General features: G+C 60.7%; 44 protein-coding genes and 1 pseudogene (1 of these 45 running past the window's edge). 13 read left to right on the top strand and 32 right to left on the bottom strand.

All coding sequences use genetic code 11. The features are described from left to right. Positions 1–323: 323 nt before the first annotated feature. The gene (locus L901_RS02735) at positions 324–2,753 is read right to left on the bottom strand and encodes a glucose/quinate/shikimate family membrane-bound PQQ-dependent dehydrogenase (protein ID WP_059753227.1); all 2,430 of its coding nucleotides are present in this window, start codon (positions 2,751–2,753) and stop codon (positions 324–326) included. A 325-nt stretch (positions 2,754–3,078) separates the two neighbouring features. Between L901_RS02735 and L901_RS02740 the strand changes: the two genes are divergently transcribed. The 8 genes from L901_RS02740 to L901_RS02775 all read left to right on the top strand — a co-directional run bounded on the left by L901_RS02740 (position 3,079) and on the right by L901_RS02775 (position 12,944). Further along, positions 3,079–4,053 (top strand): LysR family transcriptional regulator, encoded by a 975-nt coding sequence (locus L901_RS02740; protein WP_059753377.1) that lies wholly within the window; start codon positions 3,079–3,081, stop codon positions 4,051–4,053. A gap of 159 nt (positions 4,054–4,212) precedes the next feature. Further along, entirely contained in the window at positions 4,213–6,501 is a 2,289-nt protein-coding gene (locus L901_RS02745) for an NADP-dependent malic enzyme (protein WP_020813293.1), read from the top strand. A gap of 389 nt (positions 6,502–6,890) precedes the next feature. Further along, positions 6,891–7,727 carry a transporter substrate-binding domain-containing protein gene (locus tag L901_RS02750; RefSeq protein WP_059753229.1) on the top strand — a complete coding sequence of 279 codons (837 nt, stop codon included), beginning with the start codon at positions 6,891–6,893 and terminating at the stop codon, positions 7,725–7,727. A 195-nt stretch (positions 7,728–7,922) separates the two neighbouring features. Beyond that, positions 7,923–8,666: an amino acid ABC transporter permease gene (locus L901_RS02755; RefSeq protein ID WP_003524557.1), complete on the top strand. Its 744-nt coding sequence runs from the start codon at positions 7,923–7,925 to the stop codon at positions 8,664–8,666. Further along, on the top strand, positions 8,663–9,445 hold the full coding sequence (locus L901_RS02760) for an amino acid ABC transporter permease (RefSeq protein ID WP_059753232.1): 783 nt from the start codon (positions 8,663–8,665) through the stop codon (positions 9,443–9,445). Before L901_RS02755 ends, L901_RS02760 begins: the two co-directional genes overlap by 4 nt. A gap of 12 nt (positions 9,446–9,457) precedes the next feature. After that, positions 9,458–10,258 (top strand): amino acid ABC transporter ATP-binding protein, encoded by an 801-nt coding sequence (locus L901_RS02765; RefSeq protein WP_020813292.1) that lies wholly within the window; start codon positions 9,458–9,460, stop codon positions 10,256–10,258. A gap of 4 nt (positions 10,259–10,262) precedes the next feature. Then, the gene (locus tag L901_RS02770) at positions 10,263–11,609 is read left to right on the top strand and encodes an MmgE/PrpD family protein (RefSeq protein ID WP_059753234.1); all 1,347 of its coding nucleotides are present in this window, start codon (positions 10,263–10,265) and stop codon (positions 11,607–11,609) included. Between the two features lie 18 nt (positions 11,610–11,627). Further along, on the top strand, positions 11,628–12,944 hold the full coding sequence (locus L901_RS02775; protein ID WP_059753236.1) for an LLM class flavin-dependent oxidoreductase: 1,317 nt from the start codon (positions 11,628–11,630) through the stop codon (positions 12,942–12,944). Positions 12,945–13,027: 83 nt separating this feature from the next. Here the strand turns inward: L901_RS02775 and L901_RS02780 are convergent, their stop codons facing one another. Next, on the bottom strand, positions 13,028–14,764 hold the full coding sequence (locus L901_RS02780) for a PAS domain-containing methyl-accepting chemotaxis protein (protein ID WP_059753239.1): 1,737 nt from the start codon (positions 14,762–14,764) through the stop codon (positions 13,028–13,030). A 319-nt stretch (positions 14,765–15,083) separates the two neighbouring features. Here L901_RS02780 and L901_RS02785 point away from each other — a divergent pair, with 319 nt between their 5' ends. After that, the gene (locus L901_RS02785; RefSeq protein WP_059753241.1) at positions 15,084–16,337 is read left to right on the top strand and encodes an FAD-binding oxidoreductase; all 1,254 of its coding nucleotides are present in this window, start codon (positions 15,084–15,086) and stop codon (positions 16,335–16,337) included. 16 nt (positions 16,338–16,353) lie between these two features. On the opposite strand, the gene L901_RS02790 is transcribed toward L901_RS02785, so the two are convergent. Both L901_RS02790 and L901_RS02795 read right to left on the bottom strand, forming a co-directional pair. Next, entirely contained in the window at positions 16,354–16,887 is a 534-nt protein-coding gene (locus L901_RS02790; RefSeq protein ID WP_183044120.1) for a hypothetical protein, read from the bottom strand. A 69-nt stretch (positions 16,888–16,956) separates the two neighbouring features. Continuing rightward, entirely contained in the window at positions 16,957–17,181 is a 225-nt protein-coding gene (locus L901_RS02795; RefSeq protein WP_003524572.1) for an aa3-type cytochrome c oxidase subunit IV, read from the bottom strand. A gap of 415 nt (positions 17,182–17,596) precedes the next feature. On the opposite strand from L901_RS02795, the gene L901_RS02800 reads away from it, so the two are divergent. Both L901_RS02800 and L901_RS02805 read left to right on the top strand, forming a co-directional pair. Further along, the gene (locus L901_RS02800) at positions 17,597–18,136 is read left to right on the top strand and encodes a TRAP transporter small permease subunit (protein ID WP_020813285.1); all 540 of its coding nucleotides are present in this window, start codon (positions 17,597–17,599) and stop codon (positions 18,134–18,136) included. A gap of 32 nt (positions 18,137–18,168) precedes the next feature. Continuing rightward, positions 18,169–19,638 (top strand): TRAP transporter large permease subunit, encoded by a 1,470-nt coding sequence (locus L901_RS02805; RefSeq protein ID WP_003524574.1) that lies wholly within the window; start codon positions 18,169–18,171, stop codon positions 19,636–19,638. A 388-nt stretch (positions 19,639–20,026) separates the two neighbouring features. Here the strand turns inward: L901_RS02805 and L901_RS02810 are convergent, their stop codons facing one another. After that, entirely contained in the window at positions 20,027–21,124 is a 1,098-nt protein-coding gene (locus tag L901_RS02810; RefSeq protein ID WP_003524575.1) for a TRAP transporter substrate-binding protein, read from the bottom strand. 304 nt (positions 21,125–21,428) lie between these two features. Here L901_RS02810 and L901_RS02815 point away from each other — a divergent pair, with 304 nt between their 5' ends. After that, positions 21,429–22,184: a gamma-glutamyl-gamma-aminobutyrate hydrolase family protein gene (locus tag L901_RS02815; protein WP_003524581.1), complete on the top strand. Its 756-nt coding sequence runs from the start codon at positions 21,429–21,431 to the stop codon at positions 22,182–22,184. An 81-nt stretch (positions 22,185–22,265) separates the two neighbouring features. On the opposite strand, the gene L901_RS02820 is transcribed toward L901_RS02815, so the two are convergent. The 19 genes and pseudogenes from L901_RS02820 to L901_RS02910 form a co-directional block, all read right to left on the bottom strand. Then, positions 22,266–23,297 (bottom strand): ABC transporter permease, encoded by a 1,032-nt coding sequence (locus L901_RS02820; protein ID WP_059753246.1) that lies wholly within the window; start codon positions 23,295–23,297, stop codon positions 22,266–22,268. A gap of 32 nt (positions 23,298–23,329) precedes the next feature. Beyond that, the gene (locus L901_RS02825) at positions 23,330–24,871 is read right to left on the bottom strand and encodes a sugar ABC transporter ATP-binding protein (protein WP_059753249.1); all 1,542 of its coding nucleotides are present in this window, start codon (positions 24,869–24,871) and stop codon (positions 23,330–23,332) included. Positions 24,872–25,110: 239 nt separating this feature from the next. Further along, the gene (locus L901_RS02830; protein ID WP_003524584.1) at positions 25,111–26,040 is read right to left on the bottom strand and encodes a sugar ABC transporter substrate-binding protein; all 930 of its coding nucleotides are present in this window, start codon (positions 26,038–26,040) and stop codon (positions 25,111–25,113) included. A gap of 518 nt (positions 26,041–26,558) precedes the next feature. Continuing rightward, complete coding sequence (locus L901_RS02835; RefSeq protein ID WP_059753252.1) at positions 26,559–28,001, bottom strand: M20 family metallopeptidase; 1,443 nt, start codon at positions 27,999–28,001, stop codon at positions 26,559–26,561. Between the two features lie 126 nt (positions 28,002–28,127). Further along, on the bottom strand, positions 28,128–29,672 hold the full coding sequence (locus tag L901_RS02840; RefSeq protein ID WP_059753256.1) for an ABC transporter substrate-binding protein: 1,545 nt from the start codon (positions 29,670–29,672) through the stop codon (positions 28,128–28,130). Positions 29,673–29,701: 29 nt separating this feature from the next. Then, complete coding sequence (locus L901_RS02845; RefSeq protein ID WP_059753258.1) at positions 29,702–30,544, bottom strand: serine hydrolase; 843 nt, start codon at positions 30,542–30,544, stop codon at positions 29,702–29,704. 13 nt (positions 30,545–30,557) lie between these two features. After that, entirely contained in the window at positions 30,558–32,192 is a 1,635-nt protein-coding gene (locus tag L901_RS02850) for an ABC transporter ATP-binding protein (protein WP_059753261.1), read from the bottom strand. Continuing rightward, positions 32,189–33,006, bottom strand: a pseudogene (locus L901_RS02855) (ABC transporter permease). The gene L901_RS02850 and the pseudogene L901_RS02855 overlap by 4 nt, the downstream one beginning before the upstream one ends. After that, positions 33,003–33,947 carry an ABC transporter permease gene (locus L901_RS02860; protein ID WP_059753264.1) on the bottom strand — a complete coding sequence of 315 codons (945 nt, stop codon included), beginning with the start codon at positions 33,945–33,947 and terminating at the stop codon, positions 33,003–33,005. The pseudogene L901_RS02855 and the gene L901_RS02860 overlap by 4 nt, the downstream one beginning before the upstream one ends. A gap of 180 nt (positions 33,948–34,127) precedes the next feature. After that, entirely contained in the window at positions 34,128–35,033 is a 906-nt protein-coding gene (locus L901_RS02865) for a LysR family transcriptional regulator (RefSeq protein WP_059753267.1), read from the bottom strand. Positions 35,034–35,148: 115 nt separating this feature from the next. Next, entirely contained in the window at positions 35,149–36,093 is a 945-nt protein-coding gene (locus L901_RS02870; RefSeq protein WP_059753269.1) for an isoaspartyl peptidase/L-asparaginase family protein, read from the bottom strand. Between the two features lie 44 nt (positions 36,094–36,137). Further along, a complete protein-coding gene (locus L901_RS02875) occupies positions 36,138–37,676 on the bottom strand; it encodes a hydantoinase/oxoprolinase N-terminal domain-containing protein (protein WP_059753271.1) in 1,539 nt (512 codons plus the stop codon). After that, positions 37,673–38,749 carry a DUF917 domain-containing protein gene (locus tag L901_RS02880; RefSeq protein ID WP_059753274.1) on the bottom strand — a complete coding sequence of 359 codons (1,077 nt, stop codon included), beginning with the start codon at positions 38,747–38,749 and terminating at the stop codon, positions 37,673–37,675. Before L901_RS02880 ends, L901_RS02875 begins: the two co-directional genes overlap by 4 nt. Positions 38,750–38,866: 117 nt before the next feature. Next, the gene (locus L901_RS02885) at positions 38,867–40,462 is read right to left on the bottom strand and encodes an ABC transporter substrate-binding protein (protein ID WP_059753275.1); all 1,596 of its coding nucleotides are present in this window, start codon (positions 40,460–40,462) and stop codon (positions 38,867–38,869) included. Between the two features lie 43 nt (positions 40,463–40,505). Beyond that, positions 40,506–41,639: a DUF917 domain-containing protein gene (locus L901_RS02890; protein WP_059753279.1), complete on the bottom strand. Its 1,134-nt coding sequence runs from the start codon at positions 41,637–41,639 to the stop codon at positions 40,506–40,508. Continuing rightward, positions 41,632–43,188: a hydantoinase/oxoprolinase N-terminal domain-containing protein gene (locus L901_RS02895; protein ID WP_059753380.1), complete on the bottom strand. Its 1,557-nt coding sequence runs from the start codon at positions 43,186–43,188 to the stop codon at positions 41,632–41,634. The genes L901_RS02890 and L901_RS02895 overlap by 8 nt, the downstream gene beginning before the upstream one ends. A 17-nt stretch (positions 43,189–43,205) precedes the next feature. Next, entirely contained in the window at positions 43,206–44,852 is a 1,647-nt protein-coding gene (locus L901_RS02900) for an ABC transporter ATP-binding protein (RefSeq protein WP_059753282.1), read from the bottom strand. A 4-nt stretch (positions 44,853–44,856) separates the two neighbouring features. Beyond that, positions 44,857–45,738 carry an ABC transporter permease gene (locus L901_RS02905; protein WP_059753285.1) on the bottom strand — a complete coding sequence of 294 codons (882 nt, stop codon included), beginning with the start codon at positions 45,736–45,738 and terminating at the stop codon, positions 44,857–44,859. Further along, entirely contained in the window at positions 45,738–46,766 is a 1,029-nt protein-coding gene (locus tag L901_RS02910; RefSeq protein ID WP_059753288.1) for an ABC transporter permease, read from the bottom strand. Before L901_RS02910 ends, L901_RS02905 begins: the two co-directional genes overlap by 1 nt. A 136-nt stretch (positions 46,767–46,902) precedes the next feature. On the opposite strand from L901_RS02910, the gene L901_RS02915 reads away from it, so the two are divergent. Beyond that, positions 46,903–49,254, top strand: coding sequence for a LuxR C-terminal-related transcriptional regulator (locus L901_RS02915; protein ID WP_059753383.1), 2,352 nt, complete (start codon positions 46,903–46,905; stop codon positions 49,252–49,254). A 3-nt stretch (positions 49,255–49,257) separates the two neighbouring features. Here L901_RS02915 and L901_RS02920 read toward each other — a convergent pair whose 3' ends face one another. The 8 genes in view from L901_RS02920 to L901_RS02955 are tightly spaced (at most 57 nt apart) and all read right to left on the bottom strand, a layout consistent with a single transcriptional unit that may run on beyond the window. Then, positions 49,258–49,968, bottom strand: coding sequence for a ribonuclease activity regulator RraA (locus L901_RS02920; protein WP_020813265.1), 711 nt, complete (start codon positions 49,966–49,968; stop codon positions 49,258–49,260). Positions 49,969–50,002: 34 nt separating this feature from the next. After that, on the bottom strand, positions 50,003–50,800 hold the full coding sequence (locus tag L901_RS02925; RefSeq protein ID WP_059753290.1) for an NAD(P)-dependent oxidoreductase: 798 nt from the start codon (positions 50,798–50,800) through the stop codon (positions 50,003–50,005). 11 nt (positions 50,801–50,811) lie between these two features. Continuing rightward, complete coding sequence (araD, locus tag L901_RS02930) at positions 50,812–52,536, bottom strand: L-arabinonate dehydratase (protein ID WP_059753293.1); 1,725 nt, start codon at positions 52,534–52,536, stop codon at positions 50,812–50,814. A 37-nt stretch (positions 52,537–52,573) separates the two neighbouring features. After that, positions 52,574–53,653, bottom strand: coding sequence for an ABC transporter ATP-binding protein (locus tag L901_RS02935; protein WP_059753296.1), 1,080 nt, complete (start codon positions 53,651–53,653; stop codon positions 52,574–52,576). Positions 53,654–53,675: 22 nt separating this feature from the next. Further along, positions 53,676–54,719 carry a carbohydrate ABC transporter permease gene (locus tag L901_RS02940; protein WP_052818962.1) on the bottom strand — a complete coding sequence of 348 codons (1,044 nt, stop codon included), beginning with the start codon at positions 54,717–54,719 and terminating at the stop codon, positions 53,676–53,678. Continuing rightward, a complete protein-coding gene (locus L901_RS02945; protein WP_059753298.1) occupies positions 54,712–55,680 on the bottom strand; it encodes a carbohydrate ABC transporter permease in 969 nt (322 codons plus the stop codon). Before L901_RS02945 ends, L901_RS02940 begins: the two co-directional genes overlap by 8 nt. A gap of 57 nt (positions 55,681–55,737) precedes the next feature. Next, positions 55,738–57,009: an ABC transporter substrate-binding protein gene (locus L901_RS02950; protein ID WP_059753302.1), complete on the bottom strand. Its 1,272-nt coding sequence runs from the start codon at positions 57,007–57,009 to the stop codon at positions 55,738–55,740. A gap of 21 nt (positions 57,010–57,030) precedes the next feature. Beyond that, positions 57,031–57,671: the 3' portion of a Gfo/Idh/MocA family protein gene (locus L901_RS02955; protein ID WP_059753305.1), read on the bottom strand. 433 nt of this gene lie beyond the right edge of the window; the window shows 641 of its 1,074 coding nt (coding positions 434–1,074); its start codon lies off the right edge, out of view — the gene reads right to left on this strand; its stop codon occupies positions 57,031–57,033.

The following is a 57,671-nucleotide window of genomic DNA, read 5'->3' on the forward strand; positions in this document are numbered from 1 at the left end:
GGCAAGAAGAACCGGCGTGATCTTTCGAGAGTGTTCCTGCACAACAAAACCTTTCCAACTCTAAAAATTTCCCGGCGCGCCGGACAATATACATATTTCGAAATACCGCCATCATCGGTTCACGGGCGGATAAGCGCAAGCTCATAAATTCGCCTTGTGAAAGCTTGGTGAACGGTGGGGGCATTTGCCGGCAGGCCCGTTTTCCTAACGCAAGAGGGAATGCGAGGTTCCGCACGGAATGGCCGCTCAAACCGACCAAAGGCAAAGAAAAAGCCCCGGGACCATGCCCCGGGGCTCCTTTTCAAAACGATGAACCGTCCAGATCAATCCGGCAGCGCATAGGCGATCACATAGTCGCCGCGATCAGGCGACTGGCGTGCACCGCCGGCCGAGATGACCACATATTGCTTGCCTGTCTTCGGAGACTTGTAGCTCATCGGGCCACCCTGGCTTCCGACAGGAAGGCGGGCCTTCCAGACTTCCCTGCCGGTCGCCGTATCGAAGGCGCGCAGATAATAATCCTGCGTGCCGGCGATGAAGACGAGACCGCCCTGCGTGGCAAGCGTGCCGCCGAGCGTCGGCATACCGATCGGGATGGGCAGGCCCATCTTGATGCCGAGCGGACCCGTATCCTCAACGGTGCCAACAGGCACCTGCCACTTGATTTTCTGGGTATTCATGTCGATGGCCGTCATCGTGCCATAGGGCGGAGCCTGGCAGGGAATGCCGAGAGCCGAAAGGAAACGGTTCTTGTCGACGGCATAGGGCGTGCCCTTCATCGGCACGAGGCCCATGCCGGTATTGACGCTTTCGCCGCCGCTTGCCGTCGCCTTGCTGGGCGCGGCTTCCTTCATCTGAATCCAGAGGCCGAGACGCATGTCATTGACGAAAATGGTGTTCGTCGTCGGGTCCGTCGAAAGCCCGCCCCAGTTCATGCCGCCGAGCGAGCCCGGGAATGACAGGGAGAGGTCCGTACCCGGCGCCGTATAAAGCCCTTCGTAGCGCATGCCCTTGAAGGCGATACGGCAAAGAAGCTGGTCAAATGGGGTAGCACCCCACATGTCCGCTTCCGTCAGGGTCTGCGCGCCGATCTCAGGCATGCCGACCGAGCGCGGCTGTGTTGGAGAATAAGGCTCGTTCGGAATATTGGCAGGCTTGACGGGAACCTCTTCCACCTTGGTCAGCGGCTGGCCGGTCGCCCGGTCGAGGACATAGATCTGCGCCGCCTTGGTGCCGAAAACCAGTGCCGGAACAGTCGTTCCATCCGCTTTCGGGAAATCGATGAAGCTTGGCTGCATCGGCACGTCGAAATCCCAGAGGTCGTTATGAACCGTCTGATAGACCCACTTTTCCCGACCGGTGGTGGCATCGAGCGCCAGCATCGAAGCACCATATTTATGGTCGAGCGGCGTGCGCGTCGCGCCGTACAAATCCACCGAAGGGCTGCCGACCGGCATGAAGACGGTGTTCAGCTCCGGATCGTAGGACATGGATGCCCAGACGTTGGGTGTGGAGCGTGTGTAGGTCTGCCCTTCGGGCGGCAGTCCGGTGATCTCCGGGTTGCCGGGATCGAAGGCCCAACGGAGCGCGCCGGTCACCACATCGAAACCGCGCATCACGCCACCGGGCATGTCCACCTGCACGTTGTCGGCGATACGGCCGCCGACAACGACGGTGGTGCCGGCAAGAGTGGGAGCCGAGGTCAGAACATATTGCGGGTCCGGCGCGTTTCCGAGGCCGATCTTCAGATCGACGCGGCCATTGGTGCCGAAATCCGGGCAAAACGCGCCAGTGTCTGCATCGAGCGCGATCAATTCGGCATTGATGGTGTTCATCAGAATGCGGCGCTGGCAAAGCGCGCCCTCAGCCACCACCGCCGGCGTGACAGGTGTTGCGCCGGGTGCGGTCGGCTGCTTCAGCGGCGCCTTCGCATCGAAATAGGCAAGGCCGCGGCAACGCATCCAGACGGAGGATTTCGCGTTGATTTCCGTCTTCCACTTCTCGGCGCCGGTATCGGCATCGAGGGCGATGACATTGTTGTGCGGCGTGCAAAGGAAAACGGTGTCGCCAACCTGCAGCGGCGTTTCCTGATCTTCCGCACCATTCGCGCCGGGGCTGATGGGGGTGTCGCCGGTGTGATAGGTCCAGGCGACTTCAAGGTTCCTGACATTGTCACGGGTGATCTCGTCAAGCGCGACAAAGCGGCTGCCGCCGGATGTATTGCCGTAATGCTCCCAGTTCTTCTGCTCCGTTTCCGGGGTTACCGGCGTCAGCGCGGCCGCCTCGCCATTGAAGGCGACGGTCGGATGCGGCACGAACATGCCGGCAAAACCGGCACCGGAAGCGATGGCGAGAATGGCGGCGATAGCGAAAGAAGAGCCATATGCCGGGGCCTTGCCGGCCGCGCGGCGCAAGAGCGGATAGGAGAGCGCAACGACCGTGGCGCCGACACCCATCGCCAGAAGACGGGAAATGAGCGGCCAGAAGTGCAACCCGGCTTCCCACACCGCCCAGACGCCGGTGAGAACGAAGACGAGGCCGAAGAGAAGCGCGCCGGCAGGCTTGCGCAGCAGGATGAGCAGGCCGGAAACGATCAGCGCGATACCCGCCGCGATGAAATAAAGGCTGCCACCGAGGGCCACGAGCTGGCCGCCGCCAATGGCGAAAAACAGGCCTGCGGCAACGATGACCGCACCGAGTACCAACAGCCATAATCTGGCTGGGAACGATAATGAAGTTGCTGGATTACCCATGAAAGAATGTCCGTTTGGAAGAGCCGCCTAGAAGGCTGAAGCCCAATGATCGTTCAGTGTCCGGCAAAACCCGGACAGTCCGCCGCCACTGCGGCCAGACGAAGTTGCGCCAGAGGCGGCGCGGCTGAACGGGGAACAATGGTGGGGAAGACTTCCGTCGTGACTGTCATTTTGACCCATTCACTGCAGGTAACCGCCGGCCCCATGGACGGCGGACAAGGTGCTTGAACAAATCCTCCCCGGTCCGCATCGCCAAACCCCGCACAAGCGGCAAAGACGACCGGAACACTGGCTGCGGTATAACGTCGCCTGCGACAAGATGACAATGCGCAAGATGGGCAATTTTGATAAGCTGTACTTATACCACATCAAGCCCCTCAACACAAAGACCTGTCCGCCGATGGATATTCGCCAACTCACAATATTCGTGGAAGCCGCAAGGGCCCGAAACTTTCGCGCCGCCGCCCTGCAGCTCGGCATCGCCCAGCCCGCCGTGACCCAGCGTATCCGCCAACTGGAGGAAAATCTGGGCTTCAAGCTCTTTCACCGCATCAATCGCGGTGTCGAACTCACCCCGGCCGGTCAGTCTATGCTCATCGAGGCGGAAGAAATCCTCGCCCGTACCAAGGGCGCGCTGGAAAAGGCGCAGCAGATCAGGCGCGGCCAGCTCGGCACGCTGCGCATCGGTTACGGCACCAGTGTCATGGCCGAGCGCAAACTTCCGGCGCTGATCACCCGTTACGGCGATGAACACAGGGATGTGACGCTGGAACTGCTGCCCGGCATGACGATGGAACAGCTGATCGAGCAGGTGGCGACACGCAAGACCGACGTCGCCTTCATCCGCGCTCCTCTCCCCTCGCTACCGCAGACCCTGCGGGCCATGCCCTTCGATCGCTCGAGGCTTTGCGTCGCCCTGCCGGAACGTCACGCACTCGCCGGCCGCTCCCGGATTTCGGTCAACGATATCGTGCGGGAAAAACTGCTGCTGCCGGTTGACGAGATCGGCCTTGGCCTCAGCAGCAGCGCACTTTCGCTTTTCGAGGATGCCGGCTGCGCGCCGGAAATCGGCATGCGCATCGCCAACGTCAATACGATCCTTGCGCTCGTGGAGGCCGGCGCGGGCATTTCCATCCTGCCGGAAACTACGGTGCGCTCCGCACGGGGCATTGTCGGCTTGCCGCTGGAAAGCGCCGATGCATGGTCCGATTGTGTGCTGGTCGTCAGGCGCGGCGCCCTCGCCCTGCATGTCGAAGCCTTCGTGAACATGGCCCGCCAGGCCTATCGTCCGAGCCTCTGATGCGAAGCACGGGAATTAATCGATTGAATCGGCCGCAAATTTCATCACGCTTAAATTTGCTGCACTGAACAACATTCAAGGCTTGGCAGGGGCGCGAAAAATACAATAACAACGGCGGATATTTTTACACTGTTATCGACACGAAAGCACGCTCAGCCCATGTCCGACACGACGAAACCCGCCAGCACCAGAACATCGGTTACGGATCAGGAAGCCCTGGATTTCCACGCGGAAGGCCGACCGGGGAAACTGGAAATTACCCCGACCAAACCGATGGCGACGCAGCGGGACCTGTCGCTCGCCTATTCGCCGGGCGTGGCCGTGCCGGTGAAAGCCATCGCCGAAAATCCGGCGACCGCTTACGACTATACCACGCGTGGCAACATGGTTGCGGTCATCTCCAACGGCACCGCCATCCTCGGTCTCGGCAATCTCGGCGCGCTCGCCTCCAAGCCAGTGATGGAAGGCAAGTCGGTCCTTTTCAAGCGGTTCGCCGATGTCGATTCCATCGATCTCGAGGTCGATACCGAAGACGCCGATGAGTTCATCAATTGCGTGCGCTACCTCGGCCCCTCCTTCGGCGGCATCAATCTGGAAGACATCAAGGCGCCGGAATGTTTCATCATCGAAAGCCGCCTGCGCGAGCTGATGGACATTCCCGTTTTCCATGACGACCAGCACGGCACCGCCATCATCGCCGCCGCCGGCCTCATCAACGCCATCGAGCTGACGGGCCGCGACTTCAAGACGACGAAGCTCGTCTGCAACGGTGCGGGTGCCGCGGCAATCGCCTGTATGGACCTCATCAAGGCCATGGGGTTCAACCCTGAAAACATCACGCTCTGCGATACCAAGGGCGTGATCTATCAGGGCCGTACCGAAGGCATGAACCAGTGGAAATCCGCGCACGCGGTGAAAACCAACAACCGCACGCTGGCGGAAGCCATGAAGGGCGCTGATGTGGTGTTCGGCCTCTCCCAGAAGGGAGCCTTCAGCGAAGAGATGATCCGCTCCATGGCGCCGAAGCCGATTATCTTCGCCATGGCCAATCCGGACCCGGAAATTACGCCGGAAGAAGTGTCGCGCATCCGCGACGACGCCATCATGGCGACCGGGCGTTCGGACTACCCGAACCAGGTCAACAACGTTCTCGGCTTCCCCTATATCTTCCGCGGTGCTCTCGATGTTCGCGCCAGCCAGATCAACGACGCGATGAAGATCGCGGCGGCACAGGCGCTCGCCGATCTTGCCCGCGAGGATGTGCCTGACGATGTGGCCGCCGCCTATCAGGGCAACCGCCCGCGCTTCGGATCGCAATATATCATTCCGGTTCCCTTCGATCCGCGCCTGATCTCGGCCATTCCGGTGGCCGTGGCGAAAGCAGCCATCGAGACCGGCGTCGCCCGCCGCGAACTGCCCGATCTCGACGCCTATGCCCGCGAGCTTTCCGCCCGCCGCGACCCGATGGCTTCCACCACGCAGCGCCTTTACGAGCGGGTGCGCCGCTCGCCGAAGCGGGTCGTTTTTGCGGAAGCCGAAGAAGAACAGGTTATGCGCGCGGCGATTTCCTTCACCGCGCAGGGCCTCGGCACCGCCATCCTGCTCGGCCGTGATGATATCATCAAAGCCAATGCGGAACGCGCGGGCATCGATCTCGATCGCGCCAATATCGAGATCACCAACGCCCGCCTTTCCAGCCGCGTCGATGCCTATGTCGATTATCTTTATGCGCGTCTGCAGCGCGGCGGTTTCCTGCTGCGCGACGTGCAGCGTCTGGTCCACAACGACCGCAACCATTTCGCCGCCTGCATGGTGGCTATGGGCGATGCGGATGCCGTGGTCACCGGTGTTACCCGCAACTACTCCACGGCGCTGGAGGATATCCGCCGCTGCATCAACACCAAGCCCGGCCATCGCGTCATCGGCGTTTCGCTGGTCGTCTCGCGCAACCGCACCGTCTTCGTGGCCGATACCGCCGTGCACGACATGCCGAATGCGGAAGATCTTGCCGATATCGCCGAAGAGGCAGCCCACCTTGCCCGCCGTTTCGGTTACGAACCGCGCGTTGCCATGCTCGCCTATTCCACCTTCGGCCAGCCGACCGGCGAACGCTCCGACAAGGTGCGTGAGGCGGTGAAAATCCTCGACAGGCGCAACGTCAATTTCGAGGTCGACGGCGAAATGTCGGCCGATGTGGCGCTGAACCATCACCGCATGCAGAGCCAATATCCCTTCGCCCGGCTTTCCGGCCCGGCCAATGTACTGGTCATGCCCGCCATTCATTCCGCCTCCATCTCCACCAAGATGCTGCAGGAACTCGGCGGCGCGACCGTCATCGGCCCGCTTCTCGTCGGCCTCGACAAATCGGTGCAGATCACCTCGATGGGCGCGAAGGACAGCGATATCGTCAATATGGCGGCAATTGCGGCCTATAACGCCGGACGATAAGAACAGAGCGTGCGGCCGGTTTCTTCTCCCCGCCGGGGAGAAGATGGCCCGAAGGGTCAGATGAGGGGGCGACGTTAGCGATAAACCGAGAGCTTGCCCCCTCATCCCGCTGCCGCGACCTTCTCCCCGGCGGGGAGAAGGCGAAAACGGCAATCGCTCGCTTTCCATAGGCAACACGGGCCGTGTGCTGCGCCAGATTTGCTCTCCCGCTCCCTCTGGGGAAGCGGACAAAGAACAGGATTCTACGATTCCAAATTATTAGGATAATTTTTCTTCCTGAAAGATTTATTGGAACCGGATTTTATTCATACTATTTTTCACGCAATGCCAATTCTCGCTCTTGGCGGGTGCCTCATGTAGTTTCCACCTACAATCAAAAGGAAATACCCATGGCCCTCTCTTTCTCCAAATTTGCCGCAAAACTCATTGCCGGAACCGTTTTCATCGCTTCGATGGCCACCGCCGCTCACGCGGATGCAACGCTCGACCGCATCAAGGGTCGCGGCAAGCTCACCGTCGGTGTCATCCTCTCCGGCGCGCCCTTCGGCTTTATCGATCCGAAGACGCAGGAGCAGAAGGGTCTCAACATCGACGTCGCGAAGGCGCTGGCCGCCGGCCTCGGTGTCGAGCTGGTCACCGAAACCGTGACCCCGCCCAACCGCGTGCAGTTCCTGCAGCAGGGCAAGGTCGATATTCTGATCGCCAATATGCAGTACACGGAAGAGCGCGCCAAAACGCTCGATTACGTACCGACCCCCTACGACCGTCAGGGCGGCGCCGCCATCGGCCGTAAGGACAGTGGCATCAAGGACTGGTCGGACCTGAAGGGCAAGATCGCCTGCGTTTCGCAAGGCTCGAACTACACCCAGCCGCTGATCGAGCAATATGGCGCGCAGGTAAAGGCGCTGCCGAGCCAGCCGGAATCGCTGCTTGCACTCAAGGGCGGCAATTGCGACGTCTCCGTTCACGTCAACGGCACGCTGAGCCTGATGCTTCAGGACCGCGCCGATGAGTGGAAGGATTATGGCATCCTCATCCCCACCGACCTCATCCCGTCGGATTCCGTGATCTGGCTGCGCAAGGGCGAAAGCGACACGCAGGCCGCTCTCGACAAGATCGTCAAGGAACTGCACGCCTCCGGCAAGATGCTCGAATTCGCCAAGGCCAACCGTCTGCCGAGCATCGGCTATATGGAAGAGCAGCAGAAGAAGCTTTCGGCGCAATAAGACAGGCGCAGGGTCTCTCCGTTCCTTGCCTGTCCTCACCGCAGGGTGAGGATAATGCCGAACAGGCGGAGTGATTTCCTATGACCATCAGGAACGGCCGGTTTCGCCCGCCGTTCTTTTCTGCTTTAAAGCAAGACAGGTCATTCTGGCGCCACCTGCAGGGCGGCGCACCCGCGACAACAGCATGGATTTCCGATGCAGGATGGATTTACAGCGCGCTTCATAGAACTGGCCGCGCATCTCGGCCTCAACTATGATTTTCTGAACAGCGGTTATGAGGTTCAGATCTGGCTCGACGGCATGAAGATGACGCTGATCCTCGTCGCCGTCACTTTGCCGCTCAGCCTCGTCTTCGGCTTCATTTTCGCGGCCATGCTGACATCGGGCAAGGTCTGGCTCGCCGGCCCCGTGCGCGCCTATGTGGAACTGACGCGCAACACGCCGACGCTGGTGCAGCTGATGTGCGGTTTCCTCGTGCTCAACATGCTGATTTCCAATGCGCTGGGCGGCGCGCAGAACAATCCGCTGACACCCTTTTTCTGGGTGGTCGCCATCACCGGCCTGCACATTGCCGCTTTCCATGCGGAAGCGTTGCGCGGCGGTATCGAGGCGGTGCCGGCCACCACCATCGAGGCGGCGCGTGCAATCGGTTTCAGCTCCTTCGAGATTTTACGTTATGTGGAGTTTCCGCTGGCCATCCGCACGGCGCTGCCCTCCATCATCAACAACCTCGTCAATCTGGTGAAGCTCACCACGGTCGGCTCGGCAATTGCGGTGGGTGAAATCACCTATGCCTCGATCCTGATCTGGACGCAGCGCGACAATGTGGTCGAGCTGATGATCGTCATCCTGATCTTCTTCAGCGTCATCAATTTCATCGTCGCAAGGGCCGGTCTGTGGCTTGAACGGCGTCTTGCAGTCCCGGGGTTCGGTCAATGAGTGCGGTGGTCTCTCCAACACAGGCGGTAAAAAAGCCGCCCTTCGGCACCATTCTGCTCCTCGGCGTGCTGATATCAGTCATTCTGTGGCTGATCCTCGATCCCTCGCTCGGTCAGGTGCTGCTGCAATGGCTGCCCTATCTGGCCAAGGGTTTTGCAATGAATGTGCTGATCAGCATCCTTGCGATCGCCATCGGCACCTTCATCGGCGTCCTGCTCGGCATCATGGAGCTTGCGCCCTACCGCCTCGTGCGGGCGCCGGCGCTCACCTATGTGCAGATATTCCGCAACGCCCCGCATCTGGTGCTGATCTTTGCCGCGACCTACATCTTCCCCTTCGAGATCGTCGCCTTCGGCAACTACATTCCCTTCCCGGACTGGATCAAGGCCGTCGTCGGTCTCGCCATTCCGGCCAGCGCCCATATCGCCGAAATCACCCGCGGCGCCATCCAGTCCATTCCGACGGCACAATGGGAAGCGGCGCAGGGCCTCGGTTTTTCGCGCAACCAGACACTGCGCTGGATCATCCTGCCACAATGCGTGAAGCGCTCGCTGCCGCCATGGATGAACCTTTACGCGTCGATCACCATGGGTACGGCGCTCGCCTCGCTGGTCGGCGTTCATGAACTTCTGCACGCCGCGACAGACGCCAGCACCGCCGTGCAGCGCAACGATTTCACCGTCGTGGTCTACCTCACCGTTCTGATGGCGTTCTTCCTGTTCTGCTATCCCGTCTCCCGTTTCACGCAGCGCCTCGAGCGGCGCTTCGCTTCCCGCTGATTGGAACAAGCCATGTCCGCACCCGCACCACAAACCGCCGCAAAAGCTCTGGTCGAACTGGAAGGCATACACCTGTCCTTTGGTGACAATCAGGTCCTGAAGGGCATCGACCTTACGGTGAACAAGGGCGACGCCGTCTCCATCATCGGCCCTTCCGGCTCCGGCAAGTCCACCATCCTGCGCTGCATCAACGGCCTGCTCATCCCGCAATCGGGCAAGATCACCGTTGGTGGCACGCGGGTGGACCAGCTGAAGACCGAGGCTGAGCGCATTGCGCTGCGCAAGCGCATCGGCATCGTGTTCCAGCAGTTCAACCTCTTCCCGCATCTGACGGTGATGGAAAACATCACCATCGCGCCGATCAAGATTCTCGGCACGCCGAAGGCGGAAGCCGAGCGCCATGCCCGCGAATTGCTGGAAAAAGTGCGTCTTTCCCAAAAGGTCGATGCCTATCCCGGCCAGCTTTCCGGCGGCCAGCAGCAGCGCGTGGCGATTGCGCGCGCGCTTGCCATGCGGCCGGAACTGGTGCTGTTCGATGAGGTCACCTCCGCGCTCGACCCGGAAACCGTGGGCGAAGTGCTCGCCGTCATCCGCGATCTCGTCAATGATGGGATGACCAGCATTCTCGTCACGCACGAAATGCGTTTTGCCGAAGAAATCAGCGATAATATCGTCTTCACCGAAAACGGCCTGATCGTCGATCAGGGCACGCCGGAGCACATCTTCTACAAGTCGACCAATCCGCGCATCAACGCCTTCGTCAAGGGGCTCGGCGGGCAGGTGGCGCGGGTCAATGACGGCGAAGGGATCTGATGCCATGACCGCCGATGAAAAGCTCACCCTTCATCTCGCCGAAGCGATTGCCGCCTCCGATCCCCTGCGTGACGAGGAGGCGGTGGCCATCGCCCGCACGGCGCTGATCGACTTTTTTGCCTGCGTGCTGGGCGGCGCTGCCGACAGAAGCACGAAAATCCTGATCGACAGCTTTACACCCGGCACGTCAGGCACGGCGGGCATTATCGGCCACGATCTGCGCACGAATGCCTTTACCGCCGCCCTCATCAACGGTCACGCCGGGCATGTGCTTGATTATGACGATGTCCACGGCAGCGTGCGCGGCCACCCGACTGTCGCCATCATTCCCGCTTTGCTGGCCATCGCGGTCGAAGAGGGCTCCACGGCCGATGCCTTCACCGCCGCCTATATCGTCGGGCTGGAAACCATGGCGCGTCTCGGCCTCTCGCTCGGCACCAAACATTACGAAAACGGCTTCCACGCCACCGCCACTCTCGGCCCCATCGGTGCCGCGGCAGCGATTGCCCATCTCCTGAAATTCGATCCGCAGACCACGGCCGTTGCGCTCGGCCTTGCAGCCACGCAATCGGCAGGGCTTCGCCTGCAATTCGGCTATGACGCCAAGCCGCTGCATGCCGGGCTCGCCACGCGCGCCGGCCTTACCGCCGCGCGGCTGGCGCGATCGGGCTTTCAGGGCGCGCCGGATTTTCTGGAAAACCCCATCGGTTTTTATTCCGCCTACGCCTTCGGCGCCGAGCAGCCGAAACGTGTTCTCTCCGGCTGGGGCGCACCCTGGCAGATCGTCTCGCCCGGCCTCACCCTCAAGGCCTTTCCCTGCTGCACCGCCAGCCATCCCGTCGCCGTCGGCGCGCTGGCGCTGCGCAACAGCAATGATCTGACGCCGGACGAGATCGAAACGGTCACCATCACCTTCCCGCCCGGCGGCGATGCCGCCCTCGTTGGGCCCGCCACGCCCACGACCGGCATCGATGCACGCTTCAGCGCAGAATATGTCTTTGCCGCAGCGCTGACGGATGGAGCGCTCGGTATCGGTCATTTCGATGAGTGCCCAACGCGCGCCGATCTGCTTGCCCTTTCGGCAAAAGTCTCGCGCCGGCATGATGAGACCGCCCGCCGCCTCTCGCCCGATCCGACCACCCGGTTCGTGGTCATCGACGTGACGAAGAAGGACGGCACGGTGCTGTCGCGCCGTGTCGACGGCCTTCCTGGCATCGATGACCCGACCGAAAAATTTGCCGATGCGACCGGCGGCAATGAAAAATTCGCCGGCATTCCGGCACTGGTGCGGTCCATGAAGACTGCAACCGACCTCAGGAAGCTCGAAACGCTCCTGGTATCGCAAATATAACTCGACCGACATGAAGGCATGATCCCCATGACCACCACGACACGCAAAAGACAGATGCATCTCGGCCTTTTCCTGCAGGGCGCCGGGCACCACGTTTCCGGCTGGCGTCACCCCGATGCCGAAGCCGGCAGCGAAAATTTCGATCTGCTCACCCGTGTTACGAAAATGGCCGAAGCGGCGAAATTCGACATGGTATTCCTCGCCGATGGCTTGACCAGCGGCGTTGACGCCCATCCCTCGATGATCGCGCGTTTCGAGCCGCTGACCCTGCTTGCCGCATTGGCCATGGTCACCGACAAGATCGGGCTGGCCGCCACCGCCTCCACCACCTATGGCGAGCCTTACCACACCGCCCGCGCCTTCGCGTCCATCGATCATCTGAGCCACGGCCGCGCGGCGTGGAACATCGTCACCACCTCCTATGCCCGCACGGCGGCGAATTTTTCCAAGGACCATCCTGAGCATGACGAACGTTATGCGGTGGCGGAAGAATATGTGAATGTCGTTCGCGGCCTGTGGGACAGCTGGGATGACGACGCCTTCGTCAAGGACAAGCAGGCGGGCCGTTATGTCGATCCGGAAAAGGTCCATATCCTCAACCACGAGGGCAAATATTTCACGGTCAAGGGACCGCTCAATATTCCGCGTTCGCCGCAGGGCCACCCGGTTCTCATCCAGGCCGGCTCTTCCGGGCCGGGGCAGGATCTCGCCGCCCGCACCGCCGACATCGTATTCACCGCCCAGCAGGCGATTTCCGAAGCGCAGGCCTTCTATACCAGCCTCAAGGCACGCGTGGAGAAGTTCGGCCGCGACCCGGCCAGCGTCGCCGTGATGCCCGGTTTCATGCCGATCATCGGCAGGAGCTTCGAAGAGGCTGGCGAAAAGCTGAAGGAACTGAACCGTTGGACGGACATCAAGAGCGCCATGCCGCTGCTTGAAGAACGCATCGGCCACAACCTCACTGATTACGATCTCGATGGCCCGCTGCCGGACCTGCCGATTTCCGACCAGCTGCGTAGCCGCGCCGAACTTCTGACCGAACTGGCGCGCCGCGAAAAGCTGACGATCCGGGAGCTGGCGCTGCGCGTCGCCGCCGGCCGCGGCCACCATATCGTCATGGGCACGGCCAAGGATGTGGCGGACCGGATGCAGGAATGGTTCGAAAACGGTGCGGCCGACGGCTTCAACGTCATGCCGCCCTTCTTCCCCGGCGGGCTGGAGGAATTCAATCGCGAGGTCGTGCCGCTGCTGCAGGAGCGCGGCCTGTTCCGCAAGGACTACGAAGGCTCGACGCTGCGCGACCATCTCGGTATCGAACGACCGGCGCTGCGGTGACAAAGCCATGCGGATGCCCGTTCAAAAGCATCCGCATCCACCGAACCTCATTTTCAAGCTGAAGCGGGCCTGAGCCCGCTCCTTTACGCGGCCGCCCGTGCCGACGTCTGGTCGCGCCGGGTGGTATTCGGAGTATCCGAGCGGGTGGACGATCCGTCTTCCCGCTGCACCGTACGGCGGTTCAGCTTGAACAGGCTGACAAGCTGCGCCAGCGCATCCGCACCCTGCGCCAGCGTCGTGCTGATCACCGTGGTACGGGCGCTCATCGCCGCATTCTCCTGGGTCATCCGGTCGAGCCGGTTGACCGCCTTGTTGATCTCGCTGATGCCGACGGCCTGCTCGTCCGCCGCCTTGGCGATCATGTCGACATTGCCGTCAATGTGCCTGACCAGCGCGTCGATCTGCTTCAGCGCTTCGCCGGTTTCGCCCACCAGCCTGACGCCTTCCAGAACCTCGGTGCCGGAATTGTTGATCAGCGCCTTGATTTCCTTCGCGGCATTAGCGGAACGCTGCGCCAGCTCGCGCACTTCCTGCGCCACCACCGCAAAACCCTTGCCCGCTTCGCCCGCACGTGCGGCTTCCACGCCAGCATTCAGCGCCAGCAGGTTCGTCTGGAAGGCGATTTCGTCGATCACACCGATGATCTGGCTGATTTCCCGCGAGGCGGTCTCGATACGCTGCATGGCATCGACGGTCCGCTCCACGACCTCGGTGGAGGCCACGGTGGATGTCCGCGCGCTTTGAACGAGCTTGCGCGTCTCTTTCATGTTTTCTGTCGACGAACGGACCGTCGCGGTGATTTCTTCGAGTGCTGCCGAAGTCTCCTCAAGCGCCACCGCCTGCTCACGCGAACGTTCGGCGAGATTGACGGAGGCTTCGCTGACTTCCTGGCTGCTGCGGGTCAGGTCTCCGGTCTGCCCGAGAACGTTTTCCAGCGTCTTCTGGAATTCAGCGATGGATTTATTGAAATCGCAACGCAGCCGTTCGAACTCGCCGACGAAGGGTTTGTCCAGCGTAATACGGATATTGCATTGAGAAAGCCGCTCGAGCGCAGCACCAAGTTCCTCGACCGCATGCATCCGGTCCGTCACATCGAAAGCGAATTTCACCACCTTGAAGACGCGGCCCCGATCATCGATGATCGGATTATAGGAGGCCTGAATGAAGACGCGTTTGCCATCCTTGCCAAGGCGCATGAACTGCCCCGTCGAGAAGTGGCCCTTTCCGAGTTCCTTCCAGAAATCCCGATAGTCCTGGGACTGGGCATAGGCCGGCTCGCAGAACATCGAATGATGTTTGCCGATGATGTCTTCCGCCGTGTAACCAAGCGTCGAGAGGAAATTTTCGTTGGCGCTGAGGATTTTTCCGTCAGGCGTAAATTCAATCATGGCCTGCGCGCGGGAGAGCGCCGCCAGTTTCCCGTCATCCTCGGCGCTCTTGCGCTTGATCGAGGTGATGTCGGTTGCAATCTTGACCACCTTGTAGGGTTTACCGAAACGGAACACCGGATTGTAGGAAGCTTCGATCCAGATTTCATCGCCATTCTTGGCCCGACGTCGATACTGACCCTGATCGTATTCGCCACGCGACAGCTTTGCCCAGAAGCTCTTGTATTCAGGCGAGGCCGCATCTTCGGGAGACAGGAACATGCTGTGGGTACGCCCAACGATTTCAGACTGCTGATAGCCGACGGCCTTGCAGAAATTATCGTTCGCTTTCAAAATCTTGCCGGTCAGATCGAACTCGATGATGGCCTGTGAGCGGCTCAGCGCATCAAGCACCGCGGAAGCATCCAGACCGAGTTTGGAAAAGTGAGACATCTTTTTGAACCCTCAAACAGTAATCCATATGCAGACCTGCTTCACCCTCGAAATATAGAGATGAAAAACGGTCGGCCCGCCTGCACGCGAAACTAGCCGGACACCGTTAAATTGCGATTAATAATGAACTATAACTATTGATCCGGAGCCTCAATCGACTGCCGATATGCTTCATCGCGAATATATTCGCCTTGTCTATTTCGGACCGCTTATTTGCCACAGTGCTGATATTTCTGCGCCGGCAACACGATACGGCCTTTCATCGGGGCGGCATTCATTGTTATGGCGGGGTTGAAAGATTTGTGTTGCAGGAGCGCCGATGACCAAAACCCTGAAATGCGATGTGCTGATGATCGGCACCGGCATTATCGGTTCCATGGCGGCGCTTTATCTGCAGAATGCCGGACGTGAGGTGGTGCTGCTGGAGCGCGGCGAGGTTGCCCGGGGCGCGAGTTCCGGCAATGCCGGCATTCTGGCCTTCCCCGAAATCATCCCCATTCCGGCTCCCGGCATTATGAAAAAAGCACCGCGCTGGCTGTTCGATCCGCTCGGCCCGCTCAGTGTGCCGCCCGCCTATGCGGCAAAGATCGCACCCTGGCTGTGGCGTTTCTGGCGCGCGAGCGCCGAGCGTAATTTTCGCCATGGGCTGAAGTCACTCACCGACATCAACCGGCTGGCTGCCATGGAAATGGCCCATGTCGCGGCGATGCCGGAACTTTCGCATCTCGTTTCGAAAACCGGCACGCTCGATCTTTATGACAGCGAGGCAAGTCTCAATGCTGCCCGCAGGGACTGGGACGAAAAGGAAAGCGCAGGCTTCACCTTTCAGCGCGTCGGCCGCCCTGAAATCGAGGAACTGCAGCCGGGTCTCGCGCCCCAGTTCCGCCATGCCGTGTTTTCGCCGGATGGCCTGCAGGTCTCCGACCCTTACGATTTCACCCGCGCCATTTTCGATCTGGTAATCGCCCGCGGCGCCAGCCTGCGCAAAGGCGAGGCCGAACGCATCGACGCCGTCGGCGAAAGTACGATCGTGACGCTGGAAAATGGCGACAAGATCGATGCCGACAAAGTGGTGATCGCCTGCGGCGCCTGGTCGAGAAAACTTGCCGCGACGCTTGGCAACATCGTGCCGCTGGAAACCGAACGTGGTTACAACACCACGCTTTCCCCCGAGGCTTTCAACCTGACGCGCCAGCTTTATTTCAACGACCATGGCTTCGTCGTCACTCCGCTATCGACGGGCATCCGCATTGGCGGCGCGGTCGAACTCGGCGGGCTGGAACTGAAACCGAATTTCCGCCGTGCGGAAGCCATGCTGAAGAAAGCAGGACGCTTCCTGCCCGGCCTCAAACTGGAAGGCGGGAAACAATGGATGGGGTTCCGCCCGTCCATGCCGGACTGTCTTCCCGTCATCGGCACGGCACGCGCCACGCCGTCCGTCATCTATGCCTTCGGCCATGGCCATCTGGGGCTGACACAATCGGCAGCAACCGCCCGTCTGGTGACGCAACTGGCCAGCAGTGAGGAGACGGAAATCTCGGTCGATCCTTTCCGGCCGGGACGTTTTTCCTGAGTTCAGGAAGACGGCGCTATTTCACCGGCTGCATGGAATCGTCGGGAAACACCACTTCGGCAAAGGACGGATAGACCTTGCGCAGGATGGTGACCTGCTGTTGATCGCTTACCCGCAGCAAATACCAGTCCGCACCGTCCATCAGCGCCAGCGTGTGGGATTTCGCCTCAATCGTCTGGCCGCCGGTTTCCATCACCGTCCTGGTCGGAATGAGCGCATAGGGCGTTCCATCAGACGTTTGCGCAAGGCTGATCGCCTGCGTATCCATGGTGAACTCGGTTATCTTCACCGCCGCGAGCGCCATCTGCATCTGCGCGGTCAAAGCGCCGCGCAATTGCTCCACGGTAATACCCGCTTCGCCTGCGATGAATTCAAAGATTTTCGGAGGCACCGTCTTGCCGACGACATCGAAATCCTGTGCGCTCAAAGCCGTCTGAAATCGCTCTATCTGCGTGCGAAGACTATCCTGCTCGGCAGGTGAAAGATCGCGTGACAAAGCGGGATACGCAACCGCCACCAGCAGAAACAGAGAATACAGCAGACGCTTCATGGCTTGGCCTTTCCGGTTATCCGGCATCGCCCGGTCCCCGCAACGGGAACCGCTCATGAACGGGATCGTTCAGCGCAGCAGGAAGAAACCCGCAGCCGACAGCACGACGAAGACGACCAGGCCACCAAGGAAGCCGGCGGTGGTGAAGAAACCCGCGACCATGGCCAGCATCAGCACGCACAGCATCATGGTGCCGTACTTCGTCAAGGCCAGAAAACCGTTATAGGTCTTTTCGTGCTCGGCATAGTTCATCTCGGCGCCGACTTCGACAGGACCCGTGTGGTGTTCGCTCATTCCGCTTCCCCTTGTGCTCCATCCGTCATGCCCGTCGTGCGGGAAAATCTGCCCGCGAACGATCACGGGCCCATGCCGGATTCTCCGTAGCCAGAGGTAACATGAAGTCGCCGAAAAGCGCAATGCGTTCTCAGTGAAAGAGCGGCAGCGGCATGCATCGTTGCCGCTCAACCGGGCAAAACATGTCATAGGGCAACATTCTTTCGCAAACGGTTGAAAAGGACGATCCGCCAAGCTGTTTCATGGTGGTTTTGGTTGCTTTTCGAACCGCCTGACCATACACGGGATTCTGTGGGGAGGAACTCTGGAGCCTGCGGCAGCGGAAGCACGTGGAGGCGTGGCCGCAGCAGGGGCGCCGGGCTTTACTCTCCGCCATAAACCCGCAAAGGGCCCGAAAAGGGAAGAGGGGAAAGTTATGAAATCGCTTTTAAAACTAAGTGCGCTGATAGACCTTGCAAGCGAAGCTCTGGGCAAGGTTGCCGGTTATCTCGTGCTCATCTGCTGCCTCGTCAGCGCCGGCAATGCCATGGTCCGTTACGCCCTGAACTACAGTTCAAACGGCTGGCTGGAAATCCAGTGGTACATGTTCGCTTTCATCGTGCTGATCGGCGCATCCTACACGCTGCGCATGAATGAACATGTGCGAGTGGACATCATTTATGGTGCGATTTCACCGCGCAGCCGCATCTGGGTGGACATTATCGGCATCGTGCTGTTCCTGCTTCCCGGCTGCTTTTACCTCGCCTGGCTTTCCTGGCCCATGTTCACGCTATCCTGGCATCAAAGCGAAATGTCCTCCAATGCCGGCGGCCTCATCCGCTGGCCGGTGAAATTCATCATCTTCGCCGGTTTCGCCCTTCTGGTTCTTCAGGGTTTTTCCGAACTCATCAAGCGCATAGGCGCCCTCAACGGGCTTTATGCGCTCGATACGAAGTACGAAAAACCCCTGCAATGATCGCACCGATCTGAACCTTCAGGATATTTCCCATGTTCGAATATGGTATTCTTCCGCCACTGATGTTCCTCGGCATGATCATCTTCATGCTTTACGGATTTCCGGTTGCTTTCTCGCTCGCCACCGTCGGTCTCGTTTTCGGCGTCATCGGCATCTTCACGGAGCATTTTTCGCCGGCCTTTCTTCAGGCCCTGCCGCTGCGCATCTTCGGCATCGTCTCGAACGACCTTCTGCTGGCCATCCCCTTCTTCACCTTCATGGGCGCGATCCTCGAGCGATGCGGGCTTGCGGAGGATCTGCTTGAAGGGACGGGCAAACTGTTCGGCGCCATTCCGGGCGGTCTCGCTTATGCCGTCATCATCGTCGGCGCGATCCTTGGCGCGATTACCGGCACCGTTGCCGCCTCGGTCATCACCATGGGCGTCATCTCGCTGCCGATCATGCTGAAATATGGTTATAATCCTCGGCTTGCCACCGGCGTCATCGCCGCATCGGGAACGATCACGCAGGTCATCCCGCCTTCGCTGGTGCTGATCGTGCTTGCCGACCAGCTCGGCAAATCCGTCGGCGACATGTATCTGGGCGCCATCGGCCCCTCAATCCTGCAGGTCGCCATCTTCATGCTCTTCATCCTGTTCATGTCGGTCGTGCGGCCGAAGGACCTGCCGGCGCTGCCGCCGGAAGCGCGGGGAGAACTCAACCGGGCGCTGGTGTTCCGCGTGCTGGCAGGCATGATCCCCTCTATCGTGCTGATCTTCCTCGTGCTCGGCACCATCTTCCTCGGCCTTGCAACACCCACCGAAGCCGGTGCGCTCGGCGTCGTGGGCGCCATGGCGCTGGCCGCCGCGCACCGCCGCCTCACCTGGGACCTCATCAAGCAGGGCATGCATTCCACCATGCATATCACCTCGATGGTGGTGTTCATTCTGGTCGGCGCCACCTGCTTCTCCCTCGTCTTTCAGGGCATGGACGGTTCGCTCTGGATCGAGCATATGCTGTCGGGCATTCCGGGCGGCCCCATCGGCTTCCTGATCTTCGTCAACATCTTCATCTTCTTCCTCGCCTTCTTCCTCGATTTCTTCGAAATCGCCTTCATCGTCATTCCGATGCTGGCGCCGATCGCCCAGTCGCTCGGCATCGACCTCATCTGGTTCGGCGTTCTGATCTGCATCAACATGCAGACGAGCTTCATGCATCCGCCCTTCGGATTTGCGCTGTTCTACCTGCGCTCCATCGCGCCGCGCACGGTCAAGACATCGGATATCTACATGGGCGCCATCCCATGGCTCGGCATGCAGCTCATCCTCGTCGCCATCGTGATCTTCTGGCCGGAATCCGTCACCTACTGGTTGGACAAGGCGCCCGAGGTCGATCTGAACTCCATCAAGATCGAAGTGCCCGCCTTCGGCAATCAGGGTGGCAACACCATGCCCAATTTCGGCCAGCCGGGTGGATTGCCGGGCATGCCGAATCTTGGCGAGCCCCCGAAGATCGGACCCTGATCGGCGTCTTGTAAGGACTGGGCGAAACGCTTATAGTTGCGGAGTGGAAGACGGGAGTGCACACCCGTCTTCCGTTTGCTTATCTGCTTAGAAAATTGAACCGGACGGAGACAGACCAGCCCGTCCGGTTCTTCCTAAACCAAAGCGTAATGCTCAGCGGTTTCCACATCGCATCACCTCCACAGTTGAGAGCAAGGCCTTTGCCGAGGTCGGCGTGGCCAATCCCCGCCGACACTCCGGCTGGTCCCGGAGCCTGCTGCTTTTGCCCACAACGGAATTGATCGTAAATCATCCTTTGTTGTCGGATGCGTGAAGGCATGTCCGCACAACAAAAACCCCGGGGACCGAAATCCCCAGGGCCTTTGCTCGGTCCGCCGTCACCGAATAATTAGAGCTTGCCGTTACGCTGCTGGATCATCATGAAAGTATCGAACGTGTATTCCGCAAGCTGCATCCACAGATAACCTTCGCGCTTGAAGGCGACTTGATCTTCGTAGATCTTCTTGAAGTCCGGATTGGAGGCCGAAATATTGGCATAGACTTCCAGCGCGGCCTTGTAGCAGGCCTCGAGGATTTCCTGGCTGAACGGCCTGAGCACCGCACCTTCAGAGACGAGCTGCTTGATGGCGATCGGGTTTTTCGCGTCGTATTTCGCCATCATGCTGGTGTTGGCGAAGGCGCAGGCGTCCTGCAGCGCCGTCTGGTAGTTTTTCGGCAGGCTGTTCCACTTCTCCAGATTGACGAAGGAATGGATGACCGGGCCACCTTCCCAGAAAGCGGGATAATAGTAATATTTCGCCACCTTCTGGAAGCCGAGCTTGTGGTCGTCGTAAGGGCCGACCCATTCCGCCGCGTCGATGGTGCCTTTTTCCAGCGCCGGATAGATATCGCCGCCGGCGATCTGCTGCGGCACCACGCCGAGCTTTTCCACCACCTTGCCGGCCAGACCGGCGATGCGCATCTTCACACCCTTGAAATCGTCGACGGTATTGATTTCCTTGCGGAACCAGCCGCCCATCTGCGCGCCGGTATTGCCCGAAATCATGCCGTAGAGATTGTGCTTGGCGTAAAATTCGTTGAGCAGCTTGTTGCCGTTGCCTTCATAGAACCATGAGTTCGTGAGGCGGGCATTGAGGCCGAAAGGTATGGCCGTGCCGATGGCGAAGGTCGGATCCTTGCCGACGTAATAATAGGAGCAGGTGTGGCACATTTCCACCGTGCCGGACGATACGGCATCGGCTGCCTGCAGGCCGGGCACGATTTCACCGGCGGCAAAGGGCTGGATGGTGAAATTGCCGTCGGTTGCGGCGGCGACATGCTTGGCAATATCTTCCGCGCCCCCATAAATCGTGTCGAGCGATTTCGGAAACGACGACGTCAGGCGCCAGTTGATCTTGGTATTCTGCTGTGCAATGGCGGGCGCGGCCAGCGCTGCCGTGGCAGCTCCCGCGAGCGCACCTTTTTTCATAAAGGAACGGCGATCCATCTATATCCTCCCAGATATGAACGCTGCCCGCAGCTTTGAATTCCCCTCGTTGCTGTTCAGGCATCGCAGCAAAGTAAGCACGGTTACGGCCCGGCTGACAAGCACCCGCACCAAGAATTAATCGCGGAAAAACCGGCCTTTCCGGGAATTTTTGGAAACTCTGCTTCGTATTTTATTTTCAACTGAAATATCCCGGCATCGCCTTATACTTTAGGCGCATAAAGGATCGTCATAACGCAAAACGCGTGCTTGACTTGGCCAGCCGGCAGTCGCACAAATTTCGAAGATTCGTCCCGGAGCCACCATGCCAAAACCCATTATCGCCGTTCCCGCCGACATCCGGCATTTCACCGGAGCCGACTGGCACGCCGCGCAGAACCAGTATGTTTCCGCCGCGCTGAAGGTGGCTGGTGTCATGTCCTTCATCGTTCCGGCCTTCGAGGACGGAAACGAGGTCGACGCCATTCTTGACCGGGTAGACGGCCTGCTCGTGTCCGGCTCCGCCACCAATGTGCATCCCTCCCTTTACGGAAAAGAGGCGCAGGAAAGCGACGGCCCGTTCGATCAGGCCCGCGACGCCACCAGCCTGCCGCTCATCCGCCGCGCCATCGAACGCGGCATCCCGATGCTGGCCATCTGCCGCGGCATTCAGGAGCTGAACGTCGCGCTGGGCGGTACGCTTGCGTCCGAAATTCAGGAACAGCCCGGCATATGGGACCATCGCAAGCCGGAACATGACGACCGCGACGTGGCCTTCGCCATCCGCCAGCCGGTGCATGTGCGAGAAGGCTCCTGCATCGCACAGCATCTCGGAATGTCGGGTGAAATCCAGATCAATTCGCTGCATCGGCAGGCGATTGCTGAAACTGCGCCACGCCTGCAGGTGGAGGCGACAGCGGCAGACGGCACCATCGAGGCCGTTTCAGTTATCGACGCCAAGGGATTTGCCGTCGGCGTGCAATGGCATCCGGAATATTGGGCTGAAACCGACGCGCCGTCGCGCGCTTTGTTCGAAGCCTTCGGCAAGGCCGTCCACGACTATCGGAACAGCAAGGCATGAACCTTAGCTGATCCCCCTCGGCTCACAGGAACACAAAAAAGGGGCAAGCCTGAAGGCCTGCCCCAAGTCTGGGAGGAGGATTTAGCGCTTTGCGCGTTTCTTCTGTCGGTAGACGTCGGCAACGACCGCAGCCACGATGATCAGGCCCTTGACGATTTCCTGGTAATAGGCGTCCACCCGGAGGAAGGTGAAGCCAGACGTCATGACACCGAGGATGATGGTGCCGATCACCGTTCCGGTGATGCGGCCTGCACCGCCGGCGAGCGATGTGCCGCCGATAACGGCTGCGGCGATGGCGTCGAGTTCATACATCACGCCCATGCCGGCCTGTGCTGTCTGGGCGCGGGCGGCGGTGACAACACCGGCGAGACCGGCGAGCAGGCCAGCAATGGCATAGACCTTGATCAGATGCGCCTCGATATTGATACCGGACACGCGTGCCGCCTGCTGGTTGGCGCCGATGGCATAGGTAAACTTGCCGTAGCGGGTGTAACGCAGCGCCACGTGGAAGATGACGGCAACGACGAGGAACACCACGACCGGCCAGATGCCCGTGCCGATGAAGTTGAAACCGTCCGTCAGACCGGAGATCGGCTGACCCTTCGTATACCACTTGGAAAGACCACGCGCCGTCACCATCATGCCAAGCGTTGCGATGAAGGGCGGGATTTTGGTGCGGGCGATGAGCTGTCCGTTGATGAAGCCCGCAAGGGCGCCAGCCAATATGCCGACGGCGAGCGGTATGAAGAAGGGCAGATCGGTCAACCCCGGGTAAAGCGCCCGCGGCCATGTGGACGATTGCGCCACGCTGGCGGACAGCATCGCCGTCAGGCCGACGACGGAACCGGAAGAGAGATCGATACCGCCAGTGATGATGACCTGCGTGACACCAACCGCGATGATGCCGATCACCGAGACCTGCAGGATCATGATCGTCAGGCGCTGCTGGTTCATCAGGAAGCTCTGGCCGATGAAAATCCAGCCGAGAATTTCATAAACCAGCGCGATGCCGATCAGCACGAAAAAGATATTGGCCTCCGGCGGGATGTGCCGGTGCGGCTTGCGTCCGGATTTTGCGTCCAACTCTGTGTTGGCGGCGGCGTTCGTATTCATAATCATTCCTCCTCGAGAAATCCCGGCGCGCCTCACCGCGATGCGAGATCCATCACTTTAACCTGCGTGGCTTCACTTCTATCGAGGAAGCCCGTCACCCGACCTTCATGCATGACCATGACACGGTCGCTCATACCCAGAACCTCCGGCATTTCGGAGGAAATCATGATGACGGCGACGCCCTGGCGCGCCATCTCGCAAACCAGCTTGTGAATTTCCGCCTTGGCCCCGACATCGATGCCGCGTGTCGGCTCATCCAGAATGAGAATACGTGGCTTGGTCAGCATCCAGCGGCCTATCAGCACCTTTTGCTGGTTGCCGCCCGACAGGTTCTCGATGCGCTCGTAAAGATGCGGCGTCTTGACCCGGAGCTTGCGGCACATCTCCTCGCAGGCATCCGACAGCGCATTTTCCTGCACGAAGCCATTGGCGACATATTTGTCCTGCAGGACGGCGATCTGCATGTTCTCCAGAATATTCAGGATCAGCAGGCATCCCGTATCCTTGCGATCCTCCGTCAGAAACGCCATGCGGTGACTGATGGCCTTCGTCGGGCTGTCGATCGAAACCGGCTTGCCGTCGATTGCAATCGTGCCCGAGGATGCGGGCGTTACACCGAACACCGTTTCCGCCACATTGGAGCGGCCCGATCCGACAAGGCCGGCAACGCCGAGAATTTCGCCGGCGCGCACCTCGAAGGAAATGTCGTGGAAAACGCCGTCGAGCGTGAGATTCTTGACCGAAAGCACCACGTCGCCGATCGGAACCTCTTCCTTCGGAAACATCTGGGTGATTTCACGACCCACCATCATGCGGATGATGTCGTCACGCGTTACATCAGTCGAGGCGTGGGTGCCGATATATTTACCGTCGCGGAAAACCGAAAATTCATCGGCAATCTCGAACAGCTCGTTCATCTTGTGGGTGATGTAGACGATACCGATACCGCGTTCCCGGAGATCGCGGATGATGCGGAAGAGATGCTCCACCTCGCGCTCCGTCAGCGCAGATGTCGGCTCGTCCATGATGAGAACGTCGGAATCATAGGAAACCGCCTTGGCGATCTCGACCATCTGGCGACTTGCCACCGAAAGCTCGCCGACGCGGGTTTCCGGGTCAAGATCGATGCCGAGCCTTTCCAGCAGCGTTTCGGTGCGGCGATACATTTCGCCATGGTCGATGAGGCCCAGCCGGTTCTTCGGCTCGCGGCGTATCCAGATGTTTTCCGCCACCGTCATATAAGCCATCAGGTTCAGTTCCTGATGGATCATGGCAATGCCGTTTTCCAGCGCATCGAGCGGGGAATCGAGACGTATGTCGGCGCCTTTCAGGCGAATTTCTCCACTGTCCGGCTGGTAAATGCCGGCCAGGATCTTCATCAGCGTCGATTTTCCAGCACCATTCTCGCCCATCAGCGCATGCACGGTGCCGCGCTTCAGCTTGAACTGCACATCATCAAGCGCCACGACGCCGGGAAATTCCTTGCGTATGCCTTCCGCAGCGAGAAGATACTCCGCATTCGGCACGGCTCCGCTGGCGCGCACGGCAGCCATTGTCGATGGACTGACGACCATCTCATCCTCCACAATAGACAAAAATGACCGGAAACAGGCTTCGCCAGACGGCGCACCTTGCCTCCGGGGAGGCTTGCAGCGCCATGTCGATCACGACATGAAAGGCGCTGCAACACTTTGAATTCACTGAAATTCAATCGAACTCCGCTCGCGCACCGAAGCTTGTCTTCGGCGCCGTCGGAAACCGGCATCTGCCTCCAATATCGATCTGAACGGGCGCAGATGCCGGAAGGCGGCCGTTAGTTCTTGGCCACGTAGTCCTTGACGTTTTCAGGCGTGACGAGCTGGAAAGGAATGTAGACCTTCTTCTCCACCTTGTCGCCCTTGACGAGCTTCAGCGCAGCATCGAGAGCGCCCTTGCCCTGCCCTGCTGCATCCTGGAACACCGTTACATCCAGATCGCCCGCCTGCATCGCGGCAAGGGCGTCCTGCGTGGCGTCAACGCCGGCGACGACATAGCTTTTCATGTCCTTGCCTGCGGCCTTCAGGGCCTGGATTGCGCCAATCGCCATTTCATCGTTGTTGGCGATGACGGCATTGAATTCGATACCGCTGGAAAGCCAGTTGGTGACGAGGTCGGAACCCTGCGTGCGCTGCCAGTTCGCGGTCTGCTCTTCAACAACCGAAATGCCCTTGCATTCGTCGGTCTTCAGAACGTCCTTGGCAGACTGCGTGCGCATGCGTGCCGCCTGGTTGGAAAGCTCACCCATCATGATGACCGCATTGCCCTTGCCACCGAGAAGGCGGCAAACTTCTTTCGCTTCAAGCGTGCCGGCAACCGTCTCGTCGGAGGCGACGAATGCCTGGCCGTCCGGCAGGCTATCGACGTTCACCGGCTGGCGGTTGACGTAAACCAGCGGAATCTTGGCGTCGGCGGCGAGCTTCGACATGGCCGCCGTCGCATCCGTATCAACCGGGTTGACGATAATCGCGTCGACCTTGGACGCGATGAAATTCTGAATCTGGCTCTGCTGCTTGGCAACGTCGTTCTGGGCGTCCTCGACCTGCAGGGTCACGCCCTTCAGTTCCTTGGAATAATCCTGCATGCCGTTGCGCAGCACGGTCAGGAAGTTGTCGTCGAACAGCGCCATCGAGACGCCTACGGTCTCCGCATGCGCCGCCGTGCCCAGAAGCACAGACATGGCTGCGCCGATGATAAATTTCTTCATTGTTTTCTCCTCCTCGGTGTCCGGCGCCACCTCTCCCAGCCGGAGGCGAACCCGAGAGCCCGCCGCTACCTCCTCACAGACAGAAAACGGAATAATGAAACCGATTTTCTGTCCGTTCGATATATTTATTCCATTTTTGGTCCGAACGTCAATGCTTTCTTCACGGCAGGGCGGCGAAGCGGCACACAAGGCGGTGATGAGGGAGAATTTCAGAAGGAAGGAATTCCGGGGCGGATTGCCGGGAACCGCGCCGAAGCTTTTTCAACGTTACCCCCACTCGTCAGGCGAGGATCGATAAGCCGTTGAAATCATGGACCCTCGGGCCGAAACCGAGGATCACGAAGAATATGGAGTAAGGTCTGTTTTCAATGCCGGACCCGCAGACCCTGCCATTGGCAAGGCCACCGGCGGGTCACATCTTTTCGCTTGCCGCGCCCATGTGAGACACCATTCCACCGGCGAAAATACGCGATAAGGGAAACGGGTTCAGCAGAATGGGCGTGTTGGTGCAGCACGTTCTATCGATGGGAACCGGGCATGACATCGGCGGGAATCGGGCAGACATATTTGCTGCCCTCGGTCTTTTCCTGCCATTCCCTTTTGGCACTGGCGAGCAGTTCCGGCGAGGTCATCAGCGCAAAGCCGGTCGACGCGAGTGCTTTGGCGGCATGGGCCATGGCCTTGTGAGCGGCGGGGCTTTTGCCCTGCGCCACCACCTGCCAGGTATGCGGATTGGTGCCGATCGCCCAGGCGGGCGTCCAGCACTGTGCGGTTGGCGTCACCCAGCTGACATCACCGACATCGGTGGAACCCGCCCGGAAATGCGACTGGCCCTCGAAATCGCGCAAGCCGAGATGCAGGGGTGTCGATCCGTCGATCTTCCGGTTGGAAAAGACATCGCCCTTTATCTGGTAGAGCCTGATGCTGCTTTTGATCGCCTCGTCAGTGAAAGTGTCCTGAATGCGTTTGGCAAAAGCGATATCCGCCTCATCAAAGGCGATGGGGCCTAGCGCCACCATGTTTTCATGCATCGCCGTTTCCAGCGTGATGTTGGGCAGGAGATTGGTGGAGGCGGTATCGAAGACGATTTCCACCTCTGTTTCGGTCATCATCGCCGCGCCGCGCGCAACCTTGTCCACCCGCGCGGCAAGATCGAGCGCCTGGCGCATTTCCGGGGCGCGGATCAGATAGAGCACTTCCGCCCTGGCCTGAACCACATTCGCCGCCTTGCCGCCGGTATCCGTGATTGCATAATGCACCCGGCAATCCTGCGGCATGTGTTCGCGCAGGAAATTGACGCCGACATTCATGAGTTCGACGGCATCGAGCGCCGAGCGGCCGAGATGGGCGGCGTTGGAAGCATGGGCCGCAACACCCTTGAAACGGTAGAAATATTCCAGCACGGCAAGATTGTTGGTGGAGCGTACGCCGTTGAAGGGCGCAGGATGCCATGTCAAAGCCGCATCGACATCGTCGAACAGCCCGGCACGCACCATGAAGGTCTTGCCGGAACCGCCCTCCTCGCCGGGGCAACCGTAATAACGCACGGTGCCGGGCAGATTATTGGCTTTCAGATGCCGGGCGAGCGCAATAGCGGCCATCAATGAGCCGACGCCAAGCAGGTTGTGGCCGCAGCCATGGCCGGTGTCGCCCGCCTCACGCGGCTGCACCTCAGCCACATCGGCCACCTGGCTCATGCCGGCCAGCGCATCGAATTCACCGAGAAAAGCGATAACCGGCTTGCCGCTGCCGAATTCGCCTATGAAGGCCGTCTCCATGCCTGCCACGCCACGGCGAACCGCAAAGCCATTTTCCTCGAGCGCGCCCGCCAGAACGCCGGCAGATTGCTGCTCCTCGAATTTGAGTTCGGCAAAATCCCAGATGCTGTCGCTCAAGGTGATGAAATCGGGCTTTATTGCCTCGATTTCGGCAGCAATCGACATCACGGCGTCACGGTTCATGGCTTGTCCTCGCATTTCCGCCCTTTGCGGGCACGCGCAAGCGCTTCGGCAGATGCACCGCCAAATCCTTACGCTCTATGATGGAAAGCCCGCGCCGGGGTCCGCCTCCGGCGCGGGCATAGTGGATCAGTTGTCGACCGAGACTTCCCATAGACGGGCGTTCGACTGCCAGACCGGCTGGCCCTTGAGCTTTTTCGTCGCGCCCCAGACATCGACCATGTCGTAAAGGAAGATGCCCGGCATTTCCTTCAACATCAGCTCATGGAACTCGTCGAAAATCTTCTGGCGCTTGGTTTGGTCGGCCTCCACATAAGCGGCCTTCATCAACTCTATCGCCTTCGGATCGTCCCACATCAGGGAGGCATTCTTGTCCTTGTTGCCGACATAGAAGGCATACATCAGGGCCGGGTCGAGACGCGGGGCGACCGACTGCGAGATCACCTGATAATTGCCGGAACGGCGGCGATCCACCTGCGTGGCGTAATCCAGCACCTCGATCTGCACGTTGAGACCCGCCTGCTGCATCATGGCCTGCGCCATGACGGCGGCCGGGAAGCTCGGCACATTGCCACGCTTGTTGGCGATGATGGAGATCGGCTCGCCCTTGTAACCGGCGGCCTCCAGCTCCTTCTTCGCGGCCTCGACATCATAGGCAGGGCGCTTTTTCTGGGCCTCGTCATAATAAACCGAGTCCTGCGAGACCATCGAGCCGTTGGCTTCGCCAGTACCGTTCGATGCGGCAGCGACCAGCTCATCGAGATCGAGAGCCATCGCCATGGCGCGGCGCACGCCGGGATTGCTCAGTACCTTGTCGCGGGTCTGGATGTAGAACAGGTTCTTGCCGTTGTTGCGGGCAACGATGAGCTGCATCTTGTCATTGGTCTTGAATTCCGGAATGAGATCAGGCGAAATCTCGGCCGTATCGAGCACGCCGGATTCAAGACCCGCCTTCACTGTCGAAGCATCGGGAATGACCATGAATTTGATGCCGTCGGCCAGCGGCCGCTTGGAGCCGACCATACCGTCCGGCTTGCCGTCATTTGCCGGCGAAACATAATCGGCAAATTTGGCGAGGCGGATATATTCGCCTTTCTTCCACTCGTCCCACTGGAACGGCCCGGTGCCGATGGGCTTGGCGAAGCTGCCATCGGCAGCAACCGATTCCGGCGAGATCATGCCGGTATAACCGCATTCCGGCCGCGACATCAGGCCAAGGAAAACGGCGGAGGGTTTTTCAAGGGTGATCTCGACCGTGGAGGCATCCGTGGCCTTGACGCCGGTGACATGCGCTGCCCCGCCCTCGGCGAAATCGTTGAGGCACGCCCACTTCGTTTCCGGCTTCAGATAACGTGTCCAGTTCCAGACGACATCCTCTGCGGTGAGCGGCTTGCCATTGTGGAACTTCACATCCTTGCGCAGCTTGAACGTATAGGTCAGGCCGTCAGGCGCAACCTCGACGCTTTCGGCGAGAAGTGGCTTCACCTCTCCGGCATTGTTATAACCGACGAGGCCTTCGACGATGTGCAGGATAACCCCATCCGTATTGCCGTCGCGGTTCACGCCGGGATTGTTGCTGCGCAAATCCGAGCTTTGCGCGATGGTGATATCGCGGGCCGCCGCGATATTGGCGGTCACGAGCAGGGCAACGCCTGCGAGAAGAAGTTTTTTCACTGTTCTACCCTCTTTGTTGTCATTGATTGTTATTGGTGAAAGCCGTCCCAGCAGGCCTGTGCCAGCCGGCCGATCGTTTCAAGCGCGATGGTGTATCCCGGCGTACCGTCAGGCATCACCTGCGGCACCTCGTCGGTATAGGTGGTGATGATGAAGGACGGCGCGCCGTTTCTGTAGACGATGCCGGCATCCATGCGCCCGCGCTTGCCGCGACCGCTCTTGCTCGCCACCACAGCCTCGAAAGGCAGGCGGGAGCGGATTCCATAACGCAAAATCTGGTTCTTCAGCGTTTGCATGGCCCATTCGCACAATTGCGGGCTGCAACCGAGCTTCGCCTGCGCATCAGGTGAGGATTGCGCATCGAGAATGGTCTGCAGCAGCAGCACCTGATCCGCTGCCGAGGTGGTGGTGACGGTTTTCAGCGGATGATCGGCCGCCAGCGCCAGCGGCGGGATGAGGAAACGGTGGTGGGTATTGGCCATGCCGAGCGATTTGCAATAGCCGTCCACCTCTTCCAGCGTCAGCCTTTCCAGCACCATCTTGGTGCAGACATTGTCGCTCAGCACCATCATGCCGGCGACGGCATCGCGCAGCGAAATGACAATGCCCGGCGTCATATAACGGAACATGCCGCTCGCAACCTCTTCCGCCAGCCGCTTTTCATATGTAACGGGCTGGTCGAGATCGATCCGCCCTTCGCTGGCGGCCTTAAGCACGGCCATCATGATCGACGTCTTGCGGGTGCTGCCCGATGGCGTCTCCTCGTTTTCTCCGCGCCCGATCTCTTCGCCGGTCAGGAGATTGCGCACCATGAAGCGCGTCACGAAAGGCTGTGCATCACAGATCGCATTCAGTTGGGCAGCCACGGTCATAGTCATCTTCCTGTTAAACTTCATCTTCCAGACGCCATTTGAGTGTCACGCCGCCCTTTTCATTCTGGTCGAGGGCGGGAATGGCCGAGAGCAGCCAGCGCGTATAGGCCTCTCTCGGACTGTCGAAAATCGTGTCGCGATCACCCTCTTCGATGATGCGGCCGTCCTGCATAACGACGACACGGTCCGCCACCTGCTCCACCACGCCGAGATCGTGGCTGATGAAGAGGCAGGAAAAGCCGTAACGTTTCTGCAGATCGGAAAAGAGATCGAGCACCTGCGCCCGCACTGTCACGTCGAGTGCCGAGACCGGTTCGTCGGCGATCAGGAACCGCGGGCGGCGGGCAATGGCGCGGGCAATCGCCACGCGCTGGCGCTGGCCGCCGGAAAGCTCGTGCGGATAACGGGCGGCAAAGTCGGCACCGAGCCCGACTTCCTCCAGCGTTTCCAGCGCCCGCTTGCGTTTGGCGGCCTGATCGAGACCCGGCACGAGGCGCAGCGCCTCTTCCACCAGCGCCAGAATGGTCATGCGCGGATCGAGCGAGGAATAGGGATCCTGAAACACCATCTGGCAGTTGAGGCGATAGTCCTTCCAGTCCTCGTTGCGCTCGCGGCCCTGAAAGCGGATATGCCCTTCGCTTTCCTGCACGAGCCCGGCGATGGTGCGGCCAAGCGTGGTCTTGCCGGAACCGGAGCCGCCGACAAGCGCCACGACCTCGCCCTCATGAATATCGATGCTGACGCCATGCAGCGCCCGCTTCGGTTTGGCTTTTTTCAGCAGGGATTTGCGGCCGGCATAATCGACGACGATATCGCGGGCCGAAACCATCGGCGCCTTGGAGGTGTCGATGCTGCGCGGCTCGCCGCGGAACGGCAGGGAGGAAAGCAGTTTCTTCGTATAGGGGTGCTGCGGCGCGTCCAGCAGGTCCTCGGTGCGGCCCTGTTCGACAATCGCGCCTTTTTCCATCACCACGATACGGCTGGTATAACGCGCCACCATCGGCAGATCGTGGCTGATGAGGAGAACGGCAGTGCCTTCCGCTCGCGTCAGCTCCACCATCAGCTCCATGACATCGCGCTGGATGACCGCGTCCAGCGCCGTTGTCGGCTCGTCGGCAATCAGCAAAGCGGGTTTCAACAGCATGACCGAGGCCAGCATGATGCGCTGGCGCATGCCGCCGGAAAACTCATGCGGATAGGCCGTCAGCGCACCTTCCGGATCGCGGATTCCGACCCGGCGCAGCATGTCGAGAATTTTCTCGCGGCGCTCTTCAGGCGACAGCTTCGTGTGAAGGATCAGCCCCTCTTCCAGCTGCCGGCCTATCGTCATCGATGGGTTGAGTGAGGTCATCGGCTCCTGAAACACCACGCCGATCTCCGCGCCGCGCAGACGCCGAAGCTCCTTCACCGGCAGGTACATGACATCCTGCCCCTTGTAGATGATCGACCCGCCGGTGACGGCGATGGCCGGTGGCAGAAGCGAGATGAGCGCGCGGGTTGCAAGCGTCTTGCCCGAGCCGCTTTCGCCGACGATGCCGAAGATTTCGCCCGCAGCAATATCGAAGGAGACATCCTTGACCACCCGGTGGCCGGTTCTGGCGACTTCGAGCGAAAGGCCGCGAACGGTGAGAAGTGTATTAACAGTCATTTGAGACCTCTCATGCGCGGGTCAAGCCTGTCACGAAGGGCATCGCCCAGAAGATTGATGCCAAGCAGCGTCAGCGCGATGCAGAGACCGGGGAAAAGCCCGAGCCAAACGGCCTGCTGGATGAAGGGACGGCCGGCGGCCAGCATGTTGCCCCAGGTGGGGGCCGGCGGCGGCACGCCAAGGCCGAGGAAGGACAGCGCACTTTCCGAGAGGATGGCCCAGCCGAACATGGAGGTGGCAAGAACCGTGATCGGCGCGATGCAATTGGGCAGGATGTGGCGGAACATGGTGTAGATCTCACCATTGCCCATCACCAGCGACGCCTCGATGAATTCCCGCTCACGCAGAGAAAGCACGGCACCGCGCACCACGCGGGCCATCGATGGCGTGTAGGCGATGCCCAGCGCGAAGATGATGCCATACTGGTTGGCGCCGAAAACCGCGAGCAGGCCGAGCGCCAGCAGAATGCCCGGAAAGGCCAAGAGCGCATTGTTGATGGCCATGATGACGCCATCCACCCAGCCGCGCGCATAACCGCTGACAAGACCGATCAGCGTGCCGCAGATCTCGCGAAGCTGACCGTCAGGAAACCGATCCAGACGCTGGCGCGGGCACCCACCATCAGGCGGCTCAAAACATCGCGCCCGAATTCGTCGGTGCCGAGAAGATGGCTGGTGCTAGGTGCGGCCAGACGCGAGGCGAAACCGAGCTTCATCGGATCATAGGGTGTCCAGAACAGGCCGGTCATGGCGGTGATGAGCAGGAGGGCTATGAGAAAGCCGCCGATAAGCCCGTTAAGTGTGAACTTTTTCATTCGGCAACCACACGCGGATCGAAGAGGGGATAAAGAAGGTCGACGAACAGGTTGACCAGCACATAGGACAGCGAGACGAACAGCAGGCAGCCTTGAATGACGGGGTAATCGCGGGCGAAAATACTGTCGACCATCAGCCGTCCGAGGCCGGGAATGGTGAACACGGTCTCGATGACGGCGATGCCGCCGAGAAGATTGCCGAGGATGAGGCCGATCATCGTCCATGTCGGGCCGAAGGCGTTCTTGAACGCATGCCGCCAGAGAACCGCGCTTTCCGAAAGGCCCTTGGCGCGGGCATGGGTGATGTAATCCAGCCGCAGCACTTCCAGCGTGGAGGCGCGCGCCATGCGGATCAGAACGCCCATTTCATGGATCACCAGCGTCATGACAGGCAGGACGAGATAAAGCATGCCGCCGACGAGATTGTCGCTGATAGACACATATCCGAGCACCGGCAGCCAGCCGAGCTTGAGGCCAAAGAACAGGAGAAGCAGAAGACCCAGCCAGAATGTCGGAATGGAGAGCAGCAGTGTCGCCGTTCCCACCAGCGCCAGATCGGTGAAGCTGTTCTGTTTCCAGGCGGCGATCACACCGGCCGGAACCGCAATCAGGCTGGCGAGCAGCACCGCGACCACGACGATCTCGGCGCTGACGAGAAAACGCGACACGACCAGCGGCAGCACCGCCTCATCATTGACGATGGAGCGGCCGAAATCTCCCTGCACCACATTGCCGGCCCAGATGAGGAACTGTTGCGGCATGGATTTGTCGAGGCCGAGTTCGGTCCTCATGGCTTCGATCTGCTCCGGTTGCGCCATATCGCCCAGCATCAGGGCAGCCGGATCGCCCGGAATGAAGCGGATGAGCGCGAAAACCGTGATCGACACGAATGCGATCGTCGGCAGCGCCATCAAAAGACGGCTCAGTATGAATCTTATCATCGGTTCCCCACGATTGATGGCGGGGAATGGTATCCCGCCTCTATCGGTTTCGTTGCTGGTGACTATGACGGATTGATAAATAAGGCGCAATATTATGCATAAACGTCATATATCTATGCAGAATGACGGCGCGTTTCATCCTGATGAGGACAATGAGATTTTCCGCCCAAAATCCCGTTTTCAGTCGATTTTTTGCGAAAGCTGGATTTCCCGCTTCAAGGCATCGCTCAGCGCCTGCGCAGCGATGGACAGCGGTGCGCCGGAAGCACGGGCTAGGCCGAATTCCTGCGTCGCCTGCGGAACGAATGGCCGGGCGACGACGGGAAGGTGCCGGTAAAGATTCGCATAAAAACTGCTGATGATCGTGACCCCCAGCCCATGCGCGACATAGGCGCAGGCGGAACTGTTGGTGTGGGTCTCGATCTTCACCATCGGCTTGACGCCGGCCTTCTTGAAGACCTGATCGAGCGCCATGCGGTTCGGCCGCTGCCGGCCGATCAGAATGAGCGGAACATTGCGCAGGTCCTTTACGGTGATTTCGTCGAGCTTGGACAAGGGATGATCCTCCCGAACCACACAGACGCTCTTGCCGGTCGCGACACGCTCGACATCGATGCCCGGCCCGATCTCGCCTTCCATCCGCAGGAAACCGAGATCGATCACCCGCTCGCCGACGAGCTTGTTGATGGCGGTCGTCGTTTCGAAAAAAGTCTCTATGCGAACGCCGGGAAAATCCCGGACATAGTCGATCAGCATGGCGGGCGCGAAGTTCTCCCACATGCTGCTCGGCAAGCCGATGCGGACGATTTCCGGACCGGCCGCGCCATTGCGCAAATCCTCGGCGTGGCCGGACATGCGGTCCACGGCAAGCAGCACGCTTTCCGCATCCCGGGCGAGAAGCACCGCCTCCGGTGTCGGGATCAATCGTCCCTTGTCACGGGCAAACAGCGTCAGCGACAAATCCGCCTCAAGTTGGGCCAGAAGCCGGCTGATACCCGACTGGCTGAGACCCATGGCCTTGGCCGTGGCGATGGTCGAGCCGGTAGAAAGAAGCGTGCGCAGAACTTCGAGCTGCTTGATGTTCATGAGGCCAGCACCATGGGTGAAGAGACGAGCCGGTTTCGGTTCAGACGTTTTGCCGCTGATAGACCTTAATGTCACCGTTTTTTTAACGCCGCCACTTGGCCGGCACGGTCGCCGGTTACAATTCCACCTCATAGACGGTGTCATGGGTGGCCACACGCGCCTCTCCCGAGGGCGTCACCCAGCCGCGAAACATGCCTGATGTATTATAGGGCGCGGATATGCCGCCTTCGGCATCGATTGCGACGAGGCCCGCGCCGATATCGTAGGGCGCCAGATCCTTGTGAACGAGATCGCCGGCGGCGGTCTCCAGATCCTGCCCGAGATAGGCGACGCGGGACGCGATCTCGTGGCCAACGACATAACGGATGAAAAACTCGCCCTTGCCGGTGCCAGAGACCGCACAGGCGCCATCTCGCGCATAGGTGCCGGCGCCGATCACCGGGCTATCGCCCACCCGGCCATCCGGCTTGTTGGTGTAGCCGCCGGTCGAAGTGGCAGCGGCGAGATGACCCATCGCATCGAGCGCAACTGCGCCGACGGTTCCGTGCTTTTCGTTCTCAGTGGCTTCCGTGCCCGTGGCAGCATGACGCTTCATCGCCGCAAGTGCCTCCACGCGCTTTTGCGTGGTGAAATAGGATTGAGGTTCTGTCGCGAGCCCCTTTTCCTTTGCAAAGCGGTCGGCCGCCTCCCCCGTCAGATAGACGGCACGTTCATCCGCCATCAGCGCGCGGGCCGCCTTTACCGGGTTGCGGATGGCACGGGAGGCGCTGATCGCACCCGCCGCCAGCGTCGCACCGTCCATAATCGAGGCATCGAGTTCATGAATGCCGTTTTCGTTGAGCGCCGCCCCGTGGCCGGCGTTGAAGTGCGGGCTGTCCTCCATGACAACGACCGCCGCCTCAACCGCTTCAAGCGCGGTTCCGCCAGCCTTCAGCACGCCATAACCGGCGCGCAGGGCCGCCGCCAGATCGTTGCGGGCAGCAGCCCACTCCCCGGCCGTCATGCTGTCTTCCGGCATCACGCCGCAACCACCGTGAATGGCCAGTGCGATCTTCGTCATGTGCTCACTCCCTCGTTGCCCCGCGCTGGCAGGGCCTCTTACCATCAATGAAAGGCGATATCGCCGATGACCCGCACGCGCACCCTGCGAGCGCCGCCAGGCAGATAGGCAATCGGAATATCTTCCACCTCAAGCGTCTTTAGGCTCGCCCGCTCCGCACCGGATGCGACCGCGGCGTTCTGCGCCTCGGTCTCGGCTTTCGCAAGGGCCTCGTCTCGGCTCAGGCCGGAAAAGACCTGATCCACCTCGCCGGAAACCTGCGCCATCGCCGCACCCAGCGCATTGGCAACGCCAGCATTTTCCACGCGCAGCACTTCCGACGCACCCGGAACCGTCTCGGGGATCAGGAACGCCCCGCCGCCGACCGCAACCAGCGGCACGTCTTCGGCTGATGTCTTCATCTGGTCGAAACTGTCTGCCACCATATCGCGGATGCGTTGAAGCGTGGCCTGCACAAAAGCCGGATCAAGGTCTTTCACACGGTCGCGGTCACCCATCTCGATCAGGCCGGCGGCAACAGCGATATCCGATGTCGTCAGCGTCTCGCCGCCGAAAACGCGGGCTTCCGTCAGGATGCGATAACCGACCGAGCGCGGACCGATCTTGCCTGTTACAGGGTCGACGATGGTGCCGCCGCCGAGCGCAATAGGCAGAAGATCGGGCATACGGAAGAGCGTGCGTACCCCACCGATATGGACGATATTGTTCGCCTCGCGCGGAAAACCGCCGACAAGGCAGCCGATATCGGAGGTGGTGCCGCCGACATCCACCACCATGGCATCGGAAAGCCCGGTGAGGAAGGCCGCACCACGCATCGAGTTCGTCGGGCCGGAGGCGAAGCTGTGCACGGGGTTCGCAGCGGCGACATCCGCCAGCGCCACCGTGCCGTCATTCTGGGTCAGATAGAACGGCGCTTTTACGCCCGCTTCGCGCAGTGCATCCGAAAATGCCTGAACCGTGGTCTTGCCCAGTGTTTGCAGCGCTGCGTTCAGAAGGGCGACGTTCTCGCGCTCGAGAAGCCCGATACGGCCAAGCGTATGGGAAAGCGTGATGCGTGCATCAGGGATCACCGAACGGACAATCTCCGCCGCCCTTACCTCGCACTCCGTCGTCAGCGGCGAGAAAGTTGCCGAAATGGCGATGGAGGTGATGCCCGCATCGCGAATTTTCATCGCCGCTTCGCGGATTTCATCTGGAACCATCGGCACCAGCGGACTGCCGTCATATTCATGGCCGCCATGCACCATGAAGATCAGCGGATCGACCGCATCACGCAGATCCGCCGGCCAGTCGCACATGGGCGGCAGCGAAGAGCCGGTCGGCAGCGCGATGCGGATCGCCGCAACCCGTTCCAGCCGGGCGCGCTCCACCACCGCATTGGTGAAATGAGTGGTGCCGATCATCACCGCATCAATCGGCCGGTCCGCCGCGCCGACATGGCCTGCCACGTGGGCGAGCGCCGCCTTGACGCCGGACAGGACATCCTGCGTGGTCGGAACCTTGATGGAGGCGACGATGGTGTCGCCATCGATGAGAACGGCGTCCGTATTGGTGCCGCCAACGTCAATACCGATGTGTTTCATGGGAATACCGATCTGAAATCAATGTCATAACCGAAGGCGCGCGGGCCGACGGCGGCGATGCCGGCAGGTGTCGTCAAAAGCTCCGGCGCCGGCAGGGCGACAACCGTGACGCGCTGGCCATAACGTACCGATTCCGTGCCGATGGCGCCGCCCGAGACAGTGTCGAGAAGGCAAAGCAGGTCCGGCGTCATGGCGACAGGCTGGCCATCGCGGAAGGCGACCGCCCATTCGTTCTGGAAGGCAAGCTCCATGCGCGAACCGCGGTCGGCATCGATACCTTCAATGGTCGTGCTGCCGCGCAGGAAACCGCCAGTGGTCTCGCGCGCCACATCCACCACCTTGCCGCGGAACAGCTGCTTGCCGCCCTCATGGTCGAGAACCGCCTGAACCGGATCGTCATGGCGCGCACGCGCTGCCATCACCGCGCGCCCGAGTTCGGTCGCCTTGGTGACGGTGTAATGAATGCCCCACTCCTTGACTTCCTTGCCGGTGCGCGGCGCCTTGCAGGTGGCGGCGGTGGAACCGACTTCGGTGCAGACCTTGCGCGAGATGCGCTCCATCCATTTCCACGAGGCAGCACGCGTCACGATCACCTCATTGTCGCGCACATCGACCAGCGACAGCGGAAACATCGGCAGGTTGCCGATGGCGAAAGATGTCATCTGCGCTTCGGGATAGGCGCGTCCCATGGCGTCCGCATTAACGACCGGCCGGTCGAGTACGGCGGCGGCGAGGAAGGATGACAGCGCATTGGAACCGCCGATTTCCACGCTCATGATCGCCCGGAACGGCTTGCCGAGATAATCCTCCATCACCTCGACAGCGCGGGCGAGATGCACGGGATCCCCCAGTCTTTCCTGACCGACAAGCGGCGCACCCATCTTCGAAACGACGGCAACCATGTCGTCATCGGCAAGCGCCATGGGGTCCATGACCTTCACCCGCCTGCCCTCGGAATAAAGACGGCGCAGATTGAGCGTCGAGATATAGGGGTTGCCCCCGCCGCCGGTTCCCAGAATCCAGGCGCCCGTGGCCAGAGGTTCAATATCGTCTTCGGAAAATTCCTGGATCATGCGTCATCCTCGGGCATGCCGCAGCCTTTCCGGCCGCAGGCGATGCTCCTTCCCTTTGAAGTTCCAAGTCTGGCCAACCCCGCCTTTGTGGCGGGGCCGGTTTTCATCAGGCGGAGATCACTCCGCCTTGCAGTCCCAATGGAAATTGGAGAAGTTCAGGTCCCAGCTTTGCATGGGAATGAACTCGTAACCCTGAAGGCACTTGTTCGCCGCATAACGGCGGTTCGGCGCAACGGCCCAGACATCCGGCTGAAGATCGGCGATCTTCGTCTGCAGTTCCCTGTAGGTGGCGTTCTGCTCGTTGACATCGGTGGTGGCGCGGACCTTGTCGATCAGCCCGTCGATTTCCGCATTCTGCAACCATTCCATCGACATCCAGGTGCCGGAGGCCTTGGAGTGATACTGGTTATAGAACATCGAATCCGGCGACGGATAGGTCGGCGAGATGTTCACCTGCGTCGATGCCGGCGTCGTTTCCGGCTTGGAGGAAAGCTCAACGATACGGTTCCACGGCTCGGGCTTGATGTCGAGCGTGATGCCGATCTGCTCGAGGCTGGATTGCAGAAGCAGCGCCACTTCGGCCTCGAAGGCCAGCGAAGCGACATAGCTGTTGACCAGCGTGATCTTCTGGCCGGCATATTTCGACTTCGCCAACTCTTCCTTGGCCTTTTCCAGATCGTAGACGCCCGGCTGGATATCGCCGTTATGCGCATCCTTGAATGCGTCGGAAAGTGGTCCGCGCATGTCGAAGCCCGGATAGATCACTTCCTGGATCGTCTTGTAATCCGTCGCATAGGCGATGGCGCGGCGCACATGAACGTCGTCGGTCGGATAGACCTTGGTGTTGAGCTTGATGACGAAACCACCGGCGGTGCGGGTCTGGATCAGCTTGTAACCCTTCATGCGGCCGATGGATTCATAGGTGTCGTTGCCAAGCCCGTGCGAGGAAAGACCGAGTTCACCCTTTTCCGCCAGCGCCTTGACGGTGGCGTCGTCGCTGGTCTGCACGAAGCGCACTTCATCAATCGGCTTGCCCTTGGTCCAGCCGAGGAAATAATCGGCATTGCGGGCGATGACCATATCGGCGGAACGGTTGTAGCTGACGAGCTTGTAGGGGCCGGAACCGGCGGAATGTTCGCCCACATAGGCCTCGCCCCACTTGTCTTCCGGCTTGGCATTGGCCTCGATCAGTGTCTTGTTCATCGCCATCATCAGCGGCGTCGCCGCCATGAAGGGCGAGAACTGGCGCTCGATCTTCATGACCAGTGTGGCATCGTCAGGCGCGGTGACGTTTTCGGGCTTCAGCACGCCGACGATGAGGTTCGATGGGCCCTTGTTGATGCCGAGCAGGCGCTGGATCGACCAGGCAAGATCGGCAGCCTTTACCGCCGTACCGTCCTGAAACTTCGCATCGTCGCGCAGGTGGAAGGTATAGGTCAGGCCGTCCTCGGAAATCTCCCAGGATTTCGCCAGATGCGGCACGATTTCGCCCTTGGCGTTCACCGTGGTCAGGCCGTCATACATGTTCACGATGGCCATGTAGCCGGTGTAGTCCGTCACCTTCGCCGGGTCGAGCGAGCTGAATATCTGCATGGTATTGACCGCGACCGATACCTTGTCTTCCGCAAGGGCTGCGGAAGAAACAAGCGGCAACACGAGCGCCGTGCCGAGCGCCAGCGCGGCGAGACGGGAAGAAAGTACAGGCATTTTCATTATCGTTCTCCTCTTTATTGCGGGTCATTGGCCCCGCTTATGGTTAGGCAGCCTTGCTGACCGGAACGGGCAGCGGTGAGAAAGGAATGTCCGGGTAACCGAAGGCTGCCGGCCCGACGACCTCAAGCGCGCGGGCGCTGCGCAGCAGGTCGTGGCAGGGGATGGCGATGACGGCCACGCGCTGGCCGTAGCGCAGCACTTCGGTGGTGATCGGATAACCCGTATCGACATCGAGCAGGACGATCAGGTCGGGAACCGTCACTTCCACCTTGCCGTCTCGGGAAAACAGCAGGAATTCGTTCTGGATGGCGACGCCCGCCGTCTGGCCGGCGCAATCGTCGAAGCCGGAGAGCGTGAGATCGCCGACCGCGAAACCGCCGCGCAGGTGGCGTTTCAGATCCGTGATCTTGCCGTTGAAGATGCGCTTTCCGCCTTCCAGCGCGCAGACTGCGGCAATCGGGTCTTCCTGCTGCTTGCGGGCGCGGATCACTGCCTCACCGATGGCAATCGCCTTGGTGTAGGTTTTCGGAATGCCATACTGGTGCACGTAATGCGCCTGCATCGGCGCGGTCGCCAGCATCGCGCCGCCGCCCTGCGAAACGACGCAGGCGCGCGCCATGCGCTCGTGCCAGACTTCGGAAACGGCATGGCTGAAGATGACGGCATTGCCGTGCAGATCGCACATCACCGACGGCGTGGAACTATGACCATAGATGGAGAAGGTGGTCATCTGCATTTCCGGGAAAGCGCGGCCCATGCCGTCGCAATCGAGGATAGGCAGGCCGCCCAGCGCCGCAGTCACCAGCGGGTTCATGGAATTGGAACCGCCGATTTCCTCGCAGACGATGGCGTCGACCGGGGTGCGGATCAACTCTTCCATCGCCCGCAGGCAGCGCAGGCCCTCGCGCCCTTCGCGAATACGCTCGACACCGACGACAGGCGCGCCGATGCCGCCGATGGACATGCAGAGCGCGTCCGGCTCGATGGCGTCGGTTGCAAGAATCTTCATCTCGTAACCGGCCTTCATGGCTTCCAGCGCCAGAAGCTTGCCGAGATAGGGATTGCCGCCGCCGCCCGTGCCGAGAATGCCGGCGCCGATTTCCAGCGCGTCGAGATCTTCACGGGTCAGCGTCCGCAATGCCGCTTCGTCATATTTCAGCTTGCGTGTCTCAGCCATGATTGGCTCCCATTTCTCCAACAACTTTCACATGAATGCGGGTGGCATTGCCGGGCAGGTAGGCAAGCGGCATGTCCTCGCGTTCGATGACTTCCAGCGTCGCGGCAATCGCACCGGCGGCAATCGCCTTTTCGCGCGCCTCCGCTTCCGCCTCGGCCAGCGCGCTCTCGCGCGTGCGTCCGTCCACCAGCGAGAAGACCCGGTCGGTCTCGCCGCTGATCTGCGCAATCGCCGCGCCGACGGCATTGGCCACCGCGAAATTCTCGGGCCGGATGACCTCCAGCTCACCGATACGGTCCGGCATCAGGATAGAACCGCCGCCAACGGCGATCACCGGTACTGGTGACGACGAGATGCGGCTGCGCTCCACGCAGGCCTCGAGCATGTCGTTGATCTTGTCGACCGCCGCATCCACCAGCTTTTTGTCGAGGCTGGAGACCAGCGCCTTCTCGCCCACATCGGCTTTGCCGGAGGCAACCGCGATATCGGTCGCCGTCAGGGTCGAGCCACCGAAGCAGAGCGCCTCGCGGCGAACACGGTAACCGACGGATTTCGGCCCGACGGTCAGGCCGTGGTCGCTATTGACCACCAGCGAGCCACCGCCGAGACCGATGGAGAAGACGTCCGGCATGCGGAAATTGGTGCGCACGCCGCCAATATCCACCGTGGTCGAAGCCTGGCGCGGGAAACCGTGGGACAGTGAGCCGACATCGGACGTAGTGCCGCCGACATCCACAACGACGGCATCCTTGAGGCCGGTGAGGAAGGCCGCACCGCGCATGGAATTCGTCGGGCCGGACGCGAAGGTGAGCACGGGAAAGCCGCGCACCACATCCGCCGCCATCAGCGTGCCGTCGTTCTGGGTAATATAAAACGGGCAAGTGATGCCTGCAGCCTTCAGCGCCACGCCGAAAGCCGCGACGGTGCGGTCGGCCAGCGACAGCAGGCTGGCATTCATGATTGCAGCACTTTCACGCGCAAGCAGGCCGTGACGGCCAATATCCTTGGACATGACCACCGGCAGGCCGGGGCAGCGTTCCTGCAGGATTTCCTTCGCCCGCAGCTCCATCGCTTCGTTGATACCGCTGAAAACGCAGGTGACGGCAGCGGCCTTCAGACCCTTGGCGCGGATATCGGCGGCGATGCGGACGATTTCGTCCTCATCAAGCGGCGAAATTTCGCGGCCGTCGAATTCGTAACCGCCGCGCACCTGATATCCGTGGTTGCCGACGATTTCCCGGAGATCATCCGGCCAGTCGACCATGGGCGGCAGGCCGGCGCCGGAAGGCAGGCCGAGACGGATCGCGGCCACCTCGTCCATATGCCGGCGCTCGATCACCGCATTGGTAAAATGCGTGGTGCCGATCATCACGGCGCCGATGCGCGCCCTGTCGATGCCCGAAGCCTCGATGACCTTTTCAAGGGCTTCGATGACACCGGATGTCACATCCTCTGTCGTGGAGGCCTTCACCCCCGCCAGAACGGTTTTATCCTGCAACACAACGGCATCGGTATTCGTGCCGCCGACGTCAATTCCAACGCGATACACGTCAGGCTCCTCTTTCATCAATCGGTCGTTTTTACGAGGAAGCGCATGCGCTCGTCCTCGGTCACGGTGGGTTTGAGACGTTCTTCCTCGTCGGTGACGACGGGGATGGCCGCGATCAGGGCGCGGGTATAGGGATGGGCCGGCTCGGCAAAGACCGCCGACGTCACACCCTCTTCGACAATCTCGCCGCGCAGCATGATGGCGATACGTGAGCAGAAATTGCGCATCAGCGACAGGTCGTGCGAGATCATCAGATAAGTCAGGCCAAGCTCCTCACGCAGCTGCAGCAGAAGGTCGATCACAGTCTTCTGCACTGAGACATCAAGTGCGGCCGTCGGCTCGTCGAGAATGAGGATTTTCGGTTCTGCCGCCAGCGCGCGGGCAATCGCCACGCGCTGCTTTTGGCCGCCGGAAAGCTCGTGGGGATATTTGCCGAGATAGGATTGCGGCAGCCGCACCAGTCCCATCAATTCCTGCATCCGGCTTTCCCGCACCTGCCCATCCATGCCGATAGATTTCAACGGCAGCGAAAGCGTCTGCCTGACGGTACGCTTGGGATTGAGCGAAGTACCCGGATTTTGATAGACGATCTGCGTCAGCCGCTTGCCGCGCTCAGGTGCCGGAGCGTCGATGACAAGACTACCGGAGGTGGGACGGGAAAGGCCCATGATCATGCGGGCAACCGAGGTCTTGCCGGAACCGGATTCACCCGCAAGGCCAAAAACCTCGCCCTGCTTCAGCGTCAGGTTCACGTCGCGCACGGCATGGTAGCCATTGCGCCTGCCGTAAATCTTGTTCAGGCCTTCGATGGTGATGATCGGCTGCCGCGAGCTTTGCGCGAGATTCGTTACACGCGAGCCATAGAGCGGCGGCACCGCATCTAGCAGCGAGCGCGTATAATCCGCAGCGGGAGCGTGCAAGATTTGCGTGCAGGGGCCGGTTTCGACGATATCGCCGTGGTGCATGACCACGACCCGATCCGCCACCTTGCGCACGACGCCGAGATTGTGGGTGATCATCAAAAGCGCCATGTTTTCTTCGGCAACCAGCTGGTTGATGAGGTTGAGGATTTCATCCTGCGTCGTCACGTCGAGCGCCGTGCCGGGCTCATCCGCGATCAAAAGCTTCGGCTGGTGCAGCAGGGCAAGCCCGATCAGCACACGCTGGCGCATGCCGCCCGAAAGCTCGGACGGGTAGGCGTTCATCACCCGCTCGGTATCGGCGAGCTGCACGCGGCGTAAAACGGCTGCGATGCGGTTGCGACGCTCCGCCTTCGACGAGTTGACGCCGTCGCGCTTGTCGGCAAAACGCATGACATCATCGAGATGCGTGCCGATCTTGAAGACCGGATTGAAGGAGGAAAGCGGGTCCTGCATGATCAGCGAAAACGCCGTGCCCTTCAGCGCCTCGCGCTCCCTGCGCGGCATGGCGAGCACATCCCGGCCATCGATGACGATGGCACCGGAGGTGATCGCGGCATTCTTCGGCAGGGTGCCGATGATCGCCTTGGCGGTGACGGACTTGCCCGATCCGGTTTCGCCGATCAGCGCCACGCGTTCGCCGGCGGCGACCGTGAAGGCGACATCGCGCAGCACCTGCCGGGTGCGGCCGTAATTGGTGAAGGTGACGTTGAGGGTTTCGACCTTGAGAAGCGGTTCAGTCATGGCCTTAGCTTTCCACGTCGAACATGTCGCGCAGGCCGTCGCCCAGCAGGTTGAAACCCAGCGTCACGTAAAGCACGGCCGCACCGGGGCAGAGCACTTCCCACCAGAAATCCGGCATGAACTGGCGCCCGTCGGCAACCATCGATCCAAGGTCGGGAGTCGGCGGTTTGACGCCGAAACCGAGGAAGCTCAGCGTCGCGCCGAACAGAATGACGAAGGCGGCATCCAGCGTGGTCTTGACCGATATGACCGAGACGCAATTGGGCAGGATTTCGCGGAAGAGGATGTGCAGCGGGCCGGCACCGGCAAGACGCGCCGCCTCGATATAGTCTTCCGAAGCGATGGACTTCGACACGGAATAGATCAGCCGCGCATGCCAGGTCCACCACAGCAGCGTGATCGCGATCATGGCGTTCATCAGTGTCGGTTCCAGGAGGTTGGAGACCGCGAGCGCCATGACGAGTGGCGGCATGGCCAGCATCACATTCGTCAGGCCGCTGATGAGCTTTTCAGTCCAGCCACCGAAATAACCGGCGACGAGGCCAAGCACCGTGCCTACAGGCACCGAAATGCCGAGCACGCCGATGACGAGAAGCAGCGAGACCCGCAGCCCGAAGATGGTACGGGAAAAGATATCGCGCCCGGCCTTGTCGGTGCCGAACCAGTGCTCCAGATCCGGCGGCATATGGCGGGCGCGGAAATCGACGACCGCACCGATATGTTTCGGATAAGGCGTGAGCCATGGCGCGAAGACCGCTAGCACCAGCACCGACAGGAGGATCAGCGAACCGATGACCGCCGCCGGATTGCGGCTGAAGCGATACCACATCATATAACCGGCGCTTAAGCCCCGATCAGTGGGTTCGAGCATTTTCATATCAGCCATCAGCGAGCCTCCTTGCGGCGCAGGCGCGGGTCGATGATCGAGATCAGAACATCCACGATCAGGTTCGCAACGATGAAGAACAGGCCGGCGACCAGCACCACGGCGGTCACGGCATTGAGGTCTTTCTGCAGGATGGCGTTCAGCCCGTAGGAAGCGAAACCACCCCAGGCGAAGACCATCTCGATCACGAAGGCATTGCCGATCAGCGACGCGAATTCGAGACCCATGATCGTCAGCGGCGCGATGGAAGAGAGCTTCAGCAGGTAACGGAAGATGATGACCCGCTCCGGCACGCCGAAGCTTTGCAGGGTGAGCACATGGTCCTTGCGCTGGTTCTCGATCATCGAGGAACGCGTGATGCGGGTGATCTGGCCGATGCCTGCCATGGAAAGCGCAAATGCCGGCAGTGCAAGGTGTTTCAGCGCATCCAGCACCACATCGAACCGTCCGGCCAGCGTGCCGTCGATCAGGATGAAGCCCGTCGGGCCGCCCTGCCAGCCAAGCCCGTGGTCGAGCCTGCCGATGATCGGCCAGCCGGAGAGAAACCGGGCGGCCAACAATTGCAGCGTGATGGCGAAAAGAAAGCTCGGGATCGTGACCCCGGTGAGCGACAGGATGCGGCCGATATGGTCAAGCGGCCGGTCGCGGTAATGCGCCGTGATGACGCCGAGCGGGATGGCGACGGCAAACATGAAGATGACCGAGACCAGCACCAGTTCGACGGTCGCGGGAACGGTCTGCGCCAGATCGGTAGTCACCGGGCGTTGTGACACCAGCGAGAAACCGAGATCGCCGTGCAGGGCATTGCCGATATAGTCGAGATATTGGACGGCGAGCGGCTTATCGAGACCCATCTCGCCGCGCAACGCATCCACCTGCTCCTGCGTTGCCGCAGGACCGAGCGCCATGCGGGCGGGGTCGCCCGGCACCACGCGGGCCAGCACGAAAATCATGATGGACAGGGCGATCATGACCAGCACGAAGGTGCCGAGCCTGTTCAAAATCGCGACCAGCGGATGTTGCTGCATCGGTGGAACGTTCCTTGTGCATCGGTTGCGTGAGCACAAGTTTTCACCACATGTCCGTTTGAACAATCTGGAAAAGGTATAGTTTTTTGAAAGATGAGTATAGGTTTTTAAGATTAAATCCCCTATGTCTTTGCGAATGACGCTCCTGCCCCGCACCCGCCTCTGCCGCCGCATCGCCAGCGAAACCGCCGGCGTGATCTTTCTGCGGGCGCCGGCGGGTGCGGGAAAAAGCGTGCTCCTGGAAATGCTTGCAAAAGAGCTCGAAACGCCGGTGTGCCGCACGCACCAGCCGCGAAGCGACGAGATCGAAAATGGCTGTCTCCTGTGGGACGTGCCGGTTTTCGCGCGGGCCGCGCGCATGCCCGCCGCCATTCTGGAGGCGGTGCGTCTGGTCGTCATCGCCTGCCGGCCAGATCAGCGGATCAGCGGACTGGCCCGACACATCCTGCATCGCGGTTCGCTCACCATCGGGCCGAATGAACTGCTTCTTGGTGCGGACGAGGTGGAAGACCTGCCACCTGAACAGAAGCGCCTCGCCCTCCACGACTATGCGGGTTGGCCGGCTTTTCTGTCACTGGCCCGTTTTCCGAATGAAACGCTGTGTGCTGATTATCTACGGGAAAACTACCTGCCGCATCTTTCTCCCGCCCAGACGGTTGAACTTTCGTTCTGGCTGGAAAACCCCTCTGCGGAGCCAGAGGCGGACTGGACCGAACTGCTGCCGCCTTTCCTCACCGGAAATCCCGAAAACCACCCTACCCTGATACGGCTTCTGAGCGTGGCTGCTCGGGAACGTCTCGCCACCCTGCAGGCCGGCAGCGCCGTGGTGGAGGTCGCATCGGCTTTCGAAAAGGAAGGACGGGCGCTTGCGGCCATGGCGATGCTGCTCGACCGCGGTTATGAGACCCATGCCGCGCAAATCCTGGAACGCGCCCATGGCCGTGAACTGATCTATCGAAGCAGCGTCGACAGGTTTCGCGAAATCATCATGCGGTTTTCGCAGGATATGATCGCAACGAATGAAACCGTGCTCTTTGCCGTTACCCGTGCCCTGCTGAAACAGGGTGAGTTGCAGCGCGTGCGCCATCTGCTCGGCAAGAGTCTCGGGTCGGATTATCTCGATCCGCTGAAGGTGCTTGCCCGTGGCTCACGCTTTTCCTTCGCCGCGCGCACCTTCCGGCTGAACCTGATGATTGCCGAGGACCTGACGCCCAATGACGCGGTGATAACCCGTCTCGCCGAGTTCATGGCCGACTACCCCATGGACGACCACGGCAAATGGGCGGCCTATTACAATGCGCTGCTGGAATTCGAAATCCGCCGCCGCAATTTCCGCGAGGCCGAGGCCGCCGCCGCACGCGCTCTGATCTATCTGCGCAAGATGGGCGGGCAGCCCCTGCTGGAATTTTTCATCCATCTGCACCAGATCGTGCTGCGGCTGATGAGCGGCGATACGCTTCTGGCGCGCCACGCGGCGCAGGAGGCGCGCGCGCGCCTGGAACAGGTGCCGCATGACGCCGTGCAGGAGTTCCGGATGCTGCGGCTGGCGGAAGCCTGTCTTGCCTATGAGGCGGGAAAACCGCGTGATCTCCTGCATTTCGTCGAACATGAATTCGATCATTTCGCTGCGGCCGAGATATGGCCGAGCCTGATGCAGTTCGCTCTGCATTATGCCTCGCAGGTGCTGATCGATCATTTTCCGATGACCGTGCGCCCCGGTTTTCTCGACGGTCTGTGGATCCATCTTTCGGAAGGGCTGCAATTCCATGCGATGATGGAGATCAGGACGGCCATCGCCTATCAGAACGCCAACCGCTGGGCGGACGCGGCCGCGACGCTTTCGGCGATCCGCATGCCCATGGGCCGCAACTGGGTGGAGAGCGCACATGAGGATCTTTCCCGCCTGACGCGGCGCGATGAAATCGCCTATGTCATGGCCTGGCTGCGCGATGCGGTGCATCTTTTCACGCCGCGCGCCTATCTCTCCCGCCAGATCGACGCGATGATCGCCAATCCCAAGGTCACCAACCGCGAAAAGGTCGCGCTGCGAATCTGGCAGAGCTATGCCGCGCATCAGCGCCGCGACAACGCCGCCGCCCGCGCCCATATCCTCACCGCCCTTGAATCGGCGACCCGCCTTGGCTGCAGCGGCGTTCTGTCGGAGGAGCGCGTCTTCCTGTCCCCGCTTCTGAACAATCGCCGCATCCGCAGCTTTATCGAAACCTCGTCCGATGTCCGCTCCGCACTGTCGATTTTCGCCGCTTCGGTGAATTCACCGCAGGCGCGCGCCCTGCATGGCGGGCTTTCGCAGCGGGAAGCGCAGATGCTGCAACTGCTGGCCAGCGGCATGTCGAACAAGAAGATCGCCCAGACGCTCAACATCTCGGAAGTGACGGTGAAGTTTCACCTCGGCAACCTGTTTCGCAAGCTGGATTGCAAACGCCGCGCGGAAGCTATCCGCGCGGCAAAAGCACTGGGCTGGCTGTAAGGTTCAGCGGTTGTTCTTCTTGCGCCATTCGGCAAAAGCCGTCTGGTGTTCTTCCTTCGTGCAGGGGTAAAGCCCGATGATCGTCTGGCCAGCCTTGACCTGTTCCACCACGAAATCCTCGTAAGCCGTCATTTCCACCGCCTCAGTCGCGACGTCGTCGGCAATGCCCGCAGGGATGACGATGACGCAATCGGCGTCACCGACGATGATATCGCCCGGAAAGACCGGCGCATCGCCGCAGCCAATCGGGCCGTTGATTTCGATTGCCTCGTGTTTGGTGAGGTTGGTGGGGCTGGAAGGGCGGGTGTGGTAGGCCGGGATATCCAGCTCGGCAATGGTGGCCGCATCCCGGAAACCGCCATCGCTGACGATGCCGGCACCGCCGCGAACCATCAGGCGGGTTACCAGAATATCGCCGGCCGAGGCGGCGGTCGCATCCTTGCGGCTGTCCATAACAAGCACATGGCCCGGCGGGCATGTTTCGATGGCGACGCGCTGCGGATGGGCGGGATTGCGGAATTCAACAAGCTGGTTGCGGTCTTCGCGGGCCGGCATGTAGCGCAGGGTAAAAGCCGGGCCGACCATGTTCTTGCCCTTGTAGCCCAGCGGGCGCACGCCCTGAATGACCTGGTTGCGCAGACCCCGCTTGTAAAGCGCCGTCGCCAGGGTAGCGACGGAAATCGTCAGCAGTTTTTCGCGCGTTTCATTGTTCATATCTGTCTCCTCGCAATGGGCGGATGGATGTGTTTCAAGTCCTGTGAATGGGCTCGTCTGTGAAGACGCCGCCCTGATATTTTGCGATTGCGGCCTCAGGATCGGGCCGAGGCACATCGCGTTCAATTTCCGCACGGTAGCGCGCGGCATTGTCGCGGCGCTGCCAGCCGAGAAAATCGACATGGGAATTATCCCACCAGCTGTCGTCATTGGCCGAAACGCCCCAGATGACCGGGCAACCGAGTTTTTGCACGCGGAAGGTGGCCTCGATCAGCGAAACGAAGTCGCCGTAGCTGAGCCAGGTCGACAACATCCGCCAGTTGGTGGGCTTTTCTTCGCACGACCCGATACGGACGATGGCCGTCTCCTGGCCGAATTTGGAGTGGTAGAGGCTTGCCATGGCCTCACCGAAAATCTTCGAGACGCCGTAAAGGCCGTCCGGCAGAAAGGGCGTTTCCGGCTCGAGCTGCTGTCCCTGCGGGTAATAACCGATCGTATGGTTGCTGGAAGCGAAGAGAATGCGCGGCAGGCCGTTTTGCCTCGCCGCTTCGTAAAGATTGTAGACGCCGCGAAGATTGGCTGCCTCGATGGGATCAAAAGCCTTTTCCACCGAAATACCGCCGAGATGGACGATGCCGTCACAGCCCTTCACCAGTTCATGAACCGCCGCTTCGTCTTCGAGCCGGCAGCGAAAAAGCTCCTCATGGGGGGCTGCCTCCCCGAGATCGACGACGTCCGAAAGGCGGATGGTCTCGGCGATATGGCCGAGCCGTCCGCGCAGCATGCTGCCCAGCTTGCCGCCGGCGCCGGTGATGAGCAATCGCTTCAACATGATAGCGCCTCTCAGAAAATATCGGGCTCGCCGGCGGTGCGGCCGAAATCCGTCTGCAGGAAGTCGAAATCGCAGCCTTGATCGGCCTGGGTGACGTGTTTGGAGAAGAGATAACCATAACCGCGTTCATAACGCGGTGCCGGTGCCTGCCACGCAGCGCGGCGGCTGGCGATTTCCTCTTCGCTGACCAGCATGTCGAGGCGGCGCTGCGGCAGGTCGAGGCGGACGATATCGCCGGTCTTCAGGAGCGCCAGCGGGCCACCGACGAAGCTTTCCGGCGCGACATGCAGCACGCAGGCGCCATAGGAGGTGCCGGACATGCGGGCATCGGAAATGCGCACCATGTCGCGGTGGCCCTTCTTGATCAGCGCCTTCGGGATGGGCAGCATGCCCCATTCCGGAAAACCAGGACCGCCGAGCGGGCCGGCATTGCGCAGCACCAGCACATGATCCGGCGTGACATCGAGATTCTCGTCGTCGATGGCCTTCTTCATCTCCGGATAGCTGTCGAAGACCAGCGCGGGGCCTTCATGGATATGGTATTTCGGATCGCAGGCGGCGGGCTTGATGACGGCGCCATCGGGGCAAAGATTACCGCGCAGCACCGCAAGCGAGCCTTCCGCATAGACGGGATTATCGAGCGAGCGAATGACGTCGTCATTATAGACCTTCGCACCTTCGAGATTTTCGCCCATGCTGCGGCCGGTCACGGTGAGCGCCGAACAGTCGAGACGGCTTTCGAGCTGCTTCATCAGCGCCCGCAGGCCGCCGGCGTAATAGAAGTCCTCCATCAGATAGTCTTTGCCGGAGGGACGGACATTGGCGATGAGCGGCGTGATCCGGCCAAGCTCGTCCAGCTCATCGAGCGTCATCGGCACGCCGGCGCGGCGGGCCATGGCGATCAGATGCACGACGGCATTGGTGGAGCAACCGGTCGCCATGGCGACGATGGCGGCATTGCGAAACGCGGTCGCGGTCAGGATACGGTCCGGCGTCAGCTCCTCGGTCACCATTTCCACGATACGCCGGCCGCAACCTGCCGACATGCGCTGGTGTTCGGCATCCACCGCCGGAATGGAAGAGGCACCCGGCAGGGTAAGGCCAAGGGCGTCGGTGATGGCGGTCATGGTCGAGGCGGTGCCCATGGTCATGCAGACACCGGCGGAGCGGGCAATGCCGCCCTGCACGCCGCGCCATTCCTCGTCCGTGACGTTGCCGGCACGGCGCTCGTCCCAATATTTCCAGGCGTCCGAACCCGAACCCAGCACCTTGCCGGCATAGTTGCCGCGCAACATCGGGCCTGCCGGCAGATAGATCATCGGCACGCCGGCCGAGATCGCGCCCATGACGAGGCCGGGCGTCGTCTTGTCGCAACCGCCCATCAGCACCACGCCGTCGAGCGGATGCGAGCGGATCATTTCTTCCGTCTCCATCGCCAACATGTTGCGGTAAAGCATCGATGTCGGTTTGGTGAAGCTCTCATCGACCGACAGCGAGGGCATTTCGACGGGGAAGCCGCCTGCCTGCAGCACACCGCGTTTCACATCCTGCACGCGCTCTGGGAAATGCGAGTGACAGGTATTCAGCTCCGACCAGGTGTTCAGGATACCGATGACGGGTTTACCGACAAAATCCTCTTCCGCATAACCGAGCTGCATCATGCGTGAGCGGTGGCCGAAGCTGCGCAGGTCGTCGGGAGCAAACCAGCGGTCGGAACGGAGTTTTTTATCGGTCATGTCAATGGTCCTGCGTTGCGGGTTGCGCCAAAGGCTGTCAGTCCTGCCGGAGCGTCAGCCCGCTCGTCGTATCGAAAAGATGGATATGTTCCAGCGGCGCCGACAGGCGGATGACTTCGCCCGCCGAGGTCGAGGTCTGGCCGGAAAGATGCAGCGTTACCGGAGTGCCGTCGCCGAGATTACCATAGAGATAGGATTCCCCGCCCAGCTGTTCTGCGGTGCGCACAGACATGGTCAGTGCGCCGCCCTCACCCGGCTGCACATGGTTCGGGCGGACGCCGAGCGTCACCTTCTGGCCGGGCTTGTAGGAAAAGCCGGTCTGCGGCAGCGGGATCAATTCGCCGGTGGCGATCTTCAGGGACGGCGTTGCATCCGAGGTCACTTCGCCGGCAAAAAAGTTCATCTTCGGCGAGCCGATGAAGCCTGCCACGAAGAGATTGGCCGGACGGTTATAAAGATCGAGCGGCACGCCGAATTGCTCCAGCTTGCCGGCGCGCAGAACGGCGATCTTGTCGGCCATGGTCATGGCTTCCACCTGATCGTGCGTCACATAGATCATGGTATTGCCGAGACGCCGGTGAAGACTGGAAATCTCACCGCGCATGTCGACGCGCAGTTCCGCATCGAGGTTGGAAAGCGGCTCGTCGAAGAGGAACACACGCGGCTCGCGCACCACCGCGCGGCCGATGGCAACGCGCTGGCGCTGGCCGCCCGAGAGATCCTTGGGACGACGCTCGAGAAGCTGGTCGATCTGCAGCATCTTGGAAACCTGAGCGATCTTTTCGGCGATATCCTTTTTGGAGGTGCCGATGTTCTCAAGCCCGAAGGACAGGTTTTCGCGCACCGTCATATGCGGATAAAGGGCATAGGACTGGAACACCATGGCAAGGCCACGATCTGCGGCCGGAACCGTGTTGACCACATCGCTGCCGATGACGATATCGCCGCCGCTCAGTTCTTCGAGACCGGAGATCATGCGCAGCAGGGTCGACTTGCCGCAGCCGGAAGGACCGACGAAAACGCAGAATTCGCCGTGCTTGATATCGAGATCGACACCCTTGATCACATCGAGGGCACCATATGTCTTTTTGACCTGACGAAGCTGAATACTTGCCATTGTCGTGTTTCCTCCCTGAGGATTATTTGCCGCCCGTGGATGCAATGCCGGTGGCGATGTATTTTTGCAGGAACATGAAGACCAGCGCGATCGGGGCGAGCGTCAGCACCGTCATAGCCAGAAGATTGCTCCATTCCGTCGTCATCTCCCCCTGGAAGGAGTTGAGCGCCAGTTGCAGGGTGAAGTTGTCGTTGCGGGTCAGCACGATCAGCGGCCAGAGGAAGTCGTTCCAGCGCCACATGATCGCAAGGATCGCCAGAACGGCAAGCGCCGGGGCCGAAAGCGGCAGGATGATGCGCCAGTAGATCTTCCACTCGCTCGCCTTGTCCATGCGCGCCGCATCGAGGATTTCATCCGGGATCGTCAGCATATATTGCCGCAGCAGGAAGACACCTGTCGGTGTCGCCGCTCCCGGAATGATGACGCCCCAGAGACTGTTGATCATGCCGAGCTGGCTGGTGATGAGAAACAGTGGGACCAGCACGACGGTCTGCGGGATCATCAGCGTGCCGACAACCAGCGCCAGCACCACGCCCCTGCCCTTGAACTGGTATTTCGAGAGCGCGAAGGCCGCCATGGAATTGACGATCAGCATGATGAGGGTTGACGTCACCGTGATGAAGGTCGAGTTCCAGAAGTAGAGCGGGAAATTGAAGCGCTGGAAAAGCTCGGTGTAGTTTTCCGTCGCCAGCGCCACCTTTTCAGCCGGCTTCAGCTCGTTGAACGGCATCTTCAGGACTTCGGTTGGCTTGGCCGGGTCAACCACCTGGGCAACGAGACCGATGCGGCGAACCATGCCGAACTTGCGGCCATCCTTATCGACATAGGCCGGCAGCGGCGCTGCCTGCCCGTCCACCACCACGGTTTCCTGCGTATAGGGCAGGAGGCGCGGCGGAAAGCGCTGGAGATCGGCCTCCGTCTTGAACGAGGAGAGCACGAGCCAGACGACGGGACCGAACATCATAAGCACGGCCACGCCGAGATAGGCGTAGGACAACCAGTCGGTCCAATGCAGCTTGCCGTTTCGGCCGCGGGTACGGGTCAGAAATGCGCCAATCCTAGCCATCGACCTTGCTCCTGTTTGCCCGGAATTGCAGGGCGGTCAGCACCACCAGCACCACCGCGAGCAGCAGCGAAGCAGCAGCCGCAAGGCCGAAATTGCGGGGCGTCCCGGCAAAGCCGGTCTGATAGATGAACTGAATGATGAAGGTGGTCGCCGAGCCTGGACCACCGCCGGTGAAGGCAAAGACTTCATCGAAGGTCTGTACGCCCTTGATGAGCGACAGGACTAGAACGACGAGCATGGTGGGTGCCAGCAGCGGCAGCGTGATGCGCCGGAAGATGCGCCAAGGGCTCGCCTTGTCGAGCTGCGCCGCCTCATAGACATCGCGCGGGATCGCCTGGAGGCCGGCCAGAAGAATGAGCGTGTAAAAGCCCATATGCGCCCAGACCGACAGGAAGACCGACCAGCCGAAGGCAAGATTGGCTTCGAGCAACCAGTCGACCGAACCGAGTCCCAAGCCTTCCATCGCCGCGTTGAGAACGCCGAAACGCTGGAGAATCCACTTCCAGATCAAGGCCACAACCACGGGCGACAGCAGCACGGGGAAGAAGAAGACGGCACGGAAGAACCCGCGCGCCCGGATATCGCGGTTGAGCACGATGGCCGTGATCAGCGAAAAGCCGACCATGAAACCCACCTGCAGCACGACAAAGAAAACCGTGTTCCAGACGGAGCGCCAGAACAGGTCGCGCTGACAGGAATTGGGGTCGAGGTAATTCTGACAGGAAAGAAGGACCGAAAAGTTTTCGCCGCCCACCGAAGGGCGCTCAGAAAGCAATATATGTTCGCTGCCGGTCACGGAATAGGCCATGTTCAGCACGATCGGCAGAAAGGCGAAGACCGCAAACAGGATCAGGTTGGGTGCAAGAAACACCCAGGCGATCCGCCGGTGGCCGAGAACCTTCTGCAGGAAGGCGAAGGGCAATTCGACGATGCCCATGACGGGCGCAAGAAATTTATACATGAGGGTCCTCCTTCGATCCGGCGCGGCGCGGCATACGCCGCACCGGAAGGCGATGGATCACTTCGCCTGTTTCAACGCTTCCTCGAGGTCCGTCTTCGCGCGAGCCATGGCCTCATCGACGGTGCTTTCACCGACGATGGCCTGCGTGATGCGCTGGACGGAGATGTTGAACATGGCGCGATTGTTCTTGTAACCCTGATAGGTATAGGCAATCGGGCTGAGGCCGGGAATCTGGTCCAGCCAGGCGTTCATGGCCTTCTGCGTCGCCGGCGTCGCACCCGTATAGGTCACGCCCTTGTCAGCCACGGCCTTGTGGGCGGGAACGTTGCGGGTGCGCACGGTGAAGTCGAGATAATTCTCGTCCTGAGCGAGGAAATTCAGGATATCGGCAACGATCTTCGGGTTCTTGGTCTGCTTGAAGCCGACAACGCCGGTACCGCCCGGCATGCCGGTGCAGGCAGCGCCGCCGCAGGGCTGCGGCACGACTTCCCAGTCGAACGCATCGCCAACCTGGCTGTCGAAACGCGCGGTCTGCCAGCTGCCGGAATAATAATAGACGAGCTGGCCGTTGATGAATTCCTGCGCGGCGTCACGATAGGTATTGCCGCCCTGCCCGGCCCAGACGTCACGCGCCATGGTGCCGTCCTTGTTCCATTCGACGAATTTCTTCACGAAGGTCGTGAAGCCTTCATCAACCAGAATGGGCTTGCCTTCCGCATCGAAAATCTTCGCGCCGTAGGAAATGGCCGGGCCGGCAATACGGTGGCCGGAACGGTCGATGGCCATCGGGTAAGGCGTGCCGGTTGCCTTGGCGACGGCATTGGCTGCCTTCGCCCAGTCGTCCAGCGTTGCATCCTTGCCGGGTACGGCCACATTGGCCTGATCGAACAAAGTGCGGTTGATGAAGGCGCCGGTGATGGTGAGCTGGGTATGCATGCCGTAGATGCCCTTGTCGTCGGGGCCGCTGCGGTACCATTTCAGCACGTTGGAGAAATTGTCTTCCCAATATTTCGCGTCCACATAGGGCGTGAGATCGAGATAATAGCGGTTGAGGCCGCCAAGGTCGGTCACGGTTGCGAAATCCGGACCGCTGCCGCCGGCGAGCTGCACGGGCAGGCCTTCCAGCAGCGCCTTGTAGGGCACGACGTCGGTGACGATCTTCACGTCCGGATGCTGCTTTTCGTAACGCGCGAGAATATCTTTCAGAATTTCGCAGCCGTTACCGTCATAAGCGCAGGTGAAGCGCACTTCCTCAGCCGCCTGGGCGGCGCCTGCAAAGGACGCCGCGCCAATGGCGAGCGCCAATGCCATGCTGTATTTACCGATCATCTCTTTTCCTCCCTTAGATGATTATGCGTTGGCGGATGCGCGCGGAGCCCAGCCCTTGATCCATTCGCCTTCTGCGGCGTCGGACAGGCGGACAGGCTTTCCTTCCCGCACCGAGCGATAGATGGCGGTGACGAGTTCGATGGACTGCAAGCCATCGTTCACAGTCACTTCCTTGCCGCCGCGTCCTTCCATCGCGTCGGCAATGGCTTCGACAAAACCAGCAAAGCCGTTTTCGCCATCGGCGACCGTTTCCAGAACTGCGTCGATCTGGTCCTGCGTGGTCGGCGCACGGGCGATGAAACGCCATGTGTCTTCGGCCGGGCGATAGGGCAGCGTGCCGCTCTCGGCGGTGAAGCCTTCGAAGCAGAAACGCAGGCGGGATGTATCTTCGGCGGCACCGAGCGTCACCGAGCTCGTCGCCAGCGCACCGCTTTTCATGCGGAAGCTGAGCGCCGCGCAGTCTTCGGTTTCGATCTTGTTGACGCGCGTATCGGCCATGGCGAACACTTCATCGACCGGGCCGAGAACGTGGCAGAGAAGATCATGAGCGTGGATGGCGTGGCCGAGGATCGCACCGCCGCACTCGCCCTTCCACGTACCGCGCCAGGGAATGTCGTAATAGCTGGCGCCACGGTTCCAGTGAACTTCCGAACTCGCGACAA

This window comes from Agrobacterium sp. D14 (assembly GCF_001526505.1).
Lineage (GTDB): Bacteria > Pseudomonadota > Alphaproteobacteria > Rhizobiales > Rhizobiaceae > Agrobacterium > Agrobacterium leguminum.

Coding starts and splice junctions, on each gene's coding strand:
- L901_RS02905 (WP_059753285.1), bottom strand. CDS start 45,738: ATGGCTGATATGAAAATGCTCGAACCCACTGATCGGGGCTTAAGCGCC.
- araD (WP_059753293.1), bottom strand. CDS start 52,536: ATGACCGATAAAAAACTCCGTTCCGACCGCTGGTTTGCTCCCGACGAC.
- L901_RS02945 (WP_059753298.1), bottom strand. CDS start 55,680: ATGTATAAATTTCTTGCGCCCGTCATGGGCATCGTCGAATTGCCCTTC.
- L901_RS02880 (WP_059753274.1), bottom strand. CDS start 38,749: ATGATCCAGGAATTTTCCGAAGACGATATTGAACCTCTGGCCACGGGC.
- L901_RS02820 (WP_059753246.1), bottom strand. CDS start 23,297: ATGAATACGAACGCCGCCGCCAACACAGAGTTGGACGCAAAATCCGGA.
- L901_RS02785 (WP_059753241.1), top strand. CDS start 15,084: ATGACCAAAACCCTGAAATGCGATGTGCTGATGATCGGCACCGGCATT.
- L901_RS02825 (WP_059753249.1), bottom strand. CDS start 24,871: ATGGTCGTCAGTCCATCGACAATGGCTGCCGTGCGCGCCAGCGGAGCC.
- L901_RS02950 (WP_059753302.1), bottom strand. CDS start 57,009: ATGATCGGTAAATACAGCATGGCATTGGCGCTCGCCATTGGCGCGGCG.
- L901_RS02795 (WP_003524572.1), bottom strand. CDS start 17,181: ATGAGCGAACACCACACGGGTCCTGTCGAAGTCGGCGCCGAGATGAAC.
- L901_RS02920 (WP_020813265.1), bottom strand. CDS start 49,968: ATGAACAATGAAACGCGCGAAAAACTGCTGACGATTTCCGTCGCTACC.
- L901_RS02860 (WP_059753264.1), bottom strand. CDS start 33,947: ATGATAAGATTCATACTGAGCCGTCTTTTGATGGCGCTGCCGACGATC.
- L901_RS02800 (WP_020813285.1), top strand. CDS start 17,597: ATGAAATCGCTTTTAAAACTAAGTGCGCTGATAGACCTTGCAAGCGAA.
- L901_RS02775 (WP_059753236.1), top strand. CDS start 11,628: ATGATCCCCATGACCACCACGACACGCAAAAGACAGATGCATCTCGGC.
- L901_RS02805 (WP_003524574.1), top strand. CDS start 18,169: ATGTTCGAATATGGTATTCTTCCGCCACTGATGTTCCTCGGCATGATC.
- L901_RS02780 (WP_059753239.1), bottom strand. CDS start 14,764: ATGTCTCACTTTTCCAAACTCGGTCTGGATGCTTCCGCGGTGCTTGAT.
- L901_RS02765 (WP_020813292.1), top strand. CDS start 9,458: ATGTCCGCACCCGCACCACAAACCGCCGCAAAAGCTCTGGTCGAACTG.
- L901_RS02910 (WP_059753288.1), bottom strand. CDS start 46,766: ATGCAGCAACATCCGCTGGTCGCGATTTTGAACAGGCTCGGCACCTTC.
- L901_RS02900 (WP_059753282.1), bottom strand. CDS start 44,852: ATGACTGAACCGCTTCTCAAGGTCGAAACCCTCAACGTCACCTTCACC.
- L901_RS02925 (WP_059753290.1), bottom strand. CDS start 50,800: ATGTTGAAGCGATTGCTCATCACCGGCGCCGGCGGCAAGCTGGGCAGC.
- L901_RS02845 (WP_059753258.1), bottom strand. CDS start 30,544: ATGACCGTGGCTGCCCAACTGAATGCGATCTGTGATGCACAGCCTTTC.
- L901_RS02755 (WP_003524557.1), top strand. CDS start 7,923: ATGCAGGATGGATTTACAGCGCGCTTCATAGAACTGGCCGCGCATCTC.
- L901_RS02745 (WP_020813293.1), top strand. CDS start 4,213: ATGTCCGACACGACGAAACCCGCCAGCACCAGAACATCGGTTACGGAT.
- L901_RS02740 (WP_059753377.1), top strand. CDS start 3,079: ATGCGCAAGATGGGCAATTTTGATAAGCTGTACTTATACCACATCAAG.
- L901_RS02885 (WP_059753275.1), bottom strand. CDS start 40,462: ATGAAAATGCCTGTACTTTCTTCCCGTCTCGCCGCGCTGGCGCTCGGC.
- L901_RS02875 (WP_059753271.1), bottom strand. CDS start 37,676: ATGAAACACATCGGTATTGACGTTGGCGGCACCAATACGGACGCCGTT.
- L901_RS02835 (WP_059753252.1), bottom strand. CDS start 28,001: ATGAACCGTGACGCCGTGATGTCGATTGCTGCCGAAATCGAGGCAATA.
- L901_RS02830 (WP_003524584.1), bottom strand. CDS start 26,040: ATGAAGAAATTTATCATCGGCGCAGCCATGTCTGTGCTTCTGGGCACG.
- L901_RS02790 (WP_183044120.1), bottom strand. CDS start 16,887: ATGAAGCGTCTGCTGTATTCTCTGTTTCTGCTGGTGGCGGTTGCGTAT.
- L901_RS02870 (WP_059753269.1), bottom strand. CDS start 36,093: ATGACGAAGATCGCACTGGCCATTCACGGTGGTTGCGGCGTGATGCCG.
- L901_RS02750 (WP_059753229.1), top strand. CDS start 6,891: ATGGCCCTCTCTTTCTCCAAATTTGCCGCAAAACTCATTGCCGGAACC.
- L901_RS02865 (WP_059753267.1), bottom strand. CDS start 35,033: ATGAACATCAAGCAGCTCGAAGTTCTGCGCACGCTTCTTTCTACCGGC.
- L901_RS02940 (WP_052818962.1), bottom strand. CDS start 54,719: ATGGCTAGGATTGGCGCATTTCTGACCCGTACCCGCGGCCGAAACGGC.
- L901_RS02915 (WP_059753383.1), top strand. CDS start 46,903: ATGACGCTCCTGCCCCGCACCCGCCTCTGCCGCCGCATCGCCAGCGAA.
- L901_RS02735 (WP_059753227.1), bottom strand. CDS start 2,753: ATGGGTAATCCAGCAACTTCATTATCGTTCCCAGCCAGATTATGGCTG.
- L901_RS02935 (WP_059753296.1), bottom strand. CDS start 53,653: ATGGCAAGTATTCAGCTTCGTCAGGTCAAAAAGACATATGGTGCCCTC.
- L901_RS02810 (WP_003524575.1), bottom strand. CDS start 21,124: ATGGATCGCCGTTCCTTTATGAAAAAAGGTGCGCTCGCGGGAGCTGCC.
- L901_RS02770 (WP_059753234.1), top strand. CDS start 10,263: ATGACCGCCGATGAAAAGCTCACCCTTCATCTCGCCGAAGCGATTGCC.
- L901_RS02760 (WP_059753232.1), top strand. CDS start 8,663: ATGAGTGCGGTGGTCTCTCCAACACAGGCGGTAAAAAAGCCGCCCTTC.
- L901_RS02815 (WP_003524581.1), top strand. CDS start 21,429: ATGCCAAAACCCATTATCGCCGTTCCCGCCGACATCCGGCATTTCACC.
- L901_RS02890 (WP_059753279.1), bottom strand. CDS start 41,639: ATGGCTGAGACACGCAAGCTGAAATATGACGAAGCGGCATTGCGGACG.
- L901_RS02850 (WP_059753261.1), bottom strand. CDS start 32,192: ATGACTGTTAATACACTTCTCACCGTTCGCGGCCTTTCGCTCGAAGTC.